57 protein-coding genes (2 of these 57 cut by a window edge) are annotated in these 57400 nt (G+C 71.2%); 24 read left to right on the forward strand and 33 right to left on the reverse strand.

Translation table 11 applies throughout. The annotated features are described in order from the left end of the window. Positions 1-546, forward strand: partial view of a lysophospholipid acyltransferase family protein gene (locus LY40_RS24635; protein WP_183779219.1) — the 3' portion only. It extends 129 nt beyond the left edge of the window; 546 of the gene's 675 nt are visible here — the last part of the coding sequence; the start codon falls outside the window, past its left edge; the stop codon is at positions 544-546. Between the two features lie 455 nt (positions 547-1001). Here the strand turns inward: LY40_RS24635 and LY40_RS24640 are convergent, their stop codons facing one another. From LY40_RS24640 to dapE, 3 genes are read right to left on the reverse strand one after another with little or no spacing between them, the layout of a single operon-like run. Beyond that, complete coding sequence (locus LY40_RS24640) at positions 1002-1571, reverse strand: LOG family protein (RefSeq protein ID WP_183784928.1); 570 nt, start codon at positions 1569-1571, stop codon at positions 1002-1004. Positions 1572-1573: 2 nt separating this feature from the next. Then, positions 1574-2365, reverse strand: coding sequence for an LOG family protein (locus LY40_RS24645; protein ID WP_183779220.1), 792 nt, complete (start codon positions 2363-2365; stop codon positions 1574-1576). A 54-nt stretch (positions 2366-2419) separates the two neighbouring features. Further along, on the reverse strand, positions 2420-3493 hold the full coding sequence (gene dapE, locus LY40_RS24650) for a succinyl-diaminopimelate desuccinylase (RefSeq protein WP_183779222.1): 1074 nt from the start codon (positions 3491-3493) through the stop codon (positions 2420-2422). Positions 3494-3610: 117 nt separating this feature from the next. Between dapE and LY40_RS24655 the strand changes: the two genes are divergently transcribed. Continuing rightward, complete coding sequence (locus LY40_RS24655) at positions 3611-4084, forward strand: hypothetical protein (RefSeq protein ID WP_258938294.1); 474 nt, start codon at positions 3611-3613, stop codon at positions 4082-4084. A 21-nt stretch (positions 4085-4105) separates the two neighbouring features. Continuing rightward, entirely contained in the window at positions 4106-5092 is a 987-nt protein-coding gene (dapD, locus tag LY40_RS24660; protein ID WP_258938295.1) for a 2,3,4,5-tetrahydropyridine-2,6-dicarboxylate N-succinyltransferase, read from the forward strand. A 175-nt stretch (positions 5093-5267) separates the two neighbouring features. Here the strand turns inward: dapD and dapC are convergent, their stop codons facing one another. The 3 genes from dapC to LY40_RS24675 form a co-directional block, all read right to left on the reverse strand. Then, positions 5268-6359, reverse strand: coding sequence for a succinyldiaminopimelate transaminase (dapC, locus tag LY40_RS24665; protein WP_258938296.1), 1092 nt, complete (start codon positions 6357-6359; stop codon positions 5268-5270). Further along, positions 6356-6679 (reverse strand): ferredoxin, encoded by a 324-nt coding sequence (fdxA, locus tag LY40_RS24670; RefSeq protein WP_183779230.1) that lies wholly within the window; start codon positions 6677-6679, stop codon positions 6356-6358. The genes dapC and fdxA overlap by 4 nt, the downstream gene beginning before the upstream one ends. Positions 6680-6827: 148 nt before the next feature. Next, a complete protein-coding gene (locus LY40_RS24675; protein WP_258938297.1) occupies positions 6828-7049 on the reverse strand; it encodes a hypothetical protein in 222 nt (73 codons plus the stop codon). Between the two features lie 37 nt (positions 7050-7086). Here LY40_RS24675 and LY40_RS24680 point away from each other — a divergent pair, with 37 nt between their 5' ends. From LY40_RS24680 to LY40_RS24700, 5 genes are read left to right on the forward strand one after another with little or no spacing between them, the layout of a single operon-like run. Beyond that, the gene (locus LY40_RS24680; RefSeq protein WP_258938298.1) at positions 7087-7890 is read left to right on the forward strand and encodes a GNAT family N-acetyltransferase; all 804 of its coding nucleotides are present in this window, start codon (positions 7087-7089) and stop codon (positions 7888-7890) included. A 43-nt stretch (positions 7891-7933) separates the two neighbouring features. Further along, the gene (gene cofD / locus LY40_RS24685; protein ID WP_183779235.1) at positions 7934-8935 is read left to right on the forward strand and encodes a 2-phospho-L-lactate transferase; all 1002 of its coding nucleotides are present in this window, start codon (positions 7934-7936) and stop codon (positions 8933-8935) included. Continuing rightward, positions 8928-10265, forward strand: a complete 1338-nt coding sequence (locus LY40_RS24690) for a coenzyme F420-0:L-glutamate ligase (protein WP_183779237.1) — start codon at positions 8928-8930, stop codon at positions 10263-10265. The genes cofD and LY40_RS24690 overlap by 8 nt, the downstream gene beginning before the upstream one ends. After that, positions 10266-10805 carry an NUDIX hydrolase gene (locus LY40_RS24695; RefSeq protein WP_258938299.1) on the forward strand — a complete coding sequence of 180 codons (540 nt, stop codon included), beginning with the start codon at positions 10266-10268 and terminating at the stop codon, positions 10803-10805. A 43-nt stretch (positions 10806-10848) separates the two neighbouring features. After that, positions 10849-11223, forward strand: coding sequence for a GntR family transcriptional regulator (locus tag LY40_RS24700; RefSeq protein ID WP_258938300.1), 375 nt, complete (start codon positions 10849-10851; stop codon positions 11221-11223). 243 nt (positions 11224-11466) lie between these two features. On the opposite strand, the gene LY40_RS24705 is transcribed toward LY40_RS24700, so the two are convergent. From LY40_RS24705 to LY40_RS24720, 4 genes are read right to left on the reverse strand one after another with little or no spacing between them, the layout of a single operon-like run. Next, positions 11467-12264, reverse strand: a complete 798-nt coding sequence (locus LY40_RS24705; RefSeq protein WP_183779243.1) for a putative hydro-lyase — start codon at positions 12262-12264, stop codon at positions 11467-11469. Beyond that, the gene (locus LY40_RS24710; RefSeq protein WP_258938301.1) at positions 12261-13205 is read right to left on the reverse strand and encodes a 5-oxoprolinase subunit C family protein; all 945 of its coding nucleotides are present in this window, start codon (positions 13203-13205) and stop codon (positions 12261-12263) included. Before LY40_RS24710 ends, LY40_RS24705 begins: the two co-directional genes overlap by 4 nt. Continuing rightward, entirely contained in the window at positions 13202-13864 is a 663-nt protein-coding gene (gene pxpB / locus LY40_RS24715; protein ID WP_258938359.1) for a 5-oxoprolinase subunit PxpB, read from the reverse strand. Before pxpB ends, LY40_RS24710 begins: the two co-directional genes overlap by 4 nt. A gap of 44 nt (positions 13865-13908) precedes the next feature. Beyond that, positions 13909-15267 carry an NRAMP family divalent metal transporter gene (locus LY40_RS24720; RefSeq protein ID WP_258938302.1) on the reverse strand — a complete coding sequence of 453 codons (1359 nt, stop codon included), beginning with the start codon at positions 15265-15267 and terminating at the stop codon, positions 13909-13911. Between the two features lie 120 nt (positions 15268-15387). On the opposite strand from LY40_RS24720, the gene LY40_RS24725 reads away from it, so the two are divergent. Beyond that, complete coding sequence (locus tag LY40_RS24725; protein ID WP_258938303.1) at positions 15388-16098, forward strand: GntR family transcriptional regulator; 711 nt, start codon at positions 15388-15390, stop codon at positions 16096-16098. A gap of 472 nt (positions 16099-16570) precedes the next feature. Here the strand turns inward: LY40_RS24725 and LY40_RS24730 are convergent, their stop codons facing one another. Both LY40_RS24730 and manB read right to left on the reverse strand, forming a co-directional pair. Then, on the reverse strand, positions 16571-17467 hold the full coding sequence (locus LY40_RS24730) for a DNA-3-methyladenine glycosylase family protein (protein WP_258938304.1): 897 nt from the start codon (positions 17465-17467) through the stop codon (positions 16571-16573). Next, positions 17460-18548 carry a mannose-1-phosphate guanylyltransferase gene (gene manB / locus LY40_RS24735; protein ID WP_258938305.1) on the reverse strand — a complete coding sequence of 363 codons (1089 nt, stop codon included), beginning with the start codon at positions 18546-18548 and terminating at the stop codon, positions 17460-17462. The genes LY40_RS24730 and manB overlap by 8 nt, the downstream gene beginning before the upstream one ends. Before the next feature lie 148 nt (positions 18549-18696). Between manB and LY40_RS26320 the strand changes: the two genes are divergently transcribed. Beyond that, positions 18697-19338 (forward strand): hypothetical protein, encoded by a 642-nt coding sequence (locus LY40_RS26320; protein ID WP_307877155.1) that lies wholly within the window; start codon positions 18697-18699, stop codon positions 19336-19338. Positions 19339-19452: 114 nt separating this feature from the next. Here the strand turns inward: LY40_RS26320 and LY40_RS26455 are convergent, their stop codons facing one another. Then, positions 19453-20115, reverse strand: coding sequence for a response regulator (locus tag LY40_RS26455; protein ID WP_258938306.1), 663 nt, complete (start codon positions 20113-20115; stop codon positions 19453-19455). Next, positions 20112-21266 (reverse strand): sensor histidine kinase, encoded by a 1155-nt coding sequence (locus LY40_RS24750; protein ID WP_258938307.1) that lies wholly within the window; start codon positions 21264-21266, stop codon positions 20112-20114. Before LY40_RS24750 ends, LY40_RS26455 begins: the two co-directional genes overlap by 4 nt. A gap of 157 nt (positions 21267-21423) precedes the next feature. Here LY40_RS24750 and LY40_RS24755 point away from each other — a divergent pair, with 157 nt between their 5' ends. After that, positions 21424-22236, forward strand: coding sequence for an ABC transporter ATP-binding protein (locus tag LY40_RS24755; protein ID WP_258938308.1), 813 nt, complete (start codon positions 21424-21426; stop codon positions 22234-22236). After that, positions 22233-23006: an ABC transporter permease gene (locus LY40_RS24760; protein ID WP_183779258.1), complete on the forward strand. Its 774-nt coding sequence runs from the start codon at positions 22233-22235 to the stop codon at positions 23004-23006. Before LY40_RS24755 ends, LY40_RS24760 begins: the two co-directional genes overlap by 4 nt. On the opposite strand, the gene LY40_RS24765 is transcribed toward LY40_RS24760, so the two are convergent. The 3 genes from LY40_RS24765 to LY40_RS24775 all read right to left on the reverse strand — a co-directional run bounded on the left by LY40_RS24765 (position 23007) and on the right by LY40_RS24775 (position 26628). Continuing rightward, positions 23007-23870 (reverse strand): glycosyltransferase family 2 protein, encoded by an 864-nt coding sequence (locus LY40_RS24765; RefSeq protein WP_183779260.1) that lies wholly within the window; start codon positions 23868-23870, stop codon positions 23007-23009. Between the two features lie 250 nt (positions 23871-24120). Beyond that, positions 24121-25251, reverse strand: coding sequence for a glycosyltransferase family 4 protein (locus LY40_RS24770; RefSeq protein ID WP_183784934.1), 1131 nt, complete (start codon positions 25249-25251; stop codon positions 24121-24123). Positions 25252-25392: 141 nt separating this feature from the next. Next, a complete protein-coding gene (locus LY40_RS24775; protein WP_258938309.1) occupies positions 25393-26628 on the reverse strand; it encodes a glycosyltransferase family 4 protein in 1236 nt (411 codons plus the stop codon). A 272-nt stretch (positions 26629-26900) separates the two neighbouring features. On the opposite strand from LY40_RS24775, the gene LY40_RS24780 reads away from it, so the two are divergent. Genes LY40_RS24780 through LY40_RS24790 form a run of 3 tightly spaced genes read left to right on the forward strand, consistent with a single transcriptional unit; the run spans position 26901 to position 31490 of the window. Beyond that, positions 26901-27842, forward strand: coding sequence for a glycosyltransferase family 2 protein (locus LY40_RS24780; protein ID WP_258938310.1), 942 nt, complete (start codon positions 26901-26903; stop codon positions 27840-27842). A 29-nt stretch (positions 27843-27871) separates the two neighbouring features. After that, complete coding sequence (locus tag LY40_RS24785; RefSeq protein ID WP_258938311.1) at positions 27872-30385, forward strand: glycosyltransferase; 2514 nt, start codon at positions 27872-27874, stop codon at positions 30383-30385. Beyond that, entirely contained in the window at positions 30378-31490 is a 1113-nt protein-coding gene (locus LY40_RS24790; RefSeq protein WP_258938312.1) for a glycosyltransferase family 4 protein, read from the forward strand. The genes LY40_RS24785 and LY40_RS24790 overlap by 8 nt, the downstream gene beginning before the upstream one ends. Positions 31491-32032: 542 nt before the next feature. Here the strand turns inward: LY40_RS24790 and rfbD are convergent. After that, entirely contained in the window at positions 32033-32947 is a 915-nt protein-coding gene (rfbD, locus tag LY40_RS24795) for a dTDP-4-dehydrorhamnose reductase (protein WP_183779268.1), read from the reverse strand. 40 nt (positions 32948-32987) lie between these two features. Further along, a complete protein-coding gene (gene rfbB, locus LY40_RS24800; RefSeq protein ID WP_258938313.1) occupies positions 32988-33962 on the reverse strand; it encodes a dTDP-glucose 4,6-dehydratase in 975 nt (324 codons plus the stop codon). 201 nt (positions 33963-34163) lie between these two features. On the opposite strand from rfbB, the gene LY40_RS24805 reads away from it, so the two are divergent. The 3 genes from LY40_RS24805 to LY40_RS24815 are packed head-to-tail and all read left to right on the forward strand — an operon-like array spanning position 34164 to position 38462. Beyond that, positions 34164-35870 (forward strand): LCP family protein, encoded by a 1707-nt coding sequence (locus LY40_RS24805; RefSeq protein WP_258938314.1) that lies wholly within the window; start codon positions 34164-34166, stop codon positions 35868-35870. A gap of 46 nt (positions 35871-35916) precedes the next feature. After that, positions 35917-37734: an LCP family protein gene (locus tag LY40_RS24810; RefSeq protein ID WP_372497780.1), complete on the forward strand. Its 1818-nt coding sequence runs from the start codon at positions 35917-35919 to the stop codon at positions 37732-37734. 26 nt (positions 37735-37760) lie between these two features. Continuing rightward, a complete protein-coding gene (locus LY40_RS24815) occupies positions 37761-38462 on the forward strand; it encodes a TIGR03089 family protein (protein ID WP_258938315.1) in 702 nt (233 codons plus the stop codon). On the opposite strand, the gene LY40_RS24820 is transcribed toward LY40_RS24815, so the two are convergent. Further along, positions 38455-38886, reverse strand: coding sequence for a DoxX family protein (locus LY40_RS24820; protein ID WP_258938316.1), 432 nt, complete (start codon positions 38884-38886; stop codon positions 38455-38457). The genes LY40_RS24815 and LY40_RS24820 overlap by 8 nt on opposite strands. A gap of 442 nt (positions 38887-39328) precedes the next feature. Beyond that, on the reverse strand, positions 39329-39853 hold the full coding sequence (locus LY40_RS24825) for a GNAT family N-acetyltransferase (RefSeq protein WP_258938317.1): 525 nt from the start codon (positions 39851-39853) through the stop codon (positions 39329-39331). Between the two features lie 260 nt (positions 39854-40113). Here LY40_RS24825 and LY40_RS24830 point away from each other — a divergent pair, with 260 nt between their 5' ends. Then, the gene (locus LY40_RS24830) at positions 40114-40638 is read left to right on the forward strand and encodes a GNAT family N-acetyltransferase (RefSeq protein WP_183779279.1); all 525 of its coding nucleotides are present in this window, start codon (positions 40114-40116) and stop codon (positions 40636-40638) included. A gap of 14 nt (positions 40639-40652) precedes the next feature. Here the strand turns inward: LY40_RS24830 and LY40_RS24835 are convergent, their stop codons facing one another. Both LY40_RS24835 and LY40_RS24840 read right to left on the reverse strand, forming a co-directional pair. Next, a complete protein-coding gene (locus LY40_RS24835; RefSeq protein ID WP_258938318.1) occupies positions 40653-41216 on the reverse strand; it encodes a hypothetical protein in 564 nt (187 codons plus the stop codon). A 330-nt stretch (positions 41217-41546) separates the two neighbouring features. Next, positions 41547-42716 carry an acyl-CoA dehydrogenase family protein gene (locus LY40_RS24840; RefSeq protein ID WP_183779283.1) on the reverse strand — a complete coding sequence of 390 codons (1170 nt, stop codon included), beginning with the start codon at positions 42714-42716 and terminating at the stop codon, positions 41547-41549. Between the two features lie 210 nt (positions 42717-42926). Here LY40_RS24840 and LY40_RS24845 point away from each other — a divergent pair, with 210 nt between their 5' ends. Then, a complete protein-coding gene (locus LY40_RS24845) occupies positions 42927-43808 on the forward strand; it encodes a LysR family transcriptional regulator (protein ID WP_258938319.1) in 882 nt (293 codons plus the stop codon). 362 nt (positions 43809-44170) lie between these two features. Here the strand turns inward: LY40_RS24845 and purE are convergent, their stop codons facing one another. The 4 genes from purE to LY40_RS24865 all read right to left on the reverse strand — a co-directional run bounded on the left by purE (position 44171) and on the right by LY40_RS24865 (position 46687). After that, the gene (gene purE / locus LY40_RS24850) at positions 44171-44671 is read right to left on the reverse strand and encodes a 5-(carboxyamino)imidazole ribonucleotide mutase (protein ID WP_183779288.1); all 501 of its coding nucleotides are present in this window, start codon (positions 44669-44671) and stop codon (positions 44171-44173) included. 108 nt (positions 44672-44779) lie between these two features. Further along, positions 44780-45964, reverse strand: coding sequence for a 5-(carboxyamino)imidazole ribonucleotide synthase (locus LY40_RS24855; RefSeq protein ID WP_258938320.1), 1185 nt, complete (start codon positions 45962-45964; stop codon positions 44780-44782). A gap of 36 nt (positions 45965-46000) precedes the next feature. Then, a complete protein-coding gene (locus tag LY40_RS24860) occupies positions 46001-46429 on the reverse strand; it encodes a TA system VapC family ribonuclease toxin (RefSeq protein ID WP_183779292.1) in 429 nt (142 codons plus the stop codon). Further along, positions 46430-46687, reverse strand: a complete 258-nt coding sequence (locus tag LY40_RS24865) for a hypothetical protein (protein WP_183779293.1) — start codon at positions 46685-46687, stop codon at positions 46430-46432. Positions 46688-46718: 31 nt separating this feature from the next. On the opposite strand from LY40_RS24865, the gene LY40_RS24870 reads away from it, so the two are divergent. After that, the gene (locus LY40_RS24870; protein WP_258938321.1) at positions 46719-47249 is read left to right on the forward strand and encodes a pyridoxamine 5'-phosphate oxidase family protein; all 531 of its coding nucleotides are present in this window, start codon (positions 46719-46721) and stop codon (positions 47247-47249) included. Here the strand turns inward: LY40_RS24870 and LY40_RS24875 are convergent. Together LY40_RS24875 and LY40_RS24880 are read right to left on the reverse strand one after the other, a co-directional pair. After that, positions 47192-48625: a glycosyltransferase 87 family protein gene (locus LY40_RS24875; RefSeq protein ID WP_372497784.1), complete on the reverse strand. Its 1434-nt coding sequence runs from the start codon at positions 48623-48625 to the stop codon at positions 47192-47194. The two genes, LY40_RS24870 and LY40_RS24875, sit on opposite strands and share 58 nt — an antisense overlap. Before the next feature lie 88 nt (positions 48626-48713). After that, positions 48714-49643 carry a nucleotidyl cyclase domain-containing protein gene (locus LY40_RS24880; protein ID WP_221212640.1) on the reverse strand — a complete coding sequence of 310 codons (930 nt, stop codon included), beginning with the start codon at positions 49641-49643 and terminating at the stop codon, positions 48714-48716. A gap of 190 nt (positions 49644-49833) precedes the next feature. Here LY40_RS24880 and LY40_RS24885 point away from each other — a divergent pair, with 190 nt between their 5' ends. Then, entirely contained in the window at positions 49834-52302 is a 2469-nt protein-coding gene (locus tag LY40_RS24885; RefSeq protein WP_258938322.1) for a sigma-70 family RNA polymerase sigma factor, read from the forward strand. Positions 52303-52561: 259 nt separating this feature from the next. Further along, a complete protein-coding gene (locus tag LY40_RS24890) occupies positions 52562-53080 on the forward strand; it encodes a GtrA family protein (RefSeq protein WP_258938323.1) in 519 nt (172 codons plus the stop codon). A gap of 204 nt (positions 53081-53284) precedes the next feature. Here LY40_RS24890 and LY40_RS24895 read toward each other — a convergent pair whose 3' ends face one another. Together LY40_RS24895 and LY40_RS24900 are read right to left on the reverse strand one after the other, a co-directional pair. After that, positions 53285-54565 carry an ATP-binding protein gene (locus tag LY40_RS24895; RefSeq protein ID WP_258938324.1) on the reverse strand — a complete coding sequence of 427 codons (1281 nt, stop codon included), beginning with the start codon at positions 54563-54565 and terminating at the stop codon, positions 53285-53287. Positions 54566-54765: 200 nt separating this feature from the next. After that, positions 54766-55455, reverse strand: a complete 690-nt coding sequence (locus LY40_RS24900) for a response regulator transcription factor (RefSeq protein WP_183784944.1) — start codon at positions 55453-55455, stop codon at positions 54766-54768. 47 nt (positions 55456-55502) lie between these two features. Between LY40_RS24900 and hisN the strand changes: the two genes are divergently transcribed. Then, positions 55503-56288 (forward strand): histidinol-phosphatase, encoded by a 786-nt coding sequence (gene hisN, locus LY40_RS24905; RefSeq protein ID WP_183779301.1) that lies wholly within the window; start codon positions 55503-55505, stop codon positions 56286-56288. Positions 56289-56643: 355 nt separating this feature from the next. Here hisN and LY40_RS24910 read toward each other — a convergent pair whose 3' ends face one another. Further along, positions 56644-56916: a hypothetical protein gene (locus LY40_RS24910; RefSeq protein ID WP_183779303.1), complete on the reverse strand. Its 273-nt coding sequence runs from the start codon at positions 56914-56916 to the stop codon at positions 56644-56646. Next, positions 56913-57400 carry the 3' portion of a glycohydrolase toxin TNT-related protein gene (locus tag LY40_RS24915; protein WP_258938325.1) on the reverse strand. It continues 2683 nt past the right edge of the window, so 488 of the gene's 3171 nt are visible here — the last part of the coding sequence; the start codon falls outside the window, past its right edge — the gene reads right to left on this strand; it ends in the stop codon at positions 56913-56915. Before LY40_RS24915 ends, LY40_RS24910 begins: the two co-directional genes overlap by 4 nt.

The following is a 57400-nucleotide window of genomic DNA, read 5'->3' on the forward strand; positions in this document are numbered from 1 at the left end:
ATCGACACGGCCGTGATCCCGTTCGTCGCGCCGCGGCCCGTGGCCTTCCTCGGTAAGGCCGAGTACTTCCAGGGCGCGAGCCCGAAGGACCGGCTACGCGCGGCGTTCCTTTCGGCACTGGGGTACGTGCCGGTCGAGCGCGGCAACGCGGCAGCGGGGCTCGCGGCACTGGGCGCGGCGCAGAAGGTGCTCGACTCGGGCGGTGCGTTCGGTATCTACCCGGAGGGCACGCGCTCGCTGGACGGCAAGCTGCACCGCGGGCACACCGGCGTGGCCGCGCTGGCGCTCGCCACCCGCGCGCCCGTGGTGCCGGTCGCGCTGTCCGGCACCGAGGGCCTGTTGCCGGTCGGCAAGAAGATCCCCCGCCTCGCGAACGTCACGGTGCGGTTCGGCGAACCACTCGACTTCTCGCGCTACGACGGCCTCGCCGCGTCGCCGCCGATCCGGCGTGCCGTCACCGACGAGGTCATGTACGCGATCCTCGAACTGTCCGGCCAGGAGTACGTCGACGCCTATCACAAGCGCCCCGAGGGCGACGCCGCCTGAGCGACACCGCGTGTCCTGCACTCAGCACCGCGTGTCCTGCGCTCAGCACCGCGTGTTCTGCACTCGACCGCCGCGTGTTCTGCGCTCAGCACCGCGTGTTCCGCGCTCAGCACCGGGCGACGGCGCCGTCGCGCGGCGGTCGACTCAGGGTTTGCAGAACCGGAAACCGTGTCGACCCCCAATAACTCGACCGGCGAATCGATGTTCGCCCGTGAAACCGGGGGGTCGCAGGACCGGTTCCCTACCATCGCGATGATCGAGCTCACCACGGACAATGCCGCTGTGACGCGACCTCATCCCGTTCCAGTTGTCTACAAGGGACGGACAACGGACGAACCGCGGATGGCCACAACGGACATTGTCACCGAATTCGGCGCTGTCGAACAATCACTGCGATGCGCCGAGCAGGATTCGTGGACCGCACGCCGCGGGAATCCGACGGGAGAACCGCCGACTCAGCCGTCCCACTTGTCGACCACGACGGCTTCGTGCCGCGAGAACGCCTCGAGCAGCTTCTCCGGGTCGGAGTCGAGCCGCACCAGCTCGCGACTCGAGGTGCCCAGGAATCCGGAATCCACCATGTGGTCGACGAATTCGCCGAGCTTGGCGTAGTACCCGGCCACGTCGACGATGCCGACCGGCTTCGTGTGCAGGCCGAGCTGGGCCCAGGTCCAGATCTCGAACAGCTCCTCGAGCGTGCCGATGCCGCCGGGCAGCGCGAGGAACGCGTCCGACAGCGAGGCCATCGTGGCCTTCCGCTCGTGCATGTCCTCGACGATCCTCAGCTCGGTGACGCCGCGGTGGGCCACCTCGGCCCGCACGAGGTGCTCCGGGATCACACCGATCACCTCGCCGCCCGCCTCGAGCGCCGCGTCGGCCACCGTGCCCATCAGGCCGACGTCACCGCCGCCGTAGACGACGCCGATGTCCCGGCCGGCCAGCAACTTCCCGATCGAGGCCGCCACCTCGGTGTACACCGGGTCGCCGCCCGCCGACGAGCCACAGAAGACGCAGATCCGCCTCAGCACTAGTGCGTGTCCTCCCAAGCCTGGTACGACTCCTGCACGACCTTCACCGCGTCGTCGACGTCGTCGGTGAGGTACAGCAGGTCGGCGTCGTGCTCGCCGATCTTCCCGTTGTCGAGCACCGTGTCGCGGATCCAGTTGTACAGCCCGCCCCAGTACTCGGTGCCGAACAGCACCACGGGGAACTTGGTCACCTTCTTCGTCTGCACGAGCGTCAGCGCTTCGAACAGCTCGTCCAGCGTGCCGAACCCACCCGGCAGGCAGATGAACGCCTGCGAGTACTTGATGAACATCGTCTTGCGGGCGAAGAAGTACCGGAAGTTCACGCCCAGGTCGACCCACGGATTCAGGCCCTGCTCGAACGGCAGCTCGATGCCGAGACCGATCGACAGCCCGCCGGCCTCGGAGGCGCCCCGATTGACGGCTTCCATCGCACCCGGACCGCCACCGGTGATCGCGGCGAACCCGCAACGGGCCAGTTGCGCACCGATCTCAACGCCCGCGGCGTACTCGGGGGATTCGCGGTCCGTGCGCGCCGAGCCGAACACGGTCACGGCCCGCGGCACCTCGGCGAGCGCGCCGAAACCCTCGACGAACTCCGCCTGGATCCGCAGCACCCGCCACGGGTCGGTGTGCACCCAGTCGCTCGGCCCGCGCGAGTCGAGCAGGCGCTGGTCGGTGGTCGAACCAGGGCCGGTCTTCTGCTCGCGGCGCAGCACGATCGGCCCGCGGAACGCTTCGGACGGGTATTCGTTCTCGCCCGGGTCACCGGGGTTGTTCACGACGTCGGTCACCCCTCAAAGCCTACGAGGCGCCGCGGGTGCGCTGGTGTTCGGGCGAGCCGCTCGTCAGCCGCCGGTGAGGAACCGCCGCAGCACGTCGGCGTGCCGTGTGATGTCGGCGACGGCGACCTGCTCGGCCTGTGTGTGCGCGAACGTCGGGTCGCCGGGGCCGAAGTTGACCGCGGGCATGCCGAGTGCGGAGAACCGGGCGACGTCGGTCCAGCCGAGCTTGGCGGTCGCCGTGCCGCCGGCCGCCGCGACGAGTTCCTTCGCCGCCGGCTCCGACAGCCCGGGCCGCGCGCTCGGTGAGACGTCGACGACCGTCACCTCGTAGCCCTCGAACACCTCGCGCAGGTGCGCTTCGGCCTCCTCGGTGGTGCGGTCCGGGGCGAACCGGTGGTTGACTCCCAGCACCGCGGCGTCCGGCACGACGTTGCCCGCCACGCCGCCGCCGACCCGCACGGCCTGCAGACCCTCGCGATAGGTCAGCCCGTCGATGTCGACCACCCGCGGTTCGTACCGTTCGAGCCTGCGCAGCGGTTCGCCGAGCGCGTGAATGGCGTTGACGCCCATCCAGGCACGCGCGGTGTGCGCCCGCTCGCCCGAGGTCGTCACGTCGACCCGCATCGTGCCCTGGCAACCCGCCTCGATCGACGCGTTCGACGGCTCCCCCACGATCGCGAGGTCTCCGCGCAGCCACTCGGGCGCCTCCCGCTGGATGCGGCCGAGGCCGTTGCGGCTGGCGTCGATCTCCTCGCAGTCGTAGAAGACGAACGTGATGTCGCGCTCCGGTTCGGTGAGCGTCGCAGCCAGGTGCAGGAACACCGCGTCGCCGCCCTTCATGTCGACCGTGCCGAGGCCGTACATGGTCGTGCCGTCGTCGCTGCGGCGGCTGGGCAGGTTCGCGTTCTCGGGCACCGTGTCCAGGTGGCCCGCCAGCACGACCCGGGACGGCCTGCCCAGGTTCGTCCTGGCCAACACTGCATCCCCGTTCCGGACGACCTCGAGGTGCGGCGCCTGACTGCGCAGCGCCGCCTCGACCGCGTCCGCGATCGTCTGCTCGTGGGTGGATTCGGACGGGATGTCCACCAGAGCGGCGGTCAGGTCGACGGGGTCGGCGTGCAGATCGAGCGTGGCCATGGTGAGCACACTAGTCGTGCGGCGTACGTCGCCGACCGCGTGGCGGCCGTGGGCGACCGGCGGAAGCGACGGCACGGGTGGCGGCGGTCACATGCGGGAGATGCGTACGGTGAACACGTGCGTATCCGGACATTGCTCGTGGCCGTGGCAGGCGTACTCGTGGTGCTGGCATCGGCGTGTTCCCGCGAGGCCGGTCCGATGCCGAGCGGAGGCGGCGGCGAGGATCCCGGGCCCGCGGCCCTGGCGACGAAGGTGCGGGCGCTGACCGAGGACGTCTGCTACCGCTCGCCCGCCGACATCGAACCGACGGCGTGCGAGAAGTACGTCACCCAGCTGGGCAGCATCGCCGGCTCGGCGCGGGACGTCGCGCGGGGCGAGCACGGCCGCGAAGACCACGCGGGGCTGACCGAGGCCGCGAAGACCCTCGACCAGGCCCTGTCGACGTACAACAGCGCGCAGTGCGGGCGCAGCGCGGGCGGCAGCACCGACGACGAGGCGTGCACGCAGACGTTGCAGGACATCGCCAGCGCCCTCGGAGACGTGCAGTCCGAGATGCAGAGCCTGCCCGAGGTGTCCGGGCAGGGCGGCTGACGTGCGGGTTACCGTTACGGCGTGAGTGAGCAGACCCCTGATCCCGAAACGACCGGCGCGAGCGGCGTCGGCCTGGCCACCGTCACGGCGTCCGGCACGGTGCTGGACACGTGGTTCCCGCACCCGCGGCTGACCGAACCCGCCGCCGAGTCCGGCACGGTACGGCTGTCGACCGAGGAGGCCGCGGAGTCGCTCGGCCCCGAGGTCGCCTCGCTGTTGGGCACGGACGACGCCCGGGGCGTCGAAGTCGTGGCCGTGCGCACCACGGCGGCGAACCTCGCGACGGCCCCCGTCGACGGGCACGACGTCTACCTGCGCCTGCACCTGCTCTCCCACCGGCTCGTGCAGCCGCACGGGGTGAGCCTGGACGGGCAGTTCGGCTTCCTGTCCAATGTGGTGTGGACCAATCACGGGCCGTGCCCGGTGGAGGGCTTCGAGGCGACGCGCATGCGCTTGCGCGCACGTGGCCCGGTGACCGTGTACAGCGTCGACAAGTTCCCGCGCATGGTCGACTACGTGACGCCGAGCGGCGTGCGGATCGGTGACGCCGACCGTGTGCGCCTCGGCGCGCACCTCGCCAGCGGCACGACCGTGATGCACGAGGGCTTCGTGAACTTCAACGCCGGCACGCTCGGTGCGTCGATGGTCGAGGGCCGCATCTCGGCGGGTGTCGTCGTGGGCGACGGCTCCGACGTCGGCGGCGGCGCGTCGATCATGGGCACGCTGTCCGGCGGTGGCAAGGAGGTCATCTCCATCGGTGAGCGCTGCCTGCTGGGCGCCAACGGCGGCGTGGGCATCTCGCTCGGGGACGACTCGGTGGTGGAAGCGGGCCTGTACGTCACGGCGGGCACGAAGGTGCTCGTCGACGGCAAGGCCGTGAAGGCAGGCGAGCTGTCGGGCATCTCGAACGTGCTGTTCCGCCGCAACTCGGCCACCGGCGCCGTCGAAGTGGTGCCGCGCAACGGCACGGGCATCGAACTCAACGAGGCCCTGCACGCCAACGACTGACCGGAACCGCGAACGAGGACGCCGCCGGGCTTGCGAGCCCGGCGGCGTTGTCGTTTCCGCGCGTGTCCCCGGAAACGACAACACGATCCCCGGAAAGCGCAACACGGGGCCCGGGGGGCGCAACAGGGGCGGGCGCGACAGGTGCGCGCTACCCGGCCGCAGCCGGTACGGCGGACTACTCCGAGAGGCGTTTCGCGGCGGTGGCGACGCGTTCGTCGGTGGCGGTCAGGGCGACCCGCACGTGTGAACCGCCGCCGGGGCCGTAGAACGTGCCGGGAGCGACGAGGATGCCGCGCTCGGCGAGCCACGCGACCGTGTCGTCGGCCGATTCGCCCCGCGTGGCCCAGAGGTACAGCCCCGCTTCGGAGTGGTCGATGCGGAAGCTCGCACCGGTCAGTGCCTCGCGCAGCAGCTCACGCCGGGAGAGGTACAGCTCGCGCTGCCGGTCCAGCAGCGCGTCGTCGGCGAGCGCCACGCGCATGGCCTCCTGCACGGGCCGCGGCACGATCATGCCCGCGTGTTTGCGGACGGCCAGCAGGTCGGCGACCAACGCGGGGTCTCCGGTGACGAAGCCGGCGCGGTAGCTCGCGAGGTTGGCCGACTTCGACAGCGAGTGCACCGCGAGCAGCCCCTCGTGGCTGCCGCCGCACACGTCGGGGTGCAGGATCGACACGGGCTCGGCATCCCAGCCGAGCGCGAGGTAGCACTCGTCGGAGACCACGACGACACCACGTTCACGGGCCCAGTCGACGACCTTGCGCAGGTGATCGACGCCCAGCACGCGGCCGGACGGGTTCGACGGGGAGTTCAGCCAGACCATCGCGGGCGTTTCGGGCCCGAGCGCGGTCAGGCTGTCGGCGCGGCGGGCGGCCGCACCGGCGATCAGCGCCCCGACCTCGTACGTCGGGTACGCGAGTTCCGGGATGACGACGACGTCGCCCGCGGCCGCTCCCAGCAGCGTCGGCAGCCACGCGACCAGTTCCTTCGAACCGATCGTGGGCAACACCGAGTCCGGCTCCACACCGGTGACGCCGTGCCTGCGGCTCAGCGCCGCGACGGCCGCCTCCCGCAGCTCCGGCGTGCCGTGCGTGGTCGGATAGCCGGGCAGGTCCGACACGGACGCGAGCGCGTCCCGCACGGCACCGGGCACCGGGTCGACCGGTGTGCCGACCGACAGGTCGACGATGCCGTCCGGGTGCGCTTTCGCCCGTGCGGTGTGTCCGGCCAGCGAGTCCCAGGGGAAGCCGGGCAGCTGGAGCCGGGTCATTCGTGCGACTGCGGCGGCAGGTCCTTGATCCACTGCGGGTCGTGCGAGGTCTTGCCGACCTTGGACGCCCCTCCCGGCGAACCGAGCTCGTCGAAGAAGTCCACGTTCGCCTTGGTGTAGCTGGCCCACTCGTCGGGGACGTCGTCCTCGTAGTAGATCGCTTCCACGGGGCACACCGGCTCGCAGGCACCGCAATCGACGCACTCGTCGGGGTGGATGTAGAGCATCCGGTCGCCCTCGTAGATGCAGTCGACGGGGCATTCGTCGATGCATGCCTTGTCGAGCAAGTCGACGCACGGCTCGGCGATAACGTAGGTCACTGCGTTCTCCTGCTGTTGCTGTGTTCCTTTAGCAGCCTCGGCCGGTCCGCATCATGGCGGCCACCTTCGGACATTACGTGGTGTCGGCAGGCATCCTACGGCCAGGCCACCCTTATCCGGGCGACAACGACGACGTGACGAACAACGCTCACGAGCGTCGCTTACGTCCGGTATCGCGGCGGTCACCGGTGATCACGAACTGTGGTGACAGCTGCTCCTGGGTTTCGGCGCCGGCACTCTCCGTGTCGTCCGGGTTCTCGCCGGTCTCGGGGTCGTCGGTCCTGCGCTGCCCGATGGCGCGGTTGAAGCTGTCGGAGATCTCCTTCGCGAGGTCGGCGTTGTGACGGTCGTCCCTGCGCGAGATATTCATGCCTCTCCTCTCGCCCGTGCGCGGTACCCATGTCGGTGTGATCAGTGCGATGCGCATCGAACGGGCCTGTGCCGACGCGTGGCCGGCCCAGGTCGACGAGCCGCTCGGCGAGTGGCGACTGCGGGCTGCCGGCGGTTTCACCGGCCGTGCCAACAGCGCCCTCGCCGTCGACGATCCCGGCCTGCCCCTGCCCGACGCACTGGCCTCAGTGTGTGACTTCGCCCACCAGCATGCCATCCCTCCGATGTTGCAGGCCGTGCAGAACTCGCCCGTGGAACGTGACCTGCCTCGGTTCGGGTGGCGACCGTGCGAGGACCACGCCGCGGGCAATGACGTCGCGGTGCTGCTCGGCCCGGCCGTCCCGCGGGGCGGCGACCCCCGCGGCACCGGGCGACCGCCGACCACCGAGGCCAGGCCGGACGCGGAGCCCGCGGACCACCGCGTCGAGGTACTCGCCGAGCCGCTGGCCGGCTGGTGGGAGCTGACGATCGGCAGGTCCGGGCCCACCGACGCCGAACGGGCCGTCCTCACCGGCGGCGACGCGGTCGGCTACGGGCTGGTGCACGGTCCCGACGGAGCCCGCGCGGCCGTGCGAGGAGCCGTCGCCGACGGGCTGCTGCTCGTCGCGCGCCTCGCCGTGCGCCCTGAGCACCGCAGGCGGGGCCTGGCGCGGGCACTGATGGCCGCGATCGGCACCTGGGGCGGGCGCCACGGCGCCTCCGCGTGCGTGCTCCAGGTCGCCGCCGACAACGCCGGCGCGCTGGCCCTCTACGACCGGCTCGGTTTCCGCGAACACCACCGATATCGCTACTGGGTGCCGTGCGAGGATCGAGCGCTGTAGGGAAGACGAGGGGTCAGGCACAGGCGACGAAAGAGGCAGGGTCGTGAAGGTCGTGGTCGTGGTCGGCGGAGTGGGCGGTGCCCGCTTCCTGCTGGGGGTCAAAGCCGCGCTGGGGCTGCCGCCGACGGGAGAACCGGACGCGGGGTCGGAACACGAGGTCACGGCGCTGGTGAACACCGGCGACGACGTGTGGATGCACGGGCTGCGGATCTGCCCCGACCTCGACACGTGCATGTACACGCTCGGTGGCGGCGTCGACACCGAGCGTGGCTGGGGTCACGCCGACGAGACGTGGTCGGTGAAGGCCGAGCTGGAGGCCTACAACGCGGATCCGACGTGGTTCTCGCTCGGCGACAAGGACATCGCCACACACCTGGTGCGCTCGCGGATGATCCGCGCGGGCTATCCGCTGTCGGCGGTCACCGAGGCGCTGTGCGCCCGTTGGCAGCCCGGCGTGCGGCTGCTGCCGATGTCGGACGACCGGGTGGAGACGCACATCGTCATCGACGACCCCGAGGACGCGACGAAGCGGAAGGCCATCCACTTCCAGGAGTGGTGGGTGCGGCACCGGGCCGAGCCGCCGGCGCATTCGATCGTGCCGGTCGGCGCGGAGGAGGCCGCTCCGGCGCCGGGGGTGCTCGAGGCGATCGCCGAGGCGGACGCGGTGTTGTTCGCGCCGTCCAACCCCGTGGTGTCGATCGGGTCGGTGCTGGCCGTGCCCGGCATCCGTGAGGCACTGCGCAAGACCGAGGCGGGTGTGGTCGGCGTGTCCCCGATCATCGGCGGGAAGGTGCTGCGCGGCATGGGCGACGCGTGCCTGTCCGCGATCGGGGTGGAGACCTCCGCCGAGGCCGTGGGTGCGCACTACGGCTCGCGGCAGACCTCCGACGAGGGCCTGCTCGACGGCTGGCTGGTGCACTCGGGCGAGCGAGTCGACGTGCCGGGCGTCGCGGTGCGCGCGGTGCCGATCATGATGTCCGATGTGGACGCCACAGCGCAGATGGCGCGAGACGCGCTCGAACTGGCCGGGGTGCATTTTGACTGACCACGCGGGCGGGCGCGTCGAGATCCTGCCCGTCGAGGGACTGCCGGAGTTCCGCCCCGGCGACGACCTCACGGGTGCGATCGCCGCCGCCGCGCCCTGGCTGCGCTCGGGCGACGTCGTGGTGGTCACGAGCAAGATCGTGTCCAAGGCGGAGGGCAGGCTGGTCAGGGTGCCGTCCGATCCGGACGAGCGCGACGCCGCCCGGCGCGAGCTGATCGACGCCGAGTCCGAACGCGTCCTGGCGCGGATCGGGCGGACACTCATCACCCAGAACCGCAACGGGATCGTGCAGGCCGCCGCGGGCGTCGACGCGTCCAACGTGAACCTCGACGAGATCGCGCTCCTGCCCTACGACCCGGACGCCTCGGCGCTCGCACTGCGACGCGGCCTGCGCGAGCGTCTCGGGGTCGAGGTCGCCGTGCTCATCACCGACACGATGGGCCGGGCATGGCGCAACGGCCAGACCGACGAGACGATCGGTGCCTCCGGGCTGCGCGTCCTGCACGCCTACGAGGGCGAGGTCGACGACCACGGCAACGAGCTGGCGGTCACCGAGATCGCCGTGGCCGACGAGATCGCCTCGGCCGCCGACCTGGTCAAGGGCAAGCTCGGCGGACTACCGGTCGCGGTGGTGCGCGGCCTGGAGGTCGGCGACGAGCAGTCGACGGCACGCGACCTGGTGCGGCCCGCCGACTACGACCTGTTCCGGCTCGGCACCAACGAGGCGATCGCCCAGGGCAGGCGGGAAGCGGTGCTGACACGGCGGTCGGTGCGCGAGTTCACCGGCGACACCGTGGACCCCGAGGCGCTGCGGCGTGCCGTCGGCGCGGCACTCACGGCGCCCGCACCGCACCACACCCGCCCGGTGCGGTTCGTCCGGCTGCGCGAGACGGGCACGCGGACGAAACTGCTCGAAGCGATGCGCGAGGCGTGGCGCAGCGACCTGACGGCGGACGGCTTCACCGACGAACAGATCGAGAAACGCCTGCAGCGCGGGGACATCCTCTTCGAAGCGCCCGAGGTGATCGTTCCCTTCCTCGTGCCGGACGGCGCCCACACGTATCCCGACGAGCGGCGGGGCGCCTGCGAGAACACGATGTTCACGGTCGCGGGCGGCGCGGCCGTCCAGGCCCTGCTGGTCGCGCTGGCCGCCGAGGGACTCGGCTCGTGCTGGATCGGTTCGACCATCTTCGCCGCCGACGTCGTCCACACGAGCCTCGGGATCGACCCGTCGTGGCGGCCGCTGGGCGCCGTCGCCGTCGGACATCCGCCCGAACCGCTCGCCCCGCGCCCACCCCGTGATCTCGACGACGGATACCTGGAGCTGTGAATGGACGCCCTGCACACCGCCGCGACGTCCACACTGGACACCTGGAAACCCGACACGGCCGCCCAGGAATCGCTGCGGCAGGCCTACCTCGGCCTTCTCGCCGCACGCCCGGACGCGTGTGCGCGCTCGTGCGAAGCGGGCCACCTGACGGCGTCGGCGATCGTGCTGGACACCGCAGGCGAGCACGTCCTGCTGACGTTGCATCCGCGGGTCGGCCGATGGCTGCAGCTCGGCGGGCACTGTGAACCCGAGGACCCGTCGCTGACCGCGGCGGCACTGCGGGAGGCGACCGAGGAATCGGGCATGTCCGGGCTGACGATCGAGGACGACCCGCTGCGGCTCGACGTCCACCCGATCACCTGCTCACTCGGCATACCCACACGGCATTTCGACGTGCAGTTCCTCGTGCGTGCACCCGCGGGCGCCGAGCCGGTGGCCAGCGACGAGTCCGACGACCTGCGCTGGTGGCCGGTGCGCGCGCTGCCGCCCGGCACCGAGGACCTCACCGAGCTCGTGGCCGCCGCGCTCGACAGGACGTGACGAGTTTGCCCGCGTCAACCCGGGCATGCGAGGGTTTCCGGCGATGAGCCAGACGGAGCCGCTGGTCGGCGTCGACCCGGAGTCCAAGGTGCCGCCGTACGAACAGGTGCGCACCGAGATCGCCACGAAGATCAACGACGGCGCGCTCGCCGTCGGCACGAAACTGCCCACCGTGCGCAGCCTCGCCGCCGAGGTCGGCATCGCCGCGAACACGATCGCCCGCGCCTACCGCGAACTCGAAGAAGCGGGCCTGATCGAGACCAAGGGCCGTTCGGGCACGTTCGTCGCCGCCACCGGTGACCGCACGCGGATCCGCGCCCGCGACGCCGCCCGGCGGTACGCCGACACGGCACACAAGCTCGGGTTGAGCGACGACGAGGCCATCGCCATCGTCACCGCCGCCATCCGCTCCCACTGACGCTCCTGTCCTCCCGCGGAACCCCGGGTTGTTCCCACCCGTCGCCCACCCCGACGAGGCAGCCGCGAACAAGTCGCGGGTGACCCGTAGGCGGCAACCGTCGTGTTGCGCTTTCCGGAGCTCGTGTTGCGGTTCCCGGGGACCGGGTTGCGGGTTGCGGGGACCGGGTTGCGGTTCCCGGGACCGGGTTGCGGGTTGCGGATTCCCGAGCCCGGCCGCGCCGCCGGAGCGGCGTCCGGCGGGTCAGCCGCCGACGAGGTAGTCCGTGTCGCGGGCGTCGGTGATCGCCATGTGCCCGGGCGCGTGGCCGATCGCCAACGGCGGCTTCGAACGCATCACCGCCGCCTGCGGGGTCACCCCGCAGGCCCAGAACACGGGCACCTCGCCGGGTTCGATGCGCACCGGATCGCCGAAATCGGGCCGCGCGAGGTCGTCGATCCCGATGAGCCCGGGCTGTCCGACGTGGACGGGCGCACCGTGCACCCGCGGGTAACGCGCCGTCACCCGGACAGCCCGCTCGACCAGGCCTGCCGGGATCGGGCGCATCGACACCACCAGCGGCCCCGCCATACGACCTGCCGGGCGGCACGCCACCGACGTGGTGTACATCGGCACGTTGCCGCCGTCCTCGATGTGCCGTACGGGCACACCGGTCTCCAGCAGCGCGGCTTCGAACGTGAAGCTGCAGCCGATGAGGAACGTGACGAGATCGGTGCGCCACAGGTCGACGACGTCGGTGCGTTCGCCGACGAGCTCGCCGTGTTCGTACACCCGGTAGGCGGGCAGGTCGCGGCGCAGGTCACCGTCGAAGATCGGCAGCGACACCTCGCCGGGCTCGGTGACCCCGAGGACCGGGCACGCCTGCGGGTTGCGCGTGGCGAAGCGGTGGAAGTCCTCGGCGATCGGCTGCGGCAGCGAGATCAGGTTCGCCTGTGTCCATCCCGGACAGTGACCGGCCGTTGGCGTCCGCAGGCCGTCACGGTAGGCGCCCCGTGCCTCGCGCGGATCGGTGAACGCGTCCGGGGTGCGTGATGCGGTCATGACGGCCTCCCTGAGCTCGACGGTGCAGACCGGTTCGCGGACGGCCACACGGCGCCTGATCGCGGTGTGGCGGGGTGCGATGTGCGGGCCCGGACGAATCGCACCCGCGTCCCGGGCCGCAGCTGGGCCGCGGCGTCCACATCGGAGGCGACGACCACGGCGATCACCGGATAACCACCGGTGACGGGATGGTCGGCGAGAAACAGGGTCGGCTTCCCCGAGGGCGGCACCTGCAATGCGCCCGGCACCATGCCTTCGCTCGGCAGTTCGCCCACGCCCGCGCGTGCCAGTTCGGGACCGTCGAGCCGCGCGCCGACACGGTCGCATTCCGACGTCACGATGTAGGGCTCGGTCAGCAACGTCTGCAAGGCACGGGAGGTGAACCAGTCGTCGCGCGGGCCGGTGACGACCCGCAGCGTCGCTTCGGCCTCGGCGATCGGACGTCCCGGGGCACCGTCGACGACGGGGAACCGCGCGGGCGCGGGTCCGACGGGCAGCACGTCGCCTTCGCGCAGCAGCTGCGGGCCGAGGCCGGACAGCAGGTCGGTCGACCGCGATCCGAGCACGGCCGCCGGGGCCAGTCCGCCGCGCACGGCGAGGTAGCTGCGCAGGCCACGCGGGGGCGCACCGAGGCGGATCTCCGCCCCTGCGGGTACGCGCAGCACGCTGTCCGGCGCCGCGCCGCGGCCCGCCACGGTGACCGGGCACGGCGCCCCCGTCACCGCGACCGTCAGCGGCCCCTGCGCTCTGGCGACGAATCCGCCGAAGGTGACTTCGACGCAGGCCGCGTCCTCGTCGTTGCCGACGAGCCGGTTCGCCAGCCGCAGCGATCCGCGGTCGGCGGCGCCCGAGACACCGACGCCGATGCCCGCGTTTCCCGGCCTGCCCAGATCCTGCACCGTCGCCAGTGGACCGGGGGCGAGGACGTCGAGACCCGTCACGCGTCACCTCCTGCCGTCCGAGCCGTTCGCGAGTCCGCGGGCTGTCCGGGTTCGACCGCCACGAACCGCACGCGCACGCCGGGCCGCAGCAGTGCCGGCGGGTCGCGGTCGACGTCCCAGGTCACGAGGTCGGTGTGGCCGATGAGCTGCCATCCGCCGGGTGAGGAGCGCGGGTAGACGCCGCTGAACGTGCCGGCCAGCGCGACGGCTCCGGTGGGCACTCGGGTGCGTGACTCGGCGCGGCGCGGCACCTCGAGCCTCGGCGACCCGCCGGTCAGGTAGCCGAAGCCGGGTGCGAACCCGCCGAAGGCGACCGTCCAGTCGTGTCCGGTGTGTTCGGCGATCACGTCGCGTTCGGACAGTCCGGTGTGGTGGGCGACGTCGGCGAGGTCGGGACCGTCGTAGACGACGGGAATCTCCAGCAGCTCGCCGTCGGACCGCGCCACCGCAACGGGTTTCGCCTCTCGTACGGCCCGTTCCACGGCGGCGGCGTCGGTGCGGCCGGGATCGAACCGCAACAGCAACGTCCGGGCCGCCGGGACGAGGTCGACGACACCGGCGGGCCGGTCGGCGTCGAGCGCCGCGTGCAGTGCCAGGACGTCGTCGAGTCCGGCCGCCTCGACGAGCAGCGCCGTGTCCCCGCACGGCAGCACCCGCAGCGTGGTCGTGTCCATCGGCTCCTCCAGCCCGGCGCCCGGTCGCGTCAGCTCCACAGGTCCGCGACGCCGCTGAGCGAATGCCACCCGAGATACAACGTCAACAGCCAGGCCGCCACACCGATGACCAGCAGCCAGCGTGGATACCGGTAGCCGCCGAGCAGATCGCTGCGCCGCCCCGCGACCCACATCACCACGCCGAACCCGACGGGCAGGATCAACCCGTTGAGCGCGCCCGCGAGGATCAGCAGCGTCGTCGGTGCCTGGTCGAGCAGGACGAAGCCCACCGCCGAGACGACGATGAACCCGGCGACGAGCCAATTCTGCCGCCGCTTCAACGCAGGCGAGAACGACACGAGGAACGACACCGACGTGTAGGACGCCCCGATGACCGACGTGATGCCGGCCGCCCACAGCACCATGCCGAACAGGCGCATGCCGACCTCACCCGCCGCGTGGCCGAACGCCTCCGCGGTCGGGTTTCCGCCCGCCAGCGTCGCGCCTCCGGCGACGACACCGAGGATCGCCAGGAACAGCACCACCCGCATGACACCCGTGACCAGCAACGCCGTCACGGAACTGCGGGACACGCGCGCGACCTCGTCGGGGCCGCTGACGCCCGAGTCGATGAGCCGGTGGGCGCCCGCATACGTGATGTAGCCGCCGACGGTCCCTCCGATCAAGGTGGTGATCACCAGGACGTCGATCGTGTCGGGCACGACCGCCTGCGTCATGGCCTCGCCCACGGGCGGGGACGAGACGACCGCGACGTACGTCGTCAGCGCGATCATCACGAAGCCGAGCACGACGACGAGCCGGTCCATCGCGACGCCCGCGCGTTTGCTCGCGAAGATGGCGATCGCGATGACCGCGGAAATCGTCCCGCCGATCTTCACGTCGAGCCCGAACAGCGCGTCGAGCCCGAGCGAGGTGCCCGCGACGTTGCCGATGTTGAACACGAGCCCGCCGACCACGACGAGCGCAGCCATCAGATAGCCGATGCCGGGCAGCACCTTGTTGCCGAGCTCCTGCGCGCGCAGCCCGGAGACGCCGATGACGCGCCAGACGTTCAGCTGCACCGCGATGTCGACGACGATCGAGATGAGGATCGCGAACGCGAACGCTGCGCCGAGCTGCGCGGTGAACTCGGTGGTCTGGGTGATGAAGCCGGGCCCGATGGCGCTCGTGGCCATCAGGAAGATCGCACCGGCCAGTGCCCCACGCGAAGTGGCGCCTGCCAGCGCGCCCTTGCCGGTCTTCGCGTCCGTTCCGGCCGGCGCGCCGGCTCCTGTCTGCTCGTCGGTGCCGGCGCTGTTCCCGCCGGTGGTGCCGTCGTCGCGGTCGCCGTTGTCGTCGTTGTCGCCGACGTTGTTGCGGTCTTCGCCGCTGCCCACGTGGTCGGCCATATCGGTCTCCCGGGGTCGAGGGGTTTCGCAAAACGGTAGCGAGTTGTTCAACAATCCGACAAGGGGGCAATTTGATTGGTACACTTCGTGGTCCCGACACACGGAGGTCGACACCCGCCGATGGGCAGCCCCAGCACACCCGACCAGGCCGACGCCGACCCCTGGTCCGACCTGCTCGCGGATAACCGCTCGGTGCTCGACCGAACCAGCACGGCCGAGCGGGTCGCCGATGCGCTACGGCAGTGGATCATCGACGGGCGGCTGCGCCCGGGCACCCGACTGTCCGAGCACAGCGCGGGCAAGGCACTCGGGGTGTCACGGAACACACTGCGCGAGGCGTTCCGGCTGCTGGTGCACGAACGGCTCCTGGTGCACGAATTTCACCGCGGCGTGTTCGTCCGCGTGCTGGACGCCGACGACGTGACCGACCTGTACCGCACCCGCCGCCTACTGGAGACGGGAGCGATCAGAGCGGCATCGGACATCCCGCAGGAGCGGTTGGCGGCGATCACCTCGGCGATCACGGCGGCCGAGGAGGCCGCCGCCAAGGAGCGCTGGCTGGACGTGGGCACCGCGAACATGCGCTTCCACCAGGCGATCACGGCGCTCGCCGGCAGCCCGCGGGCCGACGAGATCATGCAGCAGCTGACGGCGGAACTGCGATTGGCTTTCCACGCGACGTCGGCGCTGCGCAGGTTCCACGAGCCGTACATCGAGCTGAACCGCCGCATCGCTCGCCTGCTGGCCGACGGCGACCTCGACGCCGCCGCCCACGCCCTGGACGACTACCTCACCACGGCCCAGCGGCAACTCCTGGACGCCTTCGCCTGACGCTCTCCCGCGTGTCCTGCATTCGGACCCGCGTGTTCTGCACTCAGACGCCCGTGTCCTGCATTCAGGCACACGTGTTCTGCGGCCGAATACGTGAGGGATACGTCCGGCCGCGGGCGGGATGCAAGGTACTCCGCCCGCGTCTCGAGTGCCGCCGAGAACGCGGGCCCGTGCTGTTCCGGAACCGATGCAAGGAGCGCGCCGAGGTCATGATGTCGTCGCCGACATCCCACACGCGATCCGCGATGCCCGCCGCCATCGCGGCCCAGTGCAGGCATGGAGGACAGTCCGTGCCCCGGGAAACGCAACACGGCCCCTGGAGAAGACAACACGGACCGTTGGGCACATCGCGCGGGCACGCGTCGATGAGGGGCCGGCAGCCTGGCGACGGGCGGGGCACCACGGGCAGTCTGAACGCAGGACATGCGGTACTGAACGCAGGACACGCGGTGCTGGGTGCAGGACACGCGCGTCAGATGGCTCGATAGTCGCGGATCGGATAACGGGGGCCGTAACGCGGGCGCGTGTGCCCCGCCGCTTCGAGGTAGCGCACCACGCGGTGGCGATGCGGGGCGTACGGGGCGAGGACCTCGTGCATACCGGCATCGTCGAGTTCGCGGCCGAGCAGGGCGTGGCCGACGACCGCAGGGATGTGGAAGTCGCCGAAGCTGACCGCGTCGGCGTCGCCCCACGCCCGCTGCGCCACCTCTGCGGCCGTCCAGACGCCGATACCCGGCACGGTCCGCAACAGGCGCCGGCCCTCCGCACCGCCCAGTGACACGGCCTCTTCCAGACGCCCCGCGACGGTCGCCGCAGCACGCAGCGCCCTCCTGCGCGCCGAATCCACACCGGACCGGTGCCAATTCCAATCCACAATGGACAAAACAGCTGCAGGCGTCGGCGGTACGCGCATACCGCCCGGCGCAGGCCCCGGAGCGGGCTCCCCGAACCGGCGGCACAGCTCACGCCACGACCGGCGCGCCTCGTATCCGGTCACCTTCTGCTCCAGCACCGCGGGCACGAGCACGTCCCACACCCGCCGCGTCGCACCCAGTCGCAGCCGCGGAAGTGCCCGCCGCGCCCGCGCGACCGCGTCGTGATGGGACACGAAACCGGAGTCATCGTCGTCGGCGCCCAGCAAGGCGGGCAGTCCGTCAAGGACCGCCTCGGCACCGTCACCCCACGCGATGCCGACTATGTCCACATCGGATCGCGACAGACGCAGCGTCGCGGGACCGCCCGCGGTGTTCGCCGTCAGCCAAACTCCGCCGTCACGCCGGAAACACGGGTCGGCATGTCCGCGCCGCAGCGGCGCCAGCACGGCGTCGAGGTCGACGTCGAATTCGGGCCGCCACCGGCGTTCACACATCGCTGGAGAACCGGATCGCACCGGGTGGCAGGTCCATCTTCGGCCACACGCGCGCGCCGTCGAGGAGTTCACAGCCCGCGCCGACGCCCGCACCGTCGCCGACGGCGACACCGCGCAACACCGCACCCTCGCCCACGCGGGAACCCGCGCCCAGCACGGACCGCTCCACCACCGCTCCCGCCTCGACCACGGCGCCGTCGAACAGGACAGACCCCTCGACCCGCGCACCGGTGCCCACGACGGAATCCGCACCGAGCGTGGACCCGCCCGTGACCTCCGCGTCGGCCGCCACGGACGCGCCCGCGAGCCGGAGCGACTCCCCCGTCGGCCCCGCCAGTGCCGACGTCGGCGCGACACCGCGCACCAGGTCGGCGCTTCCCTGCACGAACGTCTCGGGGGTGCCGACGTCGAGCCAGTACGAATCGTCGACGAACCCGTGCACGTGGGCGCCCGCCTCGAGCAGTCCGGGGAACGTCTCCCGCTCGACCGACACCCGCCTGCCCGCCGGGATCCCGCCGACGATCTCGCGCCGGAACACGTAGCACCCGGCGTTGACCTGGTCCGTCGGCGGATTCGTTGTCTTCTCGAGGAATGCCTTCACCCGGCCGTCGGCGTCGGTGGGAACGGAGCCGAACCGGCTCGGGTCGGCGACGCGCTGCAGGTGCAGAGTGACGTCGGCGCCCGCGTCGCGGTGCGTGCCGACGAGCGCGCCGATGTCGGTCCCGGACAGGATGTCACCGTTGAAGATCACGACGTCGTCGCCGCGCAGCCGCTCGTGGACGTTGCGGATCGCCCCGCCGGTGTCGAGCGGTTCGTCCTCGACGACGTATTCGAGGTCCAGGCCGAGCGCGCCGCCGTCACCGAAGTGCTCCTCGAACACCTCGGCCTGGTACGACGTGCCGAGAACCACATGTGTGATCCCCGCCGCGCGGATCCGTGAGAGCAGGTGCGACAGGAACGGCACACCCGCCGTCGGCAGCATCGGCTTCGGCGCGGAGAGGGTCAGCGGGCGCAACCTGGTGCCTTTGCCGCCGACGAGCACCACGGCGTCGACCGCACCGCCTCCGGACGAGGACCCCATTCGAGCCTGCACCTACCCTTTCTCGTGCCAGCCGGCGACAAACCGGGGGAAACGCTGACGGTATCGAACCGGAGGGCCTACCCTAGTGGCAGAATCCGGCGGCCCTTTCACCGAGAGGGCCTGGTCGACCATCGGGGAGGGCGAGGGCATGGACCCCCGCGATCGAGCGGACGCCGTACTGGCTCGGGCGCAGCGGCGCTCGGGCGTGGTGACGCCGGACAACATGCAGTCGCCGATGGACTCGTCCGACACTCAGGTCATCCCGTCCTCGGTCGTCCGCAGCGCCGCCGAACAGGACCCCGACGCCACGGCCAAGGTGCCCGCGTCGGTGATCGAGCGCAACGACGAGAGTCACCTCTCCCGGCCGTCGCCGACCGTGCCGCTGAACCAGCGGGAGGCTGCGGCGGCCGCCGCGGAGTCGCCTGCCGGGACCGCCGGCCCCGCTGCCGGGAACGCCGCGACCCAGAACACCGCTCCCCAGAACGCGCGGCCGGGCGACCCGGCGCCGGCACTGTCGGAGAACGCGCGAACCCAGCCGCTGGCCACGCACGGAGCCCAGCCGGTCGACACCGCGGACGCGCCGCCGGACATGACGTTCACCGGCGCTCCGGTGACCCCTGTGGCCCCGAACGCCTCCCGGACGCCGGGCGACGGGCCGGACACCGCCGATTCCACGGGCGAGGACGCGGGAAGCGGGTCCGGCGACGCCGGAGGCGGGTTCGTGCCCACCACGAAGGTCGAACCGGGCACCGGCACGTCCGAACTCGCCCGCCGGCTCGAAGGCCTGTGACAACGGGCCGGCGCGTGCCGGTGCCGCTACCGCCGCGGCGGCCGTCCGTACCGGCTTCGCCCGGCGTGCACGGCCCGATCTGCACCACCCGGCCCGGCTGCGGGTTCCGGACCGTCAGCCGTCACCTCCGGTGAGCAGGCCGAGGTCGAGGGCTCGGAGGACGGCGCGGGTGCGGTCGCGGACGTAGAGCTTCATCAGCACGTTCGACACGTGGTTCTTCACGGTCCCCTCGGCGAGCCCGGCGGCGTCGGCGATCTCGCGGTTGTTGAAACCGCCCGCGAGCAGCCGCAGGATCTCCAGTTCCCGTTCGGTCAGTGGTTCGGGGGCGGGCAGGTCGGCGAAGTCGGGGACCTCGCCCGAGGCCTCGACGGCGCGGACGAGCCGTTCGGTGAGCGCGGGCTGCACCAGCGAGCCGCCGCCGGCCAGGGTGCGGATCGCGTGCACGAGCCGGTCGAGCGTGACGTCCTTCAGCAGGTAGCCGCGTGCTCCCGCGCGGAGTGCCTTCAGCACGAGTTCGTCGTCGTCGAAGGTCGTCAGGATCAGCGCGGGAACGTCGATCCCGTGCCGTCGCATCGCTTCGAGCGTGGCGATGCCGTCACGCCGGGGCATACGCAGGTCGAGCAGCAGTACGTCGGGAGGTTCGCGGACGAGCACGTCGAGGGCCTCGTCGCCGTCACTCGCCTCGGCCACGACCGCGACGTCGTCGGCGAGGCCCAGCAGGCTGCGGATGCCCTGCCGGACGAGCGTCTGGTCGTCGACGACGCAGACCCCGATCACGAGGCGGCCACCGGCACCGCCGAGGACGGCAGGTCGACCTCGACGGCGAAGCCGTCGAGGCCGTCGAACGTCACCGAGCCTCCGAGTTCCTCGGCCCGTTCGGTCAGTCCGGTGAGCCCGTGGCCGAGCCGCAACGCGGAGGTGCCGCGCCCGTCGTCACGGGCGCGGAGCAGCACGCCGCCGCCGGGGCGGGCGCGTACGTCGAGCCACAGGTTGTCCGCGTCGGAGTGGCGGATGGCGTTGGTGACGATCTCCTGTGTGCAGCGGACGAGCACGGTGATCCGCTGCTCGTCCACCTCGACGTCCTCGGCGACCGTCAGGTGACCGCGGGGGCGCGGCAGTTCGCGGACGACGGTCTCCAACGCCGCGCGCAGTTCCGGCGGGCGTGACCGCAGTTCCCCCACCGTCGACCGGACGTCGGTGAGCAGTTCCTTCGCCAGCAACCGCGCCCGCTCCACGTCCTCGCCCGCGGGCCCGGTCACGCGGTGCGACGCGGTCTCCAGCTGCAGTGCCAGCGCGGAGAGCTTGTGCCCCAGCAGGTCGTGCAGCTCGCGCGCGATACGCAGCCGCTCCTGGGACTGGCTCGACTCGGCGAGCAACGCGGTGGCGCTGCGCAGCTCGGCGTGGGCGACGGCGAGGCGTTCGTTGGCCTCCTGCTCACGCTGCGCTGCCCAGGTCGTGAACAGGTACAGCACCTGCAGCACGCCGTACAGGCAGGTGGTCAGCAGCAGGTCGAGTGCGCCGGTCCCGTGCCACAGTCCCGCGGCGGCCACGACCACGGTGTTGCCCGCGACGATCCCCACGGCCATCCGCGCCGAGACGTACTGCGCCGCGATCGCGGCGGCGAACACGAGCAGGATCGGCGTCACCCCACGATCCCCGGACAGCAGCACGACACCGGCGCCGCACACCATGGTGAGCAGGGCACCCCCGGCGGCTCCGCCCCGGTGTCCGCGCTCACCCGTGACCGCCGTCGCCGCGAACGCGACGAGGAACCCGGCATAACACACCAGCCACAGCCAGAACGGGCCACGCGTGACCGGCTCCGCCGCGTCTCCCGAGACCGCGACGACGATGATCGGCAGCCCGATGACGAGGTAGATCGCCAGGCCCGCCGTCGCTACCGCCACTTCGAGGCGTTCCTTGCCCATTCGCCGAGTCTAGAAGTACGCCCGCGCGCGGACACCTGCCGAAAGTCATGCCCGCCGACCGTGACCTTCGGCAGCAGACGACGACCCGGTGCCGCCCCTACGTTCACCGGTGACAGCAGGCCGACCGGGCGCTCCCGGCTCACGAAAGGCGGGCGGCATGGCCGTCATCGAGGTCAGAGACATCCACAAGCGCTACGGCGAGACGATCGCGGTCGACGGGGTCGACTTCGACGTCGAACAGGGCGAGATCTTCGGCGTCCTCGGCAGGAACGGCGCGGGCAAGACGACGACGGTCGAGATCATCGAGGGCCTGCGCACGCCCGACACGGGCACGGTGCGCGTACTCGGACTCGACCCGGTGCGCGACCGCAGGGCGGTGCGCACCGTGCTCGGCGTCCAGCTCCAGGAGGGGACGCTGCCGGACAAGGCCACGGCGGGCGAACTGGTGCGGCTGTACCGCTCGTTCTACGCCGACGGAGCCGATCCGGAACGGCTGCTCGGGGAACTCGGCATCGACGACAAGCGGGACACGTTCGTCGACGAGCTCTCCGGAGGGCAGCTACAGCGCCTGTCGATCGCACTGGCGCTCGTCGGCAGACCGCGCGTGGCCGTACTGGACGAGCTCACCAGCGGGCTCGACCCGCGCGCCCGGCGTGACACCTGGGACCTGATCGAGCAGGTGCGGGCCGCGGGCGTGACGATCCTGCTGGTCACCCATTTCATGGACGAGGCGCAGCGGCTGTGCGACCGCATCGCCGTGTTCGACCGTGGGCGGATCGCGGCACTGGACACACCGGACGGGCTCGTCGCACGCACCCACGCCACCGGCGCGACCCTCGACGAGGCGTTCCTCGCGGTGACCGATTCCGACTCGCTGGACGACGACGGTGCCGAAATCGGCGGTATCGCGCTCGACGATGTCCTCGGCAGTGCAGGCACCGATGGCACGGACGGGCAGGTGCGGTCATGACCGGCACCGAGACGACGTCGCGAGGCCCTGGCCTGCGGGCGTGGCGGGCGCTCATCGCGCACGAGGGACGCATGGTCCGCCGGGACACCGCAGGGCTGGTGATCCCGCTCGGTCTGCCGCTGCTGCTCCTGGTGATGAACGGCAACGGCGATTCCCCGCCGGTGCCCGGACTCGGCGGCATGTCGCAACAGCTGGCCTACGTGCTGCCGATGGTGATCGTGCTGACGATCGCGACCGTCGGCGTGATCAACATGCCGTCGTTCCTGGCGACCTACCGCCGGTACAAGATCCTCCGGCGGCTGGCCGTCACCCCGGCGAGACCCGCGATGGTGCTGGTCGCACAGGCCGTGGTCGGCCTGGCTCAGGCCGCGGCGGGGATCGTGCTGGTCGTCGTGGTCGCAGCGCTGCTGTTCGGACTGTCCGCGCCCGCGGACCCGCTCGGCCTCGCACTCGCCCTCACGCTGACGACGGCGGCGATGTTCGCGCTGGGCATGCTGGTCGCTGCCGTGTCGCCGACCCCGAATGCCGCGCTGGCGATCGGGTTGGTGTCGTTCTTCGCCATGATGGCGCTGGGCGGCGGCTTCGGCCCGCGCGGCAACCTGCCCGACGGCGTCGCGGCGGTCGGCGAGTACCTGCCGTTCGGTGCCGGGCTCGACACGCTGATGGCCGCATGGACGGGCGGGCCGCTCGACATCACGCAGCTGGCAGCGCTCGCGGGCGTCACCGCGGTCGCCGCGGCGGTGTCGGCGCGGCTGTTCCGCTGGGAGTGATCAGGCGCGGCGGGTCTCCAGTTTGAGCCGCAGTTTCAGGCCGAGTTTGACGGCGGCGAGGAACGGCTTCCACTGGGGCCCGCGGTGCCGGTCCGCGAGATAGCGGTACGCGCTGTCGTGGTGCACGGCGAGCATCGTCGCCGACGCCTTCGACGTCGACTCCCCGCCGATGTGCATCACGGCCGCCGACGGGGCGTACACGTTGAGCCAACCCGCCCTCGCGATGCGGTCGCCGAGGTCGACGTCCTCGAAGTACATGAAGTAGCGCGGATCGAACCCGTCGACCGAGTCGAACGCCTCGCGGCGGATCAGCTGGCACGACCCGGACAGCCAGCCCGCGGTGCGTTCGGTGGGCTCGCCGCTCTCCTGGCGGTAGGCACGGGTCCACGGGTTGGACGGCCAGACCTTGCCGAACACGGCGTGGCCGATCCCGCGGCCCGGCGACGGCAGCAACCGCGCCGACGGATACACCGAGCCGTCGGGTTCGCGGATCAGCGGGCCGAACGCACCGCCGCGGGGCCAGCGCCGCGTGACGTCGAGCAGCGCATCGAGGGAACCGGCGTCCCATTCGAGGTCGGGGTTGGCGACGACGACCCAGCCGACGTCGTCGGCGAGTTCGGCGACACCGCGGTTGGCAGCGGCGCCGTAGCCGAGGTTCTCGCCCATCGGAACGAGCCGCACGTTCGCCCGCTCGGCGGCCTTCTCCGGCGCCCCGTCGACGGATCCGTTGTCGGCGAGGACGACCTGCACGTCACGGTCGGTCGCCGTGGCGAGCGTGTCGAGGAAACGTTCGAGGGTCGCACCCGGGGAGTACGTCACGGTCACCACCGCGACGCCGTCACCGTAGGTCTTCGGCTCGGTCACGCGCACATTCTGCACCCGCCGCTCTGCGATGCCCCCGATGCCCCCGATGCCCCGATGCCCCCAAGGGCACCTTCGGGGTGTTCAACGCCACGAACCTCCCCGCGCTCGGCGCCACGACATTGCCGGCCGGGCAACTATGCGCGAGCTACACGGCCCCGGAAGGCGCAACGGACCCCCGAAAACGCAACACGGGCCCTGGAAAACTCAACACGGCGCAAGAACGCAGGACACGCGCGGAGGGACGGCCTCGTCAGATCCGCAGGCCCGCGGCGTGGGCCGCCTTGTCGTAGGCCTCCCGGTGACGTTCGGCGGTGGAACACCACGAGAAGTCCTTCGCCCGGCGCTGTGCGGCCGATGCGAGCCGCGAACGGCGCGCCGGGTCGTCGAGCAGCTCCCGCAGCGAGGCCGCGACATCGCCGGCCCCGACGCCGCAGTAGGCCACGGCGTCGCCGCCGACCTCGGGCAATGCCAACCGCCGCGTCGTCAGGACGCAGGCGCCGGACGCCATCGCTTCGAGCACCGGCAGCCCGAACCCCTCCCCGAGGCTCGGATACGCGACGAGTTCGCTGCCGCCGAGGAATCCGGCCAGGGCGTCGAACGGCAGGTAACCGGCGCGGATCACCCGCAGCCGGTGCGGCACGGAATCGAGCGCGGACTCGACCTGCCGGTCCCAGCCGGGTTGTCCGGCGAGTACGAGCGCGGGCGGCTCGGCCATGTCCGCGACGGCGTGGGCGAACCCGCGGACCAGGGCGGGCACGTTCTTGCGCGGTTCGAGTGCGCCGAGGAACGCGACGTAGGGAGTGGTGCCGATGCCGATCGCCTCGCGTGCGGCCCTGGTCTCGTCCGGCGAGGGGACGTGGAACCGCTCCTCGTCGACACCGTGGTGGATGACCTCCACCCGGGCACTCGCCGCCGGAGTGACGCGGGCGAGTTCGTGAGCGGTGGCGTCGCTGGGGACGACACAGACGTCGGCCCGCCGCAGCGCGGTCGACGTCCACGTGCGGAAGAACCGTGCCTTGACCGACGAGTGCAGGACGGCGTCGGTGAAGAACGTCGCGTCGTGCAGCGTCACCACCGAGGCGGCGCGGCTGGCCAGCGGCATCGTGTAGTGCGGGGAGTGGACGACGTCGGCGCCGAGCCTGCCGGCGAGGCGCGGGAGCGTGGTCTGCTCCCACGTGAGCCGGGCGGTACGGGTGGCGGTCGACTCGGCGGCGGGCACGACCTCGGCGTGCGGGGCGAGCCGGCCGTAGAGCTCGGTGTCCCGTGGCTGACACACCACGGAAATCGCCGCCCCGTCGGTGTCGAGGGCGGCGACCAGGGAGTCGACATATCTGCCGACGCCACCGCGGTCGGCAGGCACAGCGGTGGCGTCGATCAGCACTCTGGGATCGGCCACCCGAGCAGGGTACGACTCCGCGACCGGCGCGTGTCGGGTGTTCACCAAAATCACGACGGGGTCACGGGGGTATTACAGCCGGTCAGCGACGTGTCGGCCACGTCGGCGGCGACCGCGGGACCCCGATCAGGCGTCCGCCGTCGCGGTGAGTTCGTCGCGGGACGCGGTGTGCAGCCGCCAGATCGCCTGCGCGGCGGCGCGCCACGTGAACGCCCGCGCACGCGTACGCCCCGCCCGCACCAGCGTCCTCGCGTGTTCGCCGCCGACCAAGACCTCCCGCAACGCCGCGGCCAGCGCATCGGCGTCGCCGCGGCGCACGCACCGGCCCGCACCGCCTGCGACCTCGACCAGCGCGGGCGCGTCCGAGTGCACCACGGGCACGCCTTCGGCCATCGCCTCCAGCACGGGCAGACCGAAACCCTCGGCGAGACTCGGTGCGGCGAGGGCGCTCGCGCCGCGTAGCACGGTGATCAGTTCGGCGTCGGTGAGTCGCCCGAGCACGCGCATGCGCTCGGGCGACAGGCCGGCATCGGCGGCGACGCGGCGTGGGTCCAGGCCACCCCAGCCGGGCTGGCCCGCCAGGACGAGCGCCGCGTCGCCGACTCCGGTCATCGCGCGGATCAGGACGTCGATGCCCTTGCGCGGTTCGACGGTGCCGACGGCGAGCACGTACCGCTCCGGCAGGCCGGCCGGTCGGGGTGCGGACCCTGCCGGTTCGGACCCCGTCGATACGGGGTCCGCCGATACGCGGTCCGCCAATGCGGGCTCCGCCAATGCGGGCTCCGCCGATGCGGGCCGTGTCGATGCCGGCCGTGCCGGTTCGGGCTGTGCCGGTTCGGGCCAGGTGGTCGTGCCGTGGCCGACGACGTGCACGGGAGCGGGGCCGCTGACGTGGCGCGCGAGGTCGTCGGCGACCGCGCGGGTGGGCACGGCCACGGCGTCCGCGCGGCGCAGCGCCGTCGTGATCGCGGCGCGGTGCCAGGAGACGCCGCGCGGGGTCAGCGTCTCGGGGTGCGTCCACGGGACGGTGTCGTGCACGGTCACCGACAACGTGCGGCCGCGGGGCGCACGGGGCGGCGCGAGGGGCGTCGGTGCGTGGACGGCGTCACCACCTGGCCACCACGGGATTCCCCGTCGCCACAGTTCGGTCAGCACGCGCCGAGGCACCGGCAGCACCCGCGGGCCCGCGACACCGGCCACGCGCGCGGCCTCGACGTCGCGGTGCCGTGCCACGACGCCGCCCACCCGCCAGCCTTCAGGCGTGGTCTCGGCCAGCGCACGGAGCAGCTCCGCCGTGTACCGGCCCGTTCCGCCGGGCACCGGCGCCAACATCTGCTCGGCGACGACCGTCAACTCCCGCACGCGGCCATTCTGCCCCCAAGGGCACCTTCGGGGCGTTGAGTGCCCCGAAGGTGCCCGTGGGCGTTGAACACAGTCACGCGGCTGCGTGCCCTTGAGGGGCGGTGGCCGGACCGGCGGGCGGGAGCCCCGATTCTTCCCTGATCATGCTCGCCCGCAGTGCACTCCCACCCACGGTGACCTCCCGCCCACGGTGACCTCCCGCCCACGGTGCCCCCCACCCACGGTGACCTCCCGCCCGCCGTGCGGCCGCCGTGGTCGCTACGGTGCTACCCATGCCCGCCACCACCGTCGTCGTCGTGACCTGGCGCGGTGCTGCCCACCTCGGCGACTGCCTCGACGGGCTCGCCGCACAGACACGTCCACATCGGACACTCGTGGTCGACAACGCAGCCGACGACGCCACCCGGCGGATCCTCGCCGAGCACCCGAGCGCCCCCGAGGTGCTGCGACTCGGCGCCAACACGGGCTACGCGGGCGGCATCGCGGCCGCGCTCGAGGTGGTCGACACCGAGTTCGTCGCGTGGCTGAACGACGACGCGGTGCCGCAGCCCGGCTGGCTCGCCGACCTGGAAGCCGCCGCGGGCCCCACCACGGGCGCCGTCACCTCCCGGCTGATCCGCCCCGACGGCACGGTGCAGTCCACCGGCGTCGGCCTCACCGCCGACGGGCACGGCCACGACCTCACCGACCGCACCACCACCACGCCGTTCGGCTTCTGCGGCGGCGCCGCGCTCGTACGCACCCGCGCGCTCCGCGACGTCGGCGGCGTGCCCACCGAGTTCTTCTGCTACTACGAGGACACCGACACGTCCTGGCGACTGCGCCTCGCGGGCTGGGACATCGCGGTGGCCGAGACCGACGTCCACCACCGCCACGGCGCCAGCACGCGGCCGGGCTCGGCTGCCTTCCACCGGTGGAACGAGCGCAACCGCCTGCTGATGCTCCTTCGTTGCGCTCCCACCGGGGTCGCGCTGCGCGAACTCGCACGGTTCGCCGCCCTCACCGCGCTGCTGCCGCTGCGCAGCCTGACCGCGCAGCTCCGACCCCGCCACCCGGACGTGCCCGACGCGGCGAACTTCGACCCGCGACTGCGCCTGCGCGTGCTGGCCGACCTCACCCGCAGGTCGGGCTGGGTGCGGCGCACCCGACGGGACGTCACGCGCCGCTCGACGGTCGGCCGAGGCTCCCTCTGGCGGCGCTGGGCCGGCGGATAAGCTGGGGCGACTGAGGGGAAGGAGTGCCCGTGCCGCAGCAGGACCCGGCAGTACCGCTGGTCTCGGTCGTCGTGGTGAACTATCGCGGCGCCGACGACACGATCGCGTGCCTGCGCGCGCTGGCCGAGCACGACTACCCGAACCTCGAGGTCATCTGCGTCGACAACGCCTCGGGCGGCGACGACGTGGCGCGCATCCGCAACGCGGTGCCGGGGGTCCGGCTCGTCACCTCGGAGACGAACCGCGGATTCGCGGGCGGCTGCAACCTCGGCGCACGCGAGGCGAACGGCACCGTGCTGGCGCTGCTCAACAACGACGCCCGGCCGGCGCCCGGCTGGGTCGGGACCGCCGTGGCGACGCTGCGGGCCGAGCCCACCGTCGGCGCGGTCGCAAGCAAGGTCCTCGACTGGGAGGGCACGGGCACCGACTTCGTCGACGCGGGACTCACCTGGTTCGGCATGGGCTACAAGCCCCGCTCCGGGGGGCCGATCGCCGACGTGCCACGCGCCGAGCACGAGGTCACCAAGGACGTGCTGTTCGCCACCGGGTCGGCGATGTTCGTGCGCTCGTCGGTGTTCGCCGAGCTCGGCGGCTTCGACGAGCGCTTCTTCATGTTCTACGAGGACGTCGATCTCGGCTGGCGGCTGAACCTGCGCGGCTGGCGCGTGCGCTACGTGCCGGAGTCGCTGACCTATCACCGGCACCACGCCACGATGTCCGAAGTGGACTCGCCGGACGGTGGCCGGGAGACGTTTCTGCTGGAGCGCAACGCCCTGGCCGCGCTGTACAAGAACGTCTCCGACGAGACACTCGCTGCCGCGCTGCCCGCGGCGCTGGCGCTCACCGTGCGCCGGGCCACCGCGCGGGGCGAGCTCGACCCGACGCAACTCGACCTAGAACACGGCACCGGCCCCGCCGACACCTCGCCCGTGGCGGTGCCGCGCAGCACGCTCGCCGGCGTCCTGGCGGTCGATCAGTTCGTCGAGCAACTGCCGTCGCTGGCACGCTCCCGCGCCGTCGAACAGGCCGCGCGCGTCCGCACCGACGCCGACCTGCTGCCGCTGCTGCGCAACGCCTTCGAACCGGCCTATCCCCTCCCCCGATACCTCGCAGCACACGACATCCTCGTCGAGGCCTTCGGCCTCGAGCGGGCGTTCGGCACCCGCCGCAAGGTGCTCGTGCTCACCGGCGACGCGATCACCGAGCGCATGGCCGGCCCGGCGATCAGGGCGTGGAACATCGCCGAGGTCCTCTCCGGCGAACACGACGTCCGCCTCGTGACGGTCAACCCGCTCGCCGAGCCGCCGCCCGCGCCGTTCCCCGTGAGCGCCGCCCGCAGGCGTGACCTGGCCGAACCCGTCGAGTGGGCCGACGTCGTCATCCTGCAGGGGCACGTGCTGGAGATGGCGCCTGCGCTGAAAGACGAGTACGCGCACAAGATCGTCGTGTGCGACCTGTACGACCCGATGCACCTCGAACTGCTCGAGCAGACCAAGGACGTACCCGACGACCGCCGCGCGGCCGACCTCGACGGCGTCACGCGCGTGCTGGACGCCCAGCTGCAGCGCGGCGACTTCTTCCTGTGCGCATCCGAGCGACAACGACACCTGTGGCTCGGCCATCTCGCCGCAACGGGCAGGCTCACCCCGCGGCTCTACGACTCGGACCCGACGACGCAGTCGTTGTTGTCGGTCGTCCCGTTCGGACTGTCGGACCGGCCGCCGCAGCGCACCGGCGCGGGCCTGCGCTCCTCGCTCGGACTGTCCGAAAGCGACCGGGTGGTGCTGTGGGCCGGCGGTGTCTACAGCTGGTTCGACCCGCTGACGCTCGTGCGCGCGGTGGAACGTCTCAGCGACCGCCGCGGCGACGCACGGTTGGTGTTCCTCGGCATGAAGCACCCCAATCCCGAGGTGACCGAGATGGACATCGGCGCACGGACCATGCGGCTGTCCGACACTCTCGGCCTGACCGGGAAACACGTGTTCTTCAACCAGGAATGGGTCGCCTACGACGACCGTCAGAACTGGTTGCTCGACGCCGATTGCGGTGTCACCACGCACTTCGAGCACATCGAGACGACGTTCGCGTTCCGCACCCGCGTGCTGGACTACCTGTGGGCGGGGCTGCCCATCATCACGACCGACGGCGACGCGTTCGCCGACCTGGTGCGCCGCGAGCAACTCGGCGTCGTCGTTCCCGCCGAGGACACCGAGGCGCTTGCCGACGCGCTCGAGAAGTGCCTGTACGACACGGATTTCGTCGACGGCTGCCGCGAGCGCATCGCCGTGGTCGCCCAGCGGTACACCTGGCCGAACGTGCTCGACCCGCTGGTGAAGTTCGTACGCGATCCGCGGCCGGCCGCCGACCGCCTGGCGGGAGCGGCCGACCTCACGAGGGAACCGCCGCTGAACCGGGCGCAGAAGGTGCGCCGCGACGTGGCGCTGGTCAAGGAATATCTCTCCGACGGCGGCCCCGCCGAGCTGACTCGCAGGGCCGCGGGCCGGGTGCGCAAGATCGTACGGACGAGGCTGGGCCGTGGCTGAACCGGACAGGACGTCGAGCGGGAAGCCGTTGCGAGTGCTACTCGACGGCACCCCGCTGCTGGGCAACCGCACGGGAATCGGCCGGTACACCGCATCGCTCTCCGAGGAACTCGCCTCGCTGGCCGACGACGTCGATCTGCGCGCCGTCGCGTTCACCCTCCGAGGCTGGCGGAAACTGCGCACGGTGCTGCCGCACGACGTGGCGGCACGCGGCATGCCGGTCCCCGCACGGATACTGCGCAAGCTGTGGGTGCGCTCGCCGCTGCCGCCGGTGGGCCTGTTCGCGGGCCGTTACGACGTCGTACACGGCACGAACTTCGTGCTGCCGGCCAGCATCCGCGGTGCGGGCGTGCTGACGATCCACGACCTGGCGTTCCTCGACGCCCCGGAGGAGCTGGCGCCGAGCGACGCCGAACTGCCGGAGCTCGTACGCCGCGGCGCCGCAAGGGCGCACGTGATCTGCACTCCGACCGAGGCCGTCGCCGACGCCGTCGCGGAGCGGCTCGACGTGGATCGCGACAAGATCGTCGTGACGCCGCTCGGGGTCGACGCCGGTTGGTTCACCGGACGTCCGCCGAGTTCGCGGACGCGGCAACGGCTCGGGCTGCCGTCGCGGTATCTGCTGTTCGCCGGTGCGCCGGGGCCACGCAAGGGGCTGAACTGGCTGCTGAAGGCACACGCCGCCGACCCCTCGCTGCCGCCACTGGTGTTCGCTGGCCCTGGCCGCTTTCCGCGCGGCGAACGGCGGCACCACGTCGGCTACCTGTCCGATGTGGACCTGCAACGCGTGGTCGCCGGGGCGTCCGCGCTCGTGCTGCCCTCCCGCGACGAGGGCTTCGGACTGCCGGTGCTCGAGGCCATGGCGTGCGACACTCCGGTGGTGTGCACGGACGTACCCGCACTCCGCGAGGTCGCGGGCGGGTTGGCGCACCTCGCGCCGTACGGCGACGTCGACGCGCTCGCCGCGGAGCTGCGCGCCGCCGTCGACGAACCCAACGCCGCGTCGACCGCAGCCGCGCGCCGCGCCCACGCCGGCAACTTCACTTGGCTCCGCTGCGCCGAAACGACCCTGGCCGCCTACCGCACCGCCGCGGGCACCCCCTGACCAACCAACCCCGCGTGTTGCGCCTTCCAGGGGCCGGTGTCCTGCAGTCGGACGCTCGTTCTGCGTTCAGCACCGCGTGTCCTGCGTTCAGCACCGCGTGTTCCGCACTCAGCACCGCGTATTCTGCGTTCTCGGCGCACGGCACGTCGGGACAGGAGCCGGGGCCACCGGCGAGATCGGACAGGGTCAGCACCGCCCCCGTCAAAGTCCGGTCGCGGGCACCGTTCCATCGTGCGCCGGTGCGCTTCGGCCACCGCCGCCAGCGCGTCGCTGCCGTGGACGACCGACGGAGACCTCGGCGCCGAAAACTCGACACCGGCCCCGTCGGGAACCGCCGCACGTCAACGTGTCGTCGCGGGCGATGGTTAGGCGTGACTGGACGGCGCGCGAGGGAGCAACACAGGCCCGAGTAGGCACCGTCGCGCTCTAGCGCGTCGACGAGGGTTGGTGGTCGGGTGACGGGTGGGGCAACACGTGCCCGAGTGCAGAACACGCGGTACCCGAGTGCAGAACACGCGCGTTCGAGTGCAGGACACGCGAGGTTACGAGTCGGCCAGGGCGCTCCGGTGGTCGGCGACGAAAGCCTGCAGGGCTTCGCGCCACGGGCGCAACGGGGTCAGCCCCGCCTCGCGCCACGCGGCGTTCGACAGCACCGAGTACGCGGGCCTCGGGGCGGGGCGCGGGTGATCCGCCGTCGTGCACGGTGACACGCGGTCGGGGTCGGCGCCGACCTCCTCGAACACCGCGCGTGCGAACTCGTACCAGGTGGTCTCGCCGCCGCCCGTGCAGTGCAGTACCCGGCGCTGCGGACCCGCACCGCCGGCGACCGCCGACGCCAGCTCCAGCAGGCCCGACGCGAGATCGACCGTCCATGTCGGACTCCCGCGCTGATCATCCACGACGGACGGGTTCACCCCCTCCGAAGCCAGCCGCGCCATGGTCTTGACGAAGTTTCCGCCACCGGCGCCGTACACCCACGCCGTGCGTACGATCCACCCCGTGACACCGGAGCCGAGCACGGCGTCCTCTCCCGCCGCCTTGGTCCGGCCGTACGCACTGCGGGGCCCCAGCGGCGCATCCGGTTCGTAGGGAGTCTCGCCGTCCCCGCTGAAGACGTAGTCGGTCGACACGTGCAGCAGCGGCACCCGACGGGACGCACACACCGCGGACAGCACCCGCGGCCCGTCGACGTTCACGGCGAACGCGCGCTGTTCGTCGTCCTCGGCAGCGTCGACGGCCGTGTAGGCCGCCGCGTTGATCACCACGGGCACGCGGCCGTCGGCCCGCGCCCCGTCCACCAGCCGAGAAACGCCCTCCAGGACGGCGCCCGGCTTGGTGATGTCCAGTTCCGCGGACCCGGGGGCGTGCACGGCGGCGCCGCGTTCCGCACCGACGGCCGACAGATCCTTCCCGAGCTGGCCCGATCCACCGGGCACCAGCACCGCGAGGCGGCTCATCCGATCACCTCATACAACGACAGACAGCGGGCGACGCACGTCACCGGTTCTTCAGCGGTTCCCACCACGAGCGGTTCTCGGCATACCACCGCACCGTGTCGGCGAGTCCGGTTTCGAAGTCGATGCGGGGACGATAACCCAGTTCGGTGCTGATCTTGGTGATGTCGACCGAATACCTGCGGTCGTGACCCTTGCGGTCCTCGACGGGCCGTACCTTTTCCCAGCCCGCCCCCACCGCTGCGAGCAGGCGTTCGGTGAGCTCACGGTTGGTCAGTTCGGTGCCGCCGCCGATGTTGTAGATCTCGCCTGCCCGTCCCGAGGCGGCCACGAGTGCGATGCCTCGGCAGTGGTCGTCGATGTGGAGCCAGTCGCGCACGTTGAGCCCGTCGCCGTACAGCGGCACCTGCTTGCCGTCGAGCAGGTTGGTCACGAACAGCGGGATGACCTTCTCGGGGAACTGATACGGACCGTAGTTGTTCGAACACCGAGTGATACACACGTCGAGGTCGTGGGTGCGGTGGAAGGACCGGGCCAGCAGGTCGGATGATGCCTTCGACGCCGAGTACGGCGAGTTCGGCAGCAACGGGTGGTCCTCGGGCCACGAGCCTTCCTCGATCGAGCCGTACACCTCGTCGGTGGACACGTGGACGAACCGGCCGACGCCGGCGTCGACGGCCGCCTGGAGCAGCGTCTGCGTCCCGGCGACGTTGGTGAGCACGAAGTCGGCCGACCCTGCGATCGAACGATCCACATGCGACTCGGCCGCGAAGTGCACCACGAGGTCCACACCACGCATGACGTCGGTGACCACGCCCGGGTCGCAGATGTCGCCGCGCACGAACCGCAGCCGCGGGTTGTCGGCGACCGGATCCAGATTGGCCCGGTTGCCGGCGTACGTCAGCTTGTCCAGCACGACGACCTCGGCGTCGGCCAGCTCCGCATAGGCCCCGCCGAGCGTCTGCCTCACGAAGTGCGACCCGATGAACCCGGCGCCGCCCGTGACGAGCACCCGCATGTGTCCTCCCGTACCTGTGACCGGCGCGAGCGTGCCCGCCAGCGCCACCGCGGACCGCCACCGCGGACCGCAGACGGCCGATTCAAACCCTCCGAAAGAAGGGAACTCGACAACAAGGTCGCAACGGCTGTGCGGCCGAACAAGCGTTACACACACCGATCAGTAGGGTGAGAAGAGGCAGCCATCCGGGAGGAGCTAGAGGTGACCGACTGGCCGGGGACAGCGGTCGTGGCCGGCTCCCGCCGACAGCGCAGTCAGCGAAGAAAGCGCAGTCAGTGGAGGAAGCGCAGCCTGTGGGGACGGCGCCGCAGGCGGCAGGACAGCCGTCACGGTGACGAGGAGCCGCCGCATGACACCGGCGCCACACGGCGGGGCAGCACGGCCACGTGGGCGCGGCGGGGTGGCAAGACCGTCGTCGCGCTCGTATCGGCCGTGGTCATGGTCGTTTCCTGGTACGGCTGGCAGTTCATCGGCGACGTCAACTCCGGGCTGTCGACCACCGACGTCTTCGACGAGGACCGGGCCGGGGCCGCACCGATGGACGGCGCGATCGACATCCTCCTCGTCGGCCAGGACAGCCGCACCGACGCCCACGGTAACCCGCTGCCCCGCAAGGTCCTCGACAAACTGCACGCGGGCGACGCGGACGGCGAGCGCCAGACCGACACGATGATCCTGGTGCACATCCCGCAGGACGGGCGCGGCGCCACGGCGATCTCGTTCCCTCGCGACGCCTGGGTCGACCTCGCCAACGAGTACGGCACGCACAAGCTCAACAGCGCATTCGGCCGCGCCTACACCTACACGTCGAAGCAGCTCCACGCCCGCGACGACCTCGACGAGGAGGAGATCGAGGAGCGCGCGCAGGTCGCGGGCCGCAAGAACCTGATCGCGTCGATCGAGAAGCTCATCGACCGGCCGGGCATGATCGACCGCTACGCCGAGGTCAATCTCGCGAGTTTCCACGAGATCACCTCGACGCTCGGCGGCGTGGACGTGTGCTTGAACAACGACGTCAAGGACAAGCGATCGGGCCTCGACCTGAGCGCGGGCAGGCACACGCTGCAGGGCGTGGACGCACTGTCGTTCGTACGCCAGCGCTACAACCTGCCGAACGGCGACCTGGATCGCATCGCGCGCCAGCAGGCGTTCCTGTCCGGCCTGGTGCGCAAGATGCTGTCACCGGACGTGCTGTTCGACCCGAACAAGATCGGCGAGGTCGTCAAGGCGGTGCAGTCGTCGGTCGTGCTGTCGGAGGACTGGGACCTGATGCAGTTCGCCGCGCAGATGCGGAACATGTCGGGTGGCAACATCGAGTTCCGCACCATCCCGGTGGAGGGCAACGCGTGGTTCGGCAACGCCTTGGCACTGGAGATCGACGTCGACGAGGTGCGCTCGTTCGTCGACGAGGTCGTCGGTGACGAGGAGCGGGACTCCTCGTCGGCACCCGACGTGGACGCCGGCGAGTACACGGTGGACGTCTACAGTGCGGCGACGGATCCGGCGCACGGCGAGTCGGTGCGATCGCTGTTGCGGGACAACGGATTCCAGGGTGAAGGTTCAGCCATTGTGGACACTGTCACCGAGCCTGTGGTCCGGCACGCCCCGGGGGAAGACGACGCCGCCGAGGCCGCCGCGGCACTGCTCGGACCCGATGTCGGCGTCGAGGAGGATTCCGCGCTTCCGGAGGGCAAGCTCGAGGTGCACGTCGACGCCGGGTTCGTCCCCGGGCAACCGGCCGGGGGCTCGGAGACGTCCCGTTCGGTGGCGCCCGCGTCCCTGTCGGAGCCCGTGGTGACCGGCCAGGGAGCTCCACACGGAGCGCGGCAGCCCGCACCGGCGCAAACGGATGAATCCGATGAGCCGACCGAACCCATCACCGCCGGTGGCATCCCGTGCGTGAACTAGGCTTACGGCAGGCCTGAGCAGCACACGCCGGATGGGGAGGGGCCGCGTGAACGAGCGCGAGGAGCAGGACGCCGAGCGCCAGGGCTCCGAGGACAGCGACACCACGCCGCGGACCCGGCAGGGCTCCGGCACGGGGGCAGCCGGCACCGGAGCGACCGGGACGGGCGGCGACGACGCAGTGGCGGACGCCGACGGCGGCGCAGCCGCCGGAGACGCGCCCCACGGGTCTGGTGACGCTGGGGCTCCTGCCGACGGCAACTCGGACGGCGCAGTGGCCGACGACGCAGTGGCGGACGGCGCAGTGGCGGACGACGCCGCCGGGAGCGCCACCACCGGCGAAGGCAACACCGGCGAAAGCAGCAACGCCGGAGCGGCGGCCGACACCGGTTCGGACGAGAAGACCGCCGGAACGGCGCGGCACAGGGCTGCACCACGGCCGACACCGCATCGCCGCACGCGGACCACGACAGCCTCGGCCTCGTCGTCCACGGCGGCCTCGTCGTCCACGGCGGCCTCGTCGTCCACGGCGGCCTCGCCCGCGACCGCTACGGCCGCCGCCACATCCCCCGCCGGCGCGACTCGCCAAGGCAGGCTCCGCCGCACGGGCCGCGTGACGGGGCGCACGGTCATCACGCTGCTGTCGGTGATCGCGCTCGGCGTCACCGGCTATGCGTACGCGCGGCTCGACCAGCTCCACGACGCGATCGAGACCACGGACGCCCTCGACGACTGGCACTACGAGTCGAGCGGTGACGAGGAGGCTCCGCCGCCGCCCCCGAAGGACGACGGCGCGACGGACATCCTGCTGGTCGGCGCCGATTCGCGCACGGACATGCAGGGCAATCCGCTGCCGCTGTCGGTACTGAAGGCGTTGCGCACGGAGAGCACCAACGGCATCAAGACCGACACGATGATCATCCTGCGCATCCCGAAGGACGGCAGCGATCCCGTCGGCGTGTCCATTCCGCGGGACACGTGGGTCGACGTGCCCCACGGCGGCCAGGACAAGGTCAACTCGGCGTACGGCGCGGCGAAGAACGCCGAGTGGGGACGATTGAAGGCCGAAGGCGTCACCGACGGGGCACAGCTCGAACGGGACTCGAACCAGGCGGGCAGGCGGGCGCTGGTGCGCACGCTGCAGGACTTCACCCAGGTGCACATCGACCACTACGCCGAGATCAACCTGCTCGGGTTCTACCTGCTCACGGAGTCGATCGGCGGCGTCGAGGTGTGCCTGAACGCACCGACGAAGGACAAGGACTCGGGCGCCGACTTCGAGGCCGGGGTGCAGACCGTCTCCGGCGGCGAGGCGCTGTCGTTCGTCCGGCAGCGCAAGAACCTCCCCAACGGTGACCTGGACCGCATCGTCCGGCAGCACACGTTCCTCTCGTCTGCGCTGGACAAGGCGATGTCGACGGGCACGCTCACGGATCCGGACAAACTCTCGGGTCTGATCGACACGGTCCGCCGTTCGCTGGTGCTCGACCCGGACCTGGACGTGCTCGGGTTCGCCCAGCAGGCCAAGGACCTGTTGGGCGACGGGATGGGATTCGAGACGATCCCCGTCGCCGACATCGCCGCCCGCAGCGGGGACGGGCAGAGCATCGTCACCGTGGATCTGCAGCAGGTGCGGTCGTTCATCCGCGACCTGGCGCACGGATCCGGCGGAGAGGATGGCGAGTCGTCGAGCGACGGCGGGGGCTCCTCGCCGGAAGCGACAAGCACCGCCGACGACGTCCCCGCGCCGAACGGTGGCGGCGCGGCCGCCGGTGGTGACGCCGCGGGTGCCGGCAGCTCGGCACGCGGTGTCACCGGTGGTGACGCGCTCAGCCAGGCACCCGACCAGGTCCCCTGCGTCAACTGACGCGTCCGGCAGGGAGAATCACGGGCGTGAATCTCACCGATCAGCTGCTGCGCCCATTGCTGTCATCGGCCGCGCGCCCGGCGGTGACGCACTACGACGACGCCGTGGGCAGCCGCGTGGAACTGTCCGTGGCGACGCTGACCAACTGGGCGGCGAAGACGGCGAACTGGCTGGTCGAGGAGTTCGACGTCGAGCCGGGCGATCCGGTGGCCGTCGACCTGCCCGCGCACTGGCAGACCGCGGGCGTGCTACTGGGCACGTGGTGGTGCGGCGGACACGTGGTCTCCGACCCCGACGGGGCACGGGTCGCGTTCACCGGCCCGGACGGTCCGACGGGGATCGCCGATGACACGGCCGTCGTCGCGCTCGACCCGCTCGGCCGCGGCCTCGGACCGCAGGGGGCGCCGAACGGAGCGTTCGACTACCTGTCGGACGCGCGCACCGCGGGTGACGACTTCACGCCGCTGATCCCCGTGCCCGGCAACACCGCCGCGCTGCTGGGCGATACGGCCGACGACGTACTGGCGGCCGCCCGGGTGCGAGCCGGCGAGCTCGGCATCGGATCGGGCGACCGGGTGTTGTCGACGCGCGCGTGGACCCTGCCGGATGGGGTGCTCGACGCGCTGGTCGCGCCGCTGGCGGCGGGTGCGCACGTGGTGCAGGTGTCCAACCCGGCGAAGCTGGACGCGCACCGCGCCGCCGAGGCCGCGACCGTCGACCTCAGCTGACCGGTTCGGCCGCCTTGTCGCTGCTGCGACGGCGGCCGACGAGCACGTGGTCGAGTGCCAGCCTGCCGCTGTTGAAGCCCAGTGCGAGGCCGGCGAGCGCCAGCACGAGGACGAGTTCGTAACCGCCTTCGCCGGTGAGCCCCGCGTCGAGGTGGACCGCGAACGTCGCGCCGAGCCCGACGACCGCGAAGCCGATGCCGACCAGCGGCGTCGCGAAGCCGACGATGAACATGATCGCGCCGATGACCTCGACGGCGATGACGAACACCGCGGCGACGGTGGGCAGTGGAATGCCGACGGCCTCGAACATCTGAGCCGTCCCGTCGACGCCCGCGTTCCACTTGTCGAGCCCGTGGGCGAGGAACACGACGCCGACCGCGATGCGCCCGATCAGCGCCGCGACGTCCTGAATGCGTGCGTACATGCCTGACCTCCGCCAGTTGGTTGACCGGCCGTGGGCCCAACGACCGCACAGCCATACCTGTTGCCCGCGCTCACCGTGCTGCCTGAGCGCGCGTTACCGTGACGACCACAATACTGTTGAAATTTCAACGATAATGACAGGGGTCGTGTAAAACCCGAATAACCCGACACACGCCCCACGAGCACACGTCGCATGTCCTGCACTCAGCACCGCGTGTCCTGCACTCCGGACGCCTGGTGCTCCCACCCGTCACTCACCCCGACCTGCCTGCTGGGCCCGTGTTGCGGATTCCAGGGCCCGTGTTGCGCTTTTGCGGAGACCGTGTTGCGGATCCCAGGGCCGGGCTGCGACTCGGGATCCGCGTTGCCTGTCTGGCCTCGACCGGCGGGACGGGAGGTCGCATGCGTCCGCCCGCGATGCGGATCATCCTTGGCCGTCACGCCTACGCTGCGACCAGCGGCTTAGCGAACCAGCATTCGGCGTACGGGTCGTCGCCGTATCGGTCGATGTCGCGATACCCACTGCGCGCGTAGAAGCTCCGTGCCTCGACGAGGTCCAGGCGCGTGCCCAGGCGCATCTCCGGGCTGCGGTGCGCGCGGGCGTGGTCCTCGGCGGCCGTCAGCAGCCGCGGTGCCAGGCCCGTGCCGCGGAACTCCGGCAGCACGAACATCTTCGTCAGCTCGGCGTAGGCATCCAACAGCCGCACACCGACACACCCCGCGACGACGCCGCTCTGCCGGGCAAGCAGGAACACGCCGGTCGGCGGGCGCAGGTCGGCACCGGGCTCGTCGGCCATGGCGGCGTCGACGTCCTCGTCGGTGATCGGCCGGGAGTAGTAGCGGCGGCACAGCTCGGTGAAGTACGCACGCAGCACCGGCACCGCATCGGCGGCGTCGACAGCCGCGGGAGTGATCGTGAACGACGGTTTCGGCGGCGGGGGCGGTTGCGGTGACATCGGGGCGGGCATGAGTCGATCTTGCCATCGCGCCGCAGCCCACCGTGGCAGCACACGATCCCGGCGTGACCCCCATGCCGAGTGACCCCCATGCCGCGTGTCCTGCGTTCGGGCACGCGTGTCCTGCATCGAGACAAGGCAGCGGGCCGGGTACCAGAGGTGCATCCACCGCAGTCACAGCATGGTGGGCGCCCGTCCCGTGGTGAGCGCAGCCCAGCCGACGCTGTGGAAACACCTTCCGCCGAGTGGTCGGCCACCGCAGAATCGCAGACATGATCACTGGCGACCTCGTCACGCTGCGGCCGATCGAACCCGAGGACGCGGACACGTATTGGCGTTGGCATCGCGACCCAGCTGTCACCCGGTGGCTCGCACACGACTACGACGAATCGCTGGCGCAGATCCGCAAACGTTTCGCCGAGCGGCCGGTCAATTCGTACTCGTCGACTGCCTTCGCCGTGGAAACGCTCGCCGACCGCACGCTGATCGGAACGGTGGCGCTCCGCGATGCGACACCCGAGACCGCGCTCGCCGAGCTGGACGTCTACATCGGCGAGGAACGGTATCGCGGCCACGGCTACGGCACCGACACCGTGGCCGCGATCTGCCGCTACGGATTCGCCGCGATGCGACTGCACTCGATCCGGCTGTGGGTCGTGGCCGACAACGACGCGGCCATCCGGGCGTATCAGAAGGTCGGATTCCGCACCGATGGCCGCGGCCGCGATGCGTTCCGTCGCGACGGCTGCTGGTACGACATGGTCCTGATGAGCCTCCTCGAGGGCGAACTCGAGTAGAAACCCGCCGGCACTCAGACCATGGTGAACGCCAGTGCCGTGGTGAGCACCGCCCAGCCGACGACGTGGACGATGCCGAGGGTGCGCCAGCCGCCACGCGGGGTGTCGCGGTCGCCGCGGAGGATGCCGAACACGTACACCGCGGACACGAACACGACCGCGACGGCGATGAGGCACGTCGGCATCAGCGCGTTCGCCGCCCCCGCCGACGGTCCGATCTGCATGTCGCGCACCACGTCCTCGACATGCGTGCGTTCGGGCACCAACAGCACGAGCACGCTGGCGATCCCTGCGGGCACCACGCCGAGCAGCCACCACTGGGCGCCGAGTCGCGTCGCGAGCAGGTGGATGCCGTACACCATCGGAAGCGTTATCGCGGCCATGACACCCACGACGACGATCAGCCCACGGACGTTGCCACCGCCCAGCGCCCACAGTCCTTGCGCGATCGGCACCCGCAGCAGCACGGCGAGCACCGGCATCACGCAGGCCGCCGCGATGGCCAGCACGTGATACGACGGCCTACGCGTGCCGTGGGTGGTCGACTCGGACGCCTCGGCTGATGCTTCGCGGTCCATACGTCGGCACTGTGGCAGACGTGCTCCACCGGTTGGTCACCGGCCACCGATGACCCGCTCGGCGAGAGGCCCCGACGGGACGTGGTCGCGCATCGTTCGACCCGGCGGACGAACATGGACGCTGGCGTCGTGCATGCAGGACACGCGGGGCTGAACGCAGGACACGCGGGCCTGGGTGCAGAACACGCAGGAGAGCGCAGCTGCGCGTCAGCGCGCCGTTGTGGGGTGGCCGTCGGGCGATGGGCGGGCGCAGGACACACGCGAGACGGATGGGGCCACCGGCGATGTCGTCACCGGTGGCCCCACCCGTCGCAAGCTCGGCCGTCGAACTCAGCCCTTGAGCAGGCTCCGTGCCATCACGAGCTGCTGAATCTGGTTCGTGCCCTCGTAGATCTGGGTGATCTTGGCGTCGCGCATCATGCGCTCCACGGGGAAGTCACGCGTGTAGCCGGCGCCGCCGAACAGCTGCACGGCGTCGGTCGTGACCTCCATGGCGATGTCGGAGGCGTACTTCTTCGCCGCCGACGCCATGAACGAGGCCCGCTCGTCACCGCGTTCGCTGGCCGCTGCCGACGCATACACCATGTGACGGGCCGTTTCGACCTTCATGCCCATGTCGGCGAGCATGAACTGCACGCCCTGGAACTCGCCGATGGCCTGACCGAACTGCTTGCGCTCCTTGACGTAGTCGACCGTCGCGTCGAGTGCACCCTGGGCGATGCCGAGTGCCTGGGCACCGATCGTCGGGCGCGTGTGCTCCAGCGTCAGGAGCGCGGTCTTCAGACCCGTGCCCGGCTCGCCGATGATGCGATTGCCCGGGATGCGGCAGTCCTCGAAGTAGATCTCCCGCGTCGGCGATCCCTTGATGCCGAGCTTCTTCTCCTTCGGGCCCACCGAGAATCCCGGATCGTCGACGTGGACCGCGAACGCCGAGATGCCCTGCGACGGCTTCGCCGCGTCCGGATTGCTGACGGCCATGACCGTGTACCAGGTCGACTCGCCCGCGTTGGTGATCCAGCACTTGGTGCCGTTGAGGACCCAGTCGTCACCGTCCTGCTTCGCACGCGTGCGCATGGACGCCGTGTCGGAACCGGCCTCGCGTTCGGACAGGGCGTACGAGGCCCCCTTGCCTGCAGCAATGTCGGGCAGCACCTGCTTCTTCAGCTCGTCCGATGCCGACAGGATGATCGGCTGGGTGCCCAGCTTGTTCACCGCCGGAATGAGGCCGGCCGACGCGTCGACGCGCGAGACCTCCTCGATGACGATGCACGCCGCGAGGGCGTCCGCCCCCTGGCCGTCGTAGGCCTCGGGAATGTGCACCGCGTTGAAACCGGCCTTGTTGAGTGCGTCCAGCGCCTCCGTCGGGTACCGCTCCTGCTCGTCCACCTCCGTGGCGTAGGGAGCGACCTCCTTCTCGGCCAGCGCCCGCACGGCCGCGCGCAGTTCCTCGTGCTCCTCCGCCAGCTGGTAGAGGCCTGGGCCCTCGCTCACGTGCGTCACCTTTCGTCCGAAACCTTCTGCGTCCGTTCTCGCACCGATGTTAGGCGTGGTTCACGTCGCCTGTCTGTGTCGTTGGCCGCAGTAGTCGTTGACCGCAGTATCGACCCCCACGAATGTTACCCGCGCGTAGGGGTCCGTGTGACCGGGCGAACACGACAGCTCAGGGAAATGTTCGCGCCGTAGTGTTCAGCAGCGACATACAGTTGTCCCATGCTGGACGTGGCGAAACTGCGGCTGCTGCGGGCAGTCATCGCGACCGGGTCGATCCGCGCGACGGCTGCACGACTCGGGTACACGCCGTCGGCCGTCAGCCAACAGCTCGCCGCGCTGCAACGCGACACGGGCCTCCGGCTGTTCGACCGGGTCGGCAGAGGTATCGAACCGACGTCGGCCGGCCGCACACTGGCCGGTGAGGCGGAACAAGTGTTCAGCGCCCTGTCGGCGCTGGACGGTGTGGTCGACGACCTGCGCGCGGGACGGGTCGGCAGCCTGTCGATCGGCTACTTCGCCTCGGCGGGCGCCACCTGGCTGCCGCCGGTGGCGGCCGCACTGCAGACCGAGTTCCCCGAGCTCCGGCTCGACCTGCGCATGACCGAACAGCGCGACGGCCTGGAACTACCGGACATCGACCTGTTCGTCGACGCACCCGGCATCGAACACGCCACGCACGCCGACGTTCACCCGGTCGTCGACGATCCGTTCCTCGCCGTCGTCCAGGCCACCGATCCCCTCGCGGCCCGCGGCGAGGTACCGCTCGCCGAGCTCGCCGACCGGCGCTGGGTCGACAACGACCTGCAGCGCGGCGCCTGCCGACGCGTCCTGTTGGACGCCTGCGCGGAGGCCGGATTCTCGCCGCAGTTCGCCGTCGAGACGCACGACTACCAGACCGCGATCCCGTTCGTGGCCACGGGAATCGGCATCACCGTGGTTCCCCGGCTCGGCATCGGCGACCTGCCGCCAGGGCTGACGACCGTACGGCTCGTCTCGCCGCAGCCGGTGCGCAACATCGCGGTGTCGGTGAAGAAGACCGTCGCCGACCACCCGGCCGCAGTCCGCGCCCTCGAGGTGCTGCGAACCGTCGCGGGACCGTGACGTCGCCGCAGCGTGCTGCAGCGTGCTGGCACTGCTCTGTGGTGACGCTGCCCTGTGAGTCCTACCCGTGGCGTCCCTGCCGCGTGGTGACGCTGCCGCGTGGTCGCGGTTCGTGGCGTCCCTGTCCCGTGATCGCTGCCGCGTGATGCGATCGCTGATCCTGCACCATGATCAAGGGAAGATCCGCCGCGTTGTGATGCCCTCACAGGTGCCCTTGGGCACCACAACGCGGCACCACGCACAACATTCGTGCCCGAGTGCAGAACACGCGCCCCTGGATGCAGAACACGCGTGTCTGAGTGCAGGACACGCGTGCCCGAGCGCAGGACACGCGGCCGGTCACCAGGGGCGGTCGGCCGGGGTCAGTCGGCCAGTTTGGCGCGCAGGGCGGCGTCCTTGTCGTGGACGAGCTGTTCGAGGTCGGCCTGGAACGCCGTCATCCGCTGCTGCAACTCGGGATCACTCGCGGCGAGCATGCGGACGGCGAGCAGGCCCGCGTTGCGGGCGCCGCCGACCGACACGGTCGCCACCGGAACACCAGCGGGCATCTGCACGATCGACAGCAGCGAGTCGAGCCCGTCGAGGTGTTTGAGCGGCACGGGAACGCCGATCACCGGCAACGGCGTCGCCGACGCGACCATGCCGGGCAGGTGCGCCGCGCCGCCGGCTCCCGCGATGATCACCTTCAGTCCGCGCCCCGCGGCCTCGCGGGCGTAGTCGAGCATCCGCTGCGGCGTCCGGTGCGCCGAGTAGACGCCGACCTCGTAGCCGACGTCGAACTCGTCGAGCGCCTGGCCCGCCGCTTCCAGCGTCGGCCAGTCCGAATCGCTGCCCATGATCACGCCGACGTCCGGTGTGCTCACGTCCTGCCTCCCGCAAGGTTCGTCGTGGCGGTTGAGTCCGGCCGGGGGCCGGGTGCCCGGTGGATCCGGTGCCTCAGTGGATGCTGCCGTCGCAGTCGATCCGGTACGTCAGTGGATGCTGTAGCCGTCCGGCCATTCGGCGGCCGACAGCCAGTGCGCCGCCACCCGCGCCTTCGCCCGCGTCGACTCGTCGATCGGGCCGCCCACGTTGACGTGTCCCAGCTTGCGCCCCGGACGTTCGCTCTTGCCGTACAGGTGCACCTTGACGTCGGGATAGCGCGCGTACAGGTGGTGCAGGCGTTCGTCCACGCTCATCGTCGGCGTCTCGGGAGCGCCGAGGACGTTGGCCATGACGGTCGGCGACAGCAGGTCGGTCGTGCCGAGGGGGTAGTCGAGGACGGCGCGCATGTGTTGTTCGAACTGGGACGTGCGGCTGCCGTCCATCGTCCAGTGCCCGGAGTTGTGCGGGCGCATCGCCAGCTCGTTGATGACCAGCCCGCCCTCGTGGGTCTCGAACAGTTCGACGGCCATGACCCCGGCGACGTCGAGCTGTTCGGCGATGCGCAGGGCCAGGCCCTGTGCCCGCTGCGTGCCGGCTTCGGACAGTCCCGGTGCGGGCGCGAGGACCTCGGTGTTGATGCCGTCGGACTGCACGGTCTCCACGACCGGCCACGCGGCGCCCTGCCCGAACGGTGACCGCGCCACCAGTGCCGACAGTTCGCGGGCCATGGGGACGCGCTCCTCGATCAGCAGCGACATGCCCGCGTCGAGGAGTTCGGGGATCTGCGCGCGCGCCTCGTCGGCGGAGTCGAGCTGCCACACGCCCTTGCCGTCGTAGCCGCCCGTCGCGGCCTTGAGGATCGCGGGCCAGCCGTGGTCGTCGCCGAACTTCACGGCGTCGGAGACCTGTTTGACCTCGACGAACGCGGGGTTCGGCAGGCCGAGCGAGGCCATCCGCTCGCGCATGAGGAGCTTGTTCTGGGCATGCGCCAGCGCTCCGGGCCCGGGGCGGACGACGACGCCCTCGTCGGCGAGGGCCCGCAGGTGCTCGCCGGGCACGTGCTCGTGGTCGAACGTCAGCACGTCCACGCCGCGCGCGAAGGTGCGCAGCGCGTCGAGGTCGGTGTGGTGGCCGTGGGTGACGTCGGCGGCGACGAGGCCGGCGGATTCGCCCTCGCCGACGGCCAACACTCGCAGCGACTGGCCGAGTGCGATCGCGGCCTGATGCGTCATCCTGGCGAGCTGGCCGCCGCCGACCATGCCGACGATGGGAAGTCCGGTACGCGTATCCATAGCGCGCTCAGCCTAAGCGGACCCGTTCCGGCCGCATCACGAACCGCCCCCGAGTGTCACCGCCGCCACTGACGGATACCGCGTGACGAAACCGCGATCCAGTGTCACGAGAGGGCACCCGAGGGCCTGGGCGAACGCTGCCAGATAGTCGTCGGTCCACAGTTTGTGACTTCGGTCCTCACGGGCGGAGATCACGCGCCAGACCTGCTCAAGGTGAGCCGGCTCGGCAGTCCAGACCACACGTTCGTCCGAGCGAAGCTCATCGAGAACCCGCCACGCTTCTGCGCGACTCAACGCGGCCTCTCCCATAACCGGCTGGTTCGACAACAAGCGGAGCAACCCCATCTGCGTCACTCGGCACAACCTGAGTTCGCCGTCCTGTTCATCGAACCACGAGGACACCTCGGCATAGTGCTTGTGCTCTTCCCACACCGACGCGAACCAGACGTTGACATCCAGCAGCATCTACTGTGCCCGGTACTTCTCGGCATCTTCGGCCGCGAAGATCGCTTCGATGTCGTCGTTCGTGATGTCGACTTTGCGCGACTTCGTTGCCGGGACCAGCGGGAGTTTCACCCGTTTACGCGACCGACCGCTCTCCGCTGTACCCAACTCATGGCTTACTGCCCGAGTCAAGAACTCTTTCACAGTCTCCCCGCGGGCCGCGGCTTCGGATTTCATCGCCCGCATGAGCTCCGGAGGCAACTCCACCGTCGTGCGCATAAAAGCATATTAACACATTCCGCTCTCGCGCTTGACCTCGATCGCGGTCGAGGTCGAGGTCGCAGCATCCACTCGCATGCCGAACTTCGACATTCACTCGTTCCTCGACGAACCGGGGCGGCCCGCGGCCGTCTCGACGGTCACCGAACGAGGGCGCCCCGCGCTCGCGACGATGTGGTTCCTGTTCGCCGACGGTTGCCTGTGGTTCCACAGCCCCGTCGACAAGCCGGCACCGTTCCTCGCCGCGGCTGCCGCAGGTCGCGAGGTGTCCGTACTCATCGCCACGTTCTCGCCGCCGCACGACGTACGACAGTTCCGAGCGACCGGTCCCGCCGCTCTCGCATCCCGCGACCTCACCCGGGTCCACCGGATCTACGAGCGTTACGTACCCGCGTGGTCGGCATTCTGGCGGGAGCACGCGACGTCGGACCGCCTCCGTCTGTGGTCGATGCTTCCCGAACGCGGGATGGCCGTGGCGTATCCCGGCCTCGCCGAGGCTCCGGTCTACCGCTGGTCGGAACCGACCTGGCTGGACTCTGCGGAGTCGGCCGCCGGCGGCTGAGCGTCGTCGCGCGCCGTCACCACAGTCCTGCCGCGCAATACGGCGATCAGCGTGTCTCGGTCGTGCAACGCCCCGCGCAGGGGCTCGCGGTTGCGCCACAGCCAGCGGCCGGCGAGCACGGCGACGAGCACGATCGGCACCATCAGGTAGGCGCTGCCGAGGATGTACTGCCAGAACGCCCAGTGCAGCTCCAGGTTGCGGCCGTTCGGCAGCACCAGCAGCACACAGCTGACGAACACGACGAACACCGCGCCCGCCGCGATCCACCGCTTCCGCGTCTTCACCGGATCGGCGTGCGGCAGCTTCGACACGAGCACCATGATCAGCGGCACGGCCCACACCCAGTGGTGCGACCACGACACCGGCGAGAGCAACAGCGCGTAGAACGCCGTCACCAGCAGCGCTTCGAGCGGTCGGCCACTGCGGTGGAACCGCAGCATCAGCCAGACCGCCAGCGGCGCCAGTGCCAACCCGACGACGATCGCCGCGTTCGACGCCCACGGAGCCAGATCGGTCATGCGGTTGAACAGGCCGTTGAGCGACTGGTTCCCGGCCCAGTGCATCGGCCCGATGCGGCCCGCGTTGAACACGGTGTGCGTCCAGAACCGCCACGCGTCCGACGGGATCAGCGCGAACAGCAGCGCCTGCAGGGCGAAGAACGTGGCCATCGCGCGCAGTGCGTCCATCCGGCGCCCGGTGAACAGCAGGTGCGGGATGAAGATCAGCGGGGTCAGCTTCACCGCGGCCGCGACGCCCACCATGATGCCGCCCCACCGGCTGCCGCGGGCGCTGATCACCAGCACGTCCAGCACGATCAACGCCATCAGGATGAGGTTGATCTGGCCGAGGAAGATCGTCCGCCACACGGGCTCGAGCGCGAAGAACAGGACGGCCGACAACAGCGTGACGCGCGCGGGCGAGGCCCACACGGGCAGCTCACCCTTCGGGCGCGGCAGCGCACCGAGCGCCACCCGGATGACGACCGTCATCGCCAGCAGCGACACCGCCGACAGCACGCCCCATGCCACCTGCACCGGGAACACGGCCAGCGGCACGAACAGCAGCGCAGCGGTCGGCGGGTAGGTGAACGGCAGCAGCGCCCAGAACGGTTCCGGCGCCAGGGTGTTGCTCTCGTAGAGCGGATCGCCCTGCAGCAGCGTGACAGCACCGGCGCGGTAGACCGCGGAGTCGACGCCGAGCTGCAGGTCCAGCAGCCAGCCCACGACGCCTGCCACGATCATCAGCGCCGGCAGTGCCAGCACCAGCGCCAGCGACCTCGGCCGCGCGAGCAGGCGTTCGGCCGAGGCACGCAGCTGCAACGCCGCCGCCCCGGCGGGCTCCGGACGGGAGCCTGCCGGCGTCTCGGCCTCGCGCAGGTCTGGGGTGCTCACTCTTTCTAGGAAACCATGACCGGGTGTGAGTTCGGCGTCGGCCACTCCCCTGCCGCGCCGCACGGCGGCGCCACTAACGCGCCGCGAGCGACTCGAGCAGCACGCACGCGTCGTCGTGGGTGGCGGGCAGCCGCACGACGTTCACCCGCGCCGATCCGGACTCGACCAGCTGCGGGTCGACGGCGAACCGCTCGGTGAGCTCACGTCGCAGCCGCACCGCGCGGTGGGCCACGTCGTCGGATCGCGCGACGACGGCCACCACCGTCGAGGCGCCGAGGACGGCGTGACTCTCACCGCCGTCGAACACCTGCCGCAGCACGTCGGCGGCCAGGATCATGCCCGCGGGCCGCAGGTAGACGGCAGTGTCGTCGAAGCCGAGCGAGATCACCACCAGCACCTGCCGGCCGGCCACGCTCACGCCGTCCCGCGCCGCCTGCCGGTACAGCTCGGACAGCCGGGTCCGCAGGTATGCCTGGGTCGGCAGTCCCGTGAGCGAATCGTGCACCTCGGTCGCCCCGACGTGGTTGAGCGCGACCTCGGCCCACGCCACGGCGGTGATCCGCAGCAGCCGCGTGGGCAGCGCGTCGGCGTCGGCGGCCTCGGCGATGGCGTCGAGCGCATCGGCATGGCTCGCCTCACCGGCCGGAACCTGCAGCACAGCGTGCAGCGCGGCCAGATCGCCGAGGGTCTCCTCGAGTCCCGTGCCCGCGGCCGCGCGGGCGTGTGCCAACGCCACGAGCGCCGCACCCGCACCGTCGAGGCCACCGGAGCGCACCACGGCCGAGCACACGAGGTCGACCTCCGCGACGTCCCAGTCGTCGGGGAACCGCCAGCCGCAGGCCAGGCTCGCCGTCCGCCACCGCCGCCGGAGCACCGCGCGGGGGTCCCGCACGGCCTGCGCCTCCCGCACGGCGTGCGGCTGCCGGCCCGGGGGCGATCCGCCGCCCTGTTCGTCCGACAGAGCGAACGGCACACCTTCCATGTCGCCAGCACTCACGTCCACTCGCGCCTCCTTGTCGGCTCGTCGGAGGTGAGACGTGCGGAGCCGCCCTGCATGACGGTGACGGACACGAAAAGTTGCGGTGCGAGTGAACCGGGTGAAGTGGCGACCCTCGGCGTGACGCTTCCCCGAATGTCCGTCACACTTTGCTCCGCAGTGCGTCCCCCATCCGGGACGACCTGAGAGGAGAGCCGTGAGCACCGCACCCACCGACCCGCAGGGCATGAGCGACGCCGAACTCATCGCCTCGGTACGCGCGGGCCAGCTCGAGTGCTACGGGACGCTGTACGAACGTCACGTATCCGCTGCGTACAACCTTGCGCGGCAACTCGCGCGCACGTCGATGGAAGCCGACGACCTCGTCTCGGACGCCTTCTCGAAGGTCCTCGACACACTCCGCGGCGGGAAGGGCCCCGACAGCGCGTTCCGGGCGTACCTGCTGACGGCCGTGCGCCACGGCGCCTACGACAAGACGCGGCGCGACAAGAAGCTCGACCTCGCCGAGGACATGACCACCGTCACGACGGTCGGCGGCGCCGGCGCCGAGGCACTGACCGTGGAGTTCTCCGATACGGCACTCGAGGGGCTGGAGCGCACGCTCGCCGCGAAGGCGTTCGCGAAGCTGCCGGAACGCTGGCAGGCCGTGCTGTGGCACACCGAGATCGAAGGCGCCACGCCTGCCGAGGTGGCACCACTGCTGGGGCTGACGGCCAACAGCGTGTCCGCACTGGCCTACCGCGCCAGGGAAGGTCTGCGCCAGGCGTATCTGCAGGTGCATCTCGCCGAGGTCAGCGCGAGCACGTGCCACGCGACGGCCGACAAGCTGGGCGCCTGGACCCGCGACGGACTGTCGAAACGGGAACGCGCGCAGGTCGAGGCGCACCTCGACGACTGCTCCGACTGCCAGGCGCTCGCCGCCGAGCTGGCCGACGTCAACGGTGCGTTGCGGGCCGTCATCGCTCCGCTCGTCCTCGGCGGCGGAGTACTGGGCTACCTCGCGGTCGCGGGCGGGGGCAAGGCCGCGGCGGCGACCGCGATCGGTGCCGGCACCGCGGCCGGTTCCGCAGGTGCCGCCGCCGGTGCCGGCGGTTCCGGAGGCGCCGCGGGAGCCGCGGCGGGCGCGCCCCGGGAGTTCGTCGGCGTGGCGGGCTCCGGTGTCGCGATGGCCGCGGCCGTCGCACTGGCGCTCACCGCCGGTGGCGGCGGACAGCAGATCCCGACGGCCGCCGAGCAGCCGCAGCAGCAGCCACCGGCCGCGCAGGCGCCGAACGAACCCGCCGACCCGCCTCCCGGGCAATCGGCGCCGGACAACCCGCCTGCGCAGAACGAACCGGCACCACAACAGCCGCCGCCCGCACCGGACGTGACGCAGCCCGAATCGCCGGAACCGGCCTCGGTCGGAGCTACCGTGGCCCAGGACGACGTCGAGCTCGTCGCCGGCGGCGGCCCCGCCGACCTGCCGATCACCGTGCGCAACAACGGCGGCACGCTGTCCGACCCCATCGACGTGACGCTGAACCTGCCACGCGGCGTGAGCGCCCTCGGCGGCGGTGGCGGCGGAACGACCGCAGGAGCGGCCGGCGCCCCGCGCAGCACCGACCAGTCGAGCCCTGCCACGGCGCCGCAGGGTGGCGGCGCGTCACCGTCCGGCGGGGCGCTCCGCCAGGCCGGTGGCGGCGAGCGCATCACCTGCCCCGGCGGCTCGGGCACCGTCACGTGCTCCACGGGCCGGGGACTGCGGCCCGGCGAGTCCATGACGCTCGTGTTCCGGCTGCAGGCGTCCGCCGACGCCGAGTCCGGGCAGGTCACAGGCCACCTGAGCGGCGGAGGGGCCGTCAACGTGTCGCTCCAGGTGCCGGTCAGGGTCGAGCCGAAGCCCACCCCGCCCCCGCCGCCCGCCGAGGACGGCGTCCGGGTTCAGGCGAACGGTTTCGGCACGACCGCGTCCGTCGAGATCCGTAACACCGGCGACACCACCGACAACGTCACGCTCACGTCCGACCGGCCCGCGGCGGGTGTGGGCCGCGGCATGGACTGCACCGACCGCTGGGCCGAACCGCTGTCGTGCACCTCGACCGACGCGCTCAAACCCGGCGAGGACAGGACCGTGTACGTCACCGTGTACGACCGCAGTGGCCCCGGCAACGGCAACGGCCAGGGCAACGGCAACGGCAACGGCAACGGTGGCGGCGAGGGCAACGGCTTCGGCCGGGGCAACGGCGACGACGTCACGTTCACCGCGACCCTCGGGGACGCGGCAGACAGCGCGACCGTGTCGTTCCCGGACTGCTGGCCGCCGTCGTTCCTGTGTCTCGGCGGCGCGTCCACCGAGGCGCCCGGCGGATCCGGATCCGCGGAGGCGACGACGCCCCCGCCCGCCTCGGGCTCGGCGTCGGTGACCGAGCCACCGACCGGCTCCGGTTCGGCGACCGCACCTCCGGGGTCGCGGCCGAGTGGTTCGGCGACCGCCACGCACCCCACGTCGGACCCGGCATCGGGGTCGGCGACCGCCACAACGGAGCCCGAGTCCACGGATCTGCCAGCCCCACCGTCCGACCCGTGGCCCGGGCCGCCGGGGCACGGGAACGGCAGGGACCACGGCGACAAGCACGACGACGACAAGGACCGCGACAAGGGCGCGCGGCACCGCGATCCGCAGTGATCAGCCGCGCCGATCAGCCGCGCCGATCAGCACGGATCAGCCGCACCGCGTCGCCCCTGCCCGGAACGTGACGCCCGTCTCGGGACCCACGCATCGCGGATGTGCCGCGGCCCACGTGTACGTCGCGGGTGCGGTGCACCGAACTTGCGCTGAGCTGCACTCTCGACGGCGCGTGGGCGGTCCTGTGGTGTAGACGTCCGACGAGTGGCGTTCCACCGTTCGGCGGACTCACCCGACGCGGATGGCTACACTGCGATGTGTGTCCGTCGTCGAAACCGTGCTGGAGCGCGTACCCGGGCCGCTGCGCTCGCTGCTGCTGAAACACCGCGAACTGCTCAAGTTCGCTGTCGTCGGCGGCACGACCTTCCTGGTCGACAACGGCGTCTGGTACCTGCTGAAGTTCACGGTCCTGATGGACAAGCCGACGACGGCGAAGGCCATCGCGATCCTGGTGGCGACGATCGTGTCGTACGTGCTGAACCGCGAATGGTCGTTCCGCACCCGCGGCGGCCGGGAGACCGGCCACGAGGCGACGCTGTTCTTCGTGATCAGCGGCGTCGCGGTCGCCGTGAACCTGGTGCCGCTGCTCATCTCACGCTACGTACTCCACCTGCAGCGACCGGAAGTGTCACTGTTCGTGCAGGAGACGGCGGACTTCATCAGCGGCTCGGTGATCGGCATGCTGCTCGCGATGGTGTTCCGCTTCTGGGGATTCCGGAAGTGGGTCTTCCCCGACGAGCTCGGCGGAATCCGGCGCGAAACCCTCGCCCGCCGCTGACGCCCACCCGTCACCCTCCGCCAAGCCCAGGGAGGCAGGCACGACCGGCCGGCGCCACCCGACCAGGCAGTCGAACCTCCCGAAACGGAACCCGCTACCTAGGCACTCGCCCACCCGTCGCCCGCCACCACCCAACACAGCGGTGCACCTGCCACCCAGTCAACATCACACGGCCCGGCGATCAACCTTCCCGAAACAGGCTCTCTATCTAGGCACTCGTTCCGTGGGCCACTCGACGGCGGGGACGTCGCCCGCGGTCGGCACGCGGAGGAACAGGCTGAACGTCGCGGGCGCCCTGGTCGACAACTCCAGCCTGCCGCCGTCGGCCTCGGCCAGCGCCCGCGCGAGCGCGAGCCCCACACCCGTCGATCCGGCTCCTGAGAACCCGCGGTCGAACACGTGCGGAGCCAGTTCGTCCGGCACCCCCGGTCCCGCGTCGCTGACCTCCACGACGACGGTGCCGTCGGTGTCGCCGCGCCGAGCCGCCAGCGTGACCGTGCCCGCGCCGTGCCGCATCGCGTTGTCCAGCAGCACGCTGATGATCTCGCGCAGGCGTGCGGGCGTGACGCGCACCATGAGGCCGTCGGCGATCCGCAGCCGGAGCGTCCGTCCCTCGGCTTTGAGTACGTCCCGCCACTCGTCGCTGACCTCGGGCAGCATCGTCGTCAGCGACACCGGTTCGGTGCCGACCTCGCTGGCGGCGCGGGCAGCGGCGAGCAGTTCGTCGAGTGCCCCGGCGAGCCGGTCGGACTGCTCCAGCGCCGCGTGCGCCTCCTCGGTGACCTCGGGGTCCTGGTGCAGTCCCAGCGCCTCCAGTCGCAGCTGCAGCGCCGTGAGCCTGCTGCGTAGCTGGTGCGACACGTCGCCGACGAGCTGCCGCTCGCGCTGCACCAACTGCGCGAGCGCGGTGCCCGACGAGTCGAGCGCGTCGGCCACCATATCCAGCTCGGCGACCGCGTACCGCCTGTTGTCGGGGCGGAAGTCGCCGGCGCCGAGCCGGGCCGCGCGGTCGGCGACGTGCCGCAGCGGCCGTGCCAGCCGGTTCGCCGTGACGGTGGCGACGAACGTGCCGATGCCGACCGACAGTACGACGACGAACACCACGGCCACGGCGACCTGGGTCTGCTGCGTCCGCATCTCGCCGGCGGGTTGCGTCATCACGATGTGCCCGCCCGCTATCGGCTGCTGCTCGCTGATCACGTCGTCGCCCGTCGACGGTCCCGCCTCCATGATCGCCGCCGAGTCGTGGTGAACGACCAGGTGCGCGTCCCGCGGCATCGCGGAGCGGATGTGCCGCAGGTTGAGGTTGTGCCGGTTGGCGAGCTGGTTGTCGAGGGCAGCGGCGATCCGCTGCGCGCTGTTGGTCAGTTCCTCCCGGTGGAAGTTCTCCACCAGCAGCACGCCCGTCACCCCGAGCGGTGCGCCCAGCGCCACCCCGGTGACCAGCACGGCCAACAGGATCGCCAGGAGTATTCGCCGCCGCATACGCCGCCTATGCCCTCGCCCTGCCTATACCGTCGCCCACCGTGCCGGTGGCTGCCTGTACCGGTGCCCAGCGGTTCCGCCCCGCGGTTCCGCCCCGCAGTGCGCCGGGTCGCGGCCGGGAGCGGCCGGAGTCCGCGCCTGCCGGTGGCACCGCACCACGCGGGCGTTGCCGGGAGGCGCCGCCGTCGCCCGGCTCGCCGTCATTCGACGTTGAACCGGAATCCGACGCCGCGCACCGTCGCGATGTGCTCCTCGTTCGACTTCCGCGGATCCCGGCCCGCCGCCACCGCGAGTTTCCTGCGCAACCACGACATGTGCATGTCGAGCGTCTTCGACGTCTTGAGCGCCTCGGTGTCCAGGTCGTTCCACACCTCGGCGAGGATCTCCTCGCGGCTCACGACCTGACCGGCCCTGCTCATCAGCACCCGCAGCAGCTCGAACTCCTTGTTCGCGAGCTGCACCTCCTCACCTTCGACGGTCACCAGCCGCGCGGCGACGTCCATGCGCACGCCACTGGCGTCGAGCGCGCCCGGCGACCGCCTGCGCAGCAGCGCGCGGATCCGTGCGAGCAGCTCGGCGAGACGGAACGGCTTCGCGACGTAGTCGTCGGCGCCCGCGTCGAGACCGACGACGAAGTCGACCTCGTCGGTGCGGGCCGTCAGCATCAGCACCGGTGTCTGTGCGCCCGACGCCCGCAGTCTGCGGCACACCTCCAGTCCGTCCATCTCGGGCAGACCGAGATCGAGTACCAGCAGGTCGACACGTTCGGACGCCGTGGCTTCGAGCGCCGCCGAACCGTCCGCGACGGCGACGACCTCGTACCCCTCACGTTCCAGCGCGCGAGACAGCGGCTGCGCGATCGCTGGATCGTCTTCGGCGAGTAGGACCATGCTCACCTGGTCAACCTTACGGCGGGGGCACGTGGAACCATCGTTATGTGTCCCGTTACTCCGACGATGCAGCGTTGGCGGCCGAGCTCGCCGACGCGGCCGATGCGATCACCGTCGAACGCTTCCGCACCCAGAATCTGCAGGTGACGGCCAAGCCCGACCGTACGCCCGTGACCGACGCCGATACCGACGTCGAGGACGCGATCCGTCGCGTCCTCACCGCCAGGCGGCCCGGCGACGGCGTGGCGGGCGAGGAACGCGGCGGGTCGATCGCCGCCCCCGGCCGCGTGTGGGTGCTGGATCCGATCGACGGCACGAAGAACTTCCTCCGCGGTGTACCGATCTGGGCGACCCTGATCGCACTGCTCGACGGCGGTGTCCCGGTCGTCGGCATGATCACCGCTCCGCTGCTGGGCCGCCGCTGGTGGGCGAGCCAGGGCGGCGGCGCGTGGCTGCGGGACTCGGCCGGCGAGCGCAGGCTGGCCGTCTCGCAGGTGCCGCAGCTCGCCGACGCCTACGTGTCCACAACGGACCTGAACAGCTGGTCCGAGCACCGCACCCAGGAGGCCTACCTGTCGCTGACCAGGGCGTGCTGGGAGACCCGCGCGTTCGGCGACTTCTGGCAGCACTGTCTCGTGGCCGAGGGTGCGCTGGAAGTCGCGGCCGAGCCCGTGGTGAACCCGTGGGACGTCGCCGCGGCTCAGGTGCTCGTCACCGAGGCGGGCGGGCGATTCACCGACCTCGACGGTGCGGCCCGGTTCGACCGCGGTTCGGCACTGTCGACCAACGGCCTGGTCCACGACGCCGCGCTGGCCCACCTCCGCCGCCGCTGACCGTCACGCGTGCGCGCATGTCCTGCACCCGCGCACGCGTGTCCTGCACCCGCGCATGTCCTGCACCCGCGCATGTCCTGCACCCGCGCATGTCCTGCACCGGTGCACGCGTGTCCTGCATTCGTGCACGCGTGTCCTGCACCCGCGCACGCGTGTCATGCATTCGTGCACGTACTGGCACGCCACCGCGCGACCACTCCCGCGCGTGTCATGCATTCGTGCGGCCGGGGTCGCATCACGACCGGCCTGAGCGCAGAACACGCGGGACCGAGTGCAGAACACGCGGGTCTGAACGCAGGACACGCGGGTCTGAACGCAGGACACGCGGGTCTGAGTGCAGGACACGCGGGAGGGTTCAGGGCAGCACGCCGACCGCTCCCCTGGCGACCTGCGCCCAGGTCAGCCTGCCGAAGAGGTAGTAGCAGGCGACCTGTTCGTTGGTGAACCTCGCCCAGTCGTAACGGTTGCCCCGCTCGCTCCAGAACACCTCCCACGCGACCCCGCCCGCGTCGTCGACGTCCTCTTCCCGCAACACACACCAGGCGTTGTCGACCTCGGTGCCCAGCGACACCACCTCGGGCGGCACGCCGACGGACTCGAGCCAGCGCATGATCGACTCGGTGTTCACGGCGCGTCCTCCCTCGGGTTCCTGCCTGCACGCTCGGCGGCCGCACCGCCGTGGCCGTCGGTGTCGGTGTCGGGGCTGTCGCGGCCGTCGGTGCCGGCAGCGCTGTCCGAGCTGTCGCTGGCCGGGCTGTCGCTGTCACTGTCGCGGCCGTCGAGTACGGCGCTGACGGTGGCACCACCGTCCGATGTGTCCCGAAAATCCTCGGTGTCCGATGTGGCGGTGACTGTCGCGTCCGGAGCGGCCAGGCCGTCGGCTACCGCCGGGGTATCCCCGTCCGGGACGGCAGGGGTGGAGTCGACGGCTTCGAACGTCGCGTCGGCCAGGTATCCGAGAGTCACGAGTTCGGCGGCGCTGCAGACGGCCCGATACCGCGCGCCGCCACCGGGTTGTCCGAACCAGGGGGCCGACACGCCGCGCCACATCGGCACCTCCCGCAGCACGCGGTAGCGCCGGTAGCCCGCGTCCAGATCGGACGGCGGCTGCG

It is taken from the genome of Prauserella salsuginis (assembly GCF_024648885.1).
GTDB classification, from domain to species: domain Bacteria; phylum Actinomycetota; class Actinomycetes; order Mycobacteriales; family Pseudonocardiaceae; genus Prauserella; species Prauserella salsuginis.

Excerpts from the sequence above, each read along its gene's own strand:
- dapE (WP_183779222.1), bottom strand. The coding sequence starts at position 3,493 with ATGGCCACGCTCGATCTGCACGCCGACCCCGTCGACCTGACCGCCGCT.
- dapC (WP_258938296.1), bottom strand. The coding sequence starts at position 6,359 with ATGACCCGGCTCCAGCTGCCCGGCTTCCCCTGGGACTCGCTGGCCGGA.
- LY40_RS24675 (WP_258938297.1), bottom strand. The coding sequence starts at position 7,049 with ATGAATATCTCGCGCAGGGACGACCGTCACAACGCCGACCTCGCGAAG.
- LY40_RS24695 (WP_258938299.1), top strand. The coding sequence starts at position 10,266 with ATGGACGCCCTGCACACCGCCGCGACGTCCACACTGGACACCTGGAAA.
- LY40_RS24700 (WP_258938300.1), top strand. The coding sequence starts at position 10,849 with ATGAGCCAGACGGAGCCGCTGGTCGGCGTCGACCCGGAGTCCAAGGTG.
- LY40_RS24705 (WP_183779243.1), bottom strand. The coding sequence starts at position 12,264 with ATGACCGCATCACGCACCCCGGACGCGTTCACCGATCCGCGCGAGGCA.
- LY40_RS24720 (WP_258938302.1), bottom strand. The coding sequence starts at position 15,267 with ATGGCCGACCACGTGGGCAGCGGCGAAGACCGCAACAACGTCGGCGAC.
- LY40_RS24725 (WP_258938303.1), top strand. The coding sequence starts at position 15,388 with ATGGGCAGCCCCAGCACACCCGACCAGGCCGACGCCGACCCCTGGTCC.
- LY40_RS24730 (WP_258938304.1), bottom strand. The coding sequence starts at position 17,467 with ATGTGTGAACGCCGGTGGCGGCCCGAATTCGACGTCGACCTCGACGCC.
- manB (WP_258938305.1), bottom strand. The coding sequence starts at position 18,548 with ATGGGGTCCTCGTCCGGAGGCGGTGCGGTCGACGCCGTGGTGCTCGTC.
- LY40_RS26320 (WP_307877155.1), top strand. The coding sequence starts at position 18,697 with ATGGACCCCCGCGATCGAGCGGACGCCGTACTGGCTCGGGCGCAGCGG.
- LY40_RS24750 (WP_258938307.1), bottom strand. The coding sequence starts at position 21,266 with ATGGGCAAGGAACGCCTCGAAGTGGCGGTAGCGACGGCGGGCCTGGCG.
- LY40_RS24755 (WP_258938308.1), top strand. The coding sequence starts at position 21,424 with ATGGCCGTCATCGAGGTCAGAGACATCCACAAGCGCTACGGCGAGACG.
- LY40_RS24760 (WP_183779258.1), top strand. The coding sequence starts at position 22,233 with ATGACCGGCACCGAGACGACGTCGCGAGGCCCTGGCCTGCGGGCGTGG.
- LY40_RS24780 (WP_258938310.1), top strand. The coding sequence starts at position 26,901 with ATGCCCGCCACCACCGTCGTCGTCGTGACCTGGCGCGGTGCTGCCCAC.
- rfbD (WP_183779268.1), bottom strand. The coding sequence starts at position 32,947 with ATGAGCCGCCTCGCGGTGCTGGTGCCCGGTGGATCGGGCCAGCTCGGG.
- rfbB (WP_258938313.1), bottom strand. The coding sequence starts at position 33,962 with ATGCGGGTGCTCGTCACGGGCGGCGCCGGGTTCATCGGGTCGCACTTC.
- LY40_RS24820 (WP_258938316.1), bottom strand. The coding sequence starts at position 38,886 with ATGTACGCACGCATTCAGGACGTCGCGGCGCTGATCGGGCGCATCGCG.
- LY40_RS24825 (WP_258938317.1), bottom strand. The coding sequence starts at position 39,853 with ATGCCCGCCCCGATGTCACCGCAACCGCCCCCGCCGCCGAAACCGTCG.
- LY40_RS24830 (WP_183779279.1), top strand. The coding sequence starts at position 40,114 with ATGATCACTGGCGACCTCGTCACGCTGCGGCCGATCGAACCCGAGGAC.
- LY40_RS24835 (WP_258938318.1), bottom strand. The coding sequence starts at position 41,216 with ATGGACCGCGAAGCATCAGCCGAGGCGTCCGAGTCGACCACCCACGGC.
- LY40_RS24845 (WP_258938319.1), top strand. The coding sequence starts at position 42,927 with ATGCTGGACGTGGCGAAACTGCGGCTGCTGCGGGCAGTCATCGCGACC.
- LY40_RS24855 (WP_258938320.1), bottom strand. The coding sequence starts at position 45,964 with ATGGATACGCGTACCGGACTTCCCATCGTCGGCATGGTCGGCGGCGGC.
- LY40_RS24860 (WP_183779292.1), bottom strand. The coding sequence starts at position 46,429 with ATGCTGCTGGATGTCAACGTCTGGTTCGCGTCGGTGTGGGAAGAGCAC.
- LY40_RS24865 (WP_183779293.1), bottom strand. The coding sequence starts at position 46,687 with ATGCGCACGACGGTGGAGTTGCCTCCGGAGCTCATGCGGGCGATGAAA.
- LY40_RS24895 (WP_258938324.1), bottom strand. The coding sequence starts at position 54,565 with ATGCGGCGGCGAATACTCCTGGCGATCCTGTTGGCCGTGCTGGTCACC.
- LY40_RS24900 (WP_183784944.1), bottom strand. The coding sequence starts at position 55,455 with ATGGTCCTACTCGCCGAAGACGATCCAGCGATCGCGCAGCCGCTGTCT.